The sequence below is a fragment of the Rubritalea squalenifaciens DSM 18772 genome (assembly GCF_900141815.1).
GTDB classification, from domain to species: domain Bacteria; phylum Verrucomicrobiota; class Verrucomicrobiia; order Verrucomicrobiales; family Akkermansiaceae; genus Rubritalea; species Rubritalea squalenifaciens.
Map to the genome: position 1 here is coordinate 403,701 of NZ_FQYR01000003.1, position 57,671 is coordinate 461,371.

The window sequence follows — 57,671 nt, forward strand, 5'->3', positions numbered from 1 at the left end:
GTATCCGTACTCGACATCAGTCACCGCCGCACCGCGATTAAACTTCTTGGCAGAGGTGACTTTCATGCCTGCTCCATCGGGCTCGATCGCAAAGCCGAGAATTTCGCTGTAGGCTGCCGAGCCGCGATAGTCACAAACGAGGAAATGGTTTTGAAAGTCTGGATGAGCCCCCGTGCCTGGATCGAAAGTCAGGCCTGAAGGGCCATTGGTTAGGTTGAGAATGGGAGGGAGGATTGATAACGGCTGCGAGTCATTTTCTGGCTGCCACATTTTCTCCTGCATCCAGCGGTTGATCGGTCTATTCTCAAGTCCTGCTGTGCGGTGAAAGGAGTGGAGAACCTGGTGGCCCATGCGCCAGCCTGAGTCGCCGCCATCCATCACGTAGACGATGCGGGCGAGGTCTCCCTGGTCGGAGTTGTTATCCACTGTGATGGCATTGCCATATTGATCAAAGGCGATCTCCTTGGGGTTTCTCAGGCCGGTGTGAACGACTTCCATATTGGAGCCATCCGGTTCGAAGCGGATCACTGCGCCTTGCCCCGGATACACGTAGTGTTTGCCTTCCTTGGTTTTGAGATTGAATCCCCGGTCACCGATCGTGCCATAGATACGACCGTCGGGGCCAAGGGCAAAGCCGTTCAAGTCGTGGCCAGAGAAGGACACGCGGACCCCGAAACCTTCTTGGAGAGATTCACGTTTCTCTGCGACCCCGTCTTTGTCTTCGTCTTTGAGTGCCCAGATGTGGGGAATGCAGGCAAAATAGGTGGTGTCTCTATACTGAAAGATGCCGGCAGCCGTACCGTCCAAGGGATGGTTGAATCCGTCTGCGTAGATGTTGTTGGAGTCGAGAGTGCCGTCGTTGTTAGAATCGAAGATGCGGCGTATTTTTTCCGCGTTCTTGGTGTAATGCTCTACTGGGTGCTTGTGGTACCAGCGCTTGTACATCGCCATGCGGTCTGCGGTGGTCTGGCTGGCAATGTCCTCGAGAATCCAGTAACGGCGGTGGCGGTTGTCATCAATGCCTTGCTCGTTCATGAAACGCCAGGTTTCAGTGACCAGCCAATCCCCGGATTCGGTTGGGCAGATGGCTGTAGGGGAGGTAAGACCGTGCGAATCATGGTCGGCAATCACCTCGAGTTTGCTGTTTGCTGGAATCTCCAGATTTGGGAAATCTGTTGAGGGTACCATTTCATTGGTCACCAGGATATCCGAGTGAGTTGCCGGAAAGGGGTAGGCTGGAGAGTCACTGAAGACGATGTGGTCCACCATGATATATCCATCCTTCTGCTCGGAGGAATCAATGATTTTGATTTGAGCTTTCTTGTCCTTTAGGTCCCTAACATCCCAGACTTGAGCGATGAATTTAGCCGAACCTTCTCCCGGAGTGGAACGGAGCACTTGTCCGTCGACTATCAATTGAATCGCGGCAGCTTTACCGTCTTTAGCTCCTGCTACGAGAAAGTGAATGTAGTTTTTGCTGAGCTTGAACTCAGGTGAGGTCAGGCTACCAGTGGAAGTGCCGTCGGGATGATAGGAGGATGCGAAGCCATTCTGAGAGAAGCCATCCACCAGACTTTTCAACTCTCCAATGCCACCAGCTGCTGGAGCCTTTCCAAAAGCAAGGCCCTGTGTTGACCAGGTGCCAAATCCATCGCCCTCAAATGTGGTAAAGATTTCATCAGCAGCCGGACAAGGCTGCGTAATGGAGAGGCTGAGAGTAAGGATGGAAAGGGTTTTTCGAGTGCTCATAATGCGTAGATAGGGAATGAGGGTGCCTCTAATTCGTAGCAAGTTCACGACCTTTTGAGGATCAATTTTACGAATGAATTTGTGAAATCTTACTGTTGAGAGCCAAAGGTGAATGTGCTGGATGATTTTAGCTGTATCATGATCACTTTGTGTTAGTCTAGTTTTCTACGAGCGTGTTGATCCATGAAGATTTATAGAGATTTGTTTAAAAAGCTGGCCCATCAGTACCGTGTTAGTGATCCTGATAGCTTTAATTTGAAGGATGTTGATCCCAAGGATACTGGAGGTCTGGAGGGGGGTGACAAGGATGAGGCTAAGAAGGTGCTGGAGGATGCGAAGCATGAGCTCCGGGATTTGCAAAACGTGCTCTATGCCGATGACAAGTGGTCCATCCTGTTGATTTTCCAGGCCATGGATGCTGCGGGCAAGGATAGCACGATCGAGCACGTGATGACCGGGATCAATCCCCAGGGATGCCAAGTTTCCTCCTTCGGGGTGCCCGGCCCGGAGGAAATGGAGCATGATTTCATGTGGCGCTGTATCAATAAGCTGCCTCAGCGGGGAAGAATCGGTATTTTCAACCGATCCTATTACGAGGAAACGCTCGTGGTGAGAGTGCATCCTCAGATCCTAGAGGGCCAGAAATTGCCTGATCAGTTCAAGCGTGAGGAGATCTGGCAGGAGAGGTTTGAGGATATCCGAAATTTTGAGAAGTATCTGGCGCGCAATGGCACTCTCATTCTCAAGTTCTTCCTTCATGTCTCCAAGGAGGAGCAGAAGAAGCGCTTGCTGAGACGCTTGGACCGCCCCGAAAAGAACTGGAAGTTTAATGTCAATGATGTCCATGAAAGGCAACTCTGGTACAACTATCAGATGTGCTACGAGGAGATGATTAAGGAGACTTCCACTGAATATGCCCCTTGGTTTGTGATTCCAGCAGATCACAAGTGGTTCACCAGGAGTGTGGTGGCGAGTGCTGTGGAGCAGGCTATCGAGTCCCTCAATCTACAGTATCCTAGGCTGGAGCACCACGATCACGAAAAGATCAAGCGTGGTCGTGATTTGCTCGAAAACGAAGACGATTGATTGTCCATCTCAGAATCTGGTTGTTTTAGGTGACTAAATTTTATTCAAAAAAGTTATTGTAATTGAGATTCAGTCTCGATAAGGAGGCGGCGCAGAAACGGTGAGACTGAAAAAGTCTCATGGGAAAACGCTAACTGATACGATTATTACAATGACTAAAAACTTTATCCGTGTTGGAACTGTCGGCCTAGGTCTCGCAGGAATGGTGCAGGCTCAGAACGAGGCTGACGCGCTTGATCAATCTTTCATGGCTTCCGATAAGCCTATGACCAGCATGAGCAGCTTGGCTGATCGCGTCAGCTTCGGATCATACGGTGAATTTCACGCACAGTTTGGTGATGGCGACGACAATGTTGATCTGCACCGCCTCGTCTTGCTGGCGAATCTTCAGATCACAGACAAGCTGAAGTTTGTTACTGAGACTGAGTTTGAGCATGCTCTCTATCACGCGATGCAGGGAGACAAGAGCACTGATTTGAAAATCGAAATCGAGCAGGCTTACTTCAATTATGCACTCAATGACAGCTTGGACATCAATGCAGGTATCCAGCTGATTCCTGCTGGCATCATCAATGATGTTCACGAGCCGACTACTTTCTACGGTGTAGAGCGTCCAAATGTAGAGAAGTACATCATTCCTACTACTTGGTGGGAAGCTGGTGTAGGTATCGTTAAAAAGTATGACAGTGGTCTTCAGATCGACGTGCTTGCCCACACAGGTCTTGATATGACAAGTGAGGGTTATGTTCGTTCAGGTCGTCCAAAACTAACGAAGTCTGACTATGAGCAAACGAATAGCTGGGCAGTAACAGCACGTGCTAAGTACACAGGTATCGCAGGTGTTGAGCTGGCAGGTACAGTTCAGTACCAATACGATGCTTCCAGTGAAGTTTCAGGCAACCAGTCTTCTATCCTTACCGAAGCTCACGCCATTTACCGTAAAGGTGGCTTCCAGTTCAGAGCTCTAGGTGCATACTGGGACCTCGACAACTTTGATGCTGGTGACTCTAATGATGCTCAGTGGGGTTACTACCTTGAGCCATCCTATGCAATCGACACTGACTATGGTCGTGTAGGTGCCTTCACTCGTTTCAGTCACTACGACTATGTCAATAGCAGCAGCGAGAGCACTCAGATTCGTGAGTACGCAATCGGTGTGAACTACTGGCCAACTGACGAACTCGTCTTCAAGGTTGACTATGTAAATGCAGACAAGCCTGGCAAGAATGATGAGAACATCAATCTTGGCTTCGGTTGGTATTTTTAATGGATGTTTGTTATGGTCTCTTCTGACTAGTTTCAGAAGAGACCATCTTCTCTATGAAGTACAGACTTCAACAATTATCAAAGCAGTCCATCCGTGAGAATCTCTTGCGGGTGGTATTGCTATTTGGGGTAGCACTGTTGTGCATGCCCGCCACTTTGTCGGCTGCGACCACCTACGAAAAGCCATCTGATTATCTCAAGAGGCATTTCGGTGCGATCCCGAAAACCAAGGCGGTGTCTCTCCAGAGTAAAGACCTCAAGCGGCTGAATGCCATCATGGGGCACAGCTTTGGCCAGAAGCAGGTACGTTACTGGGAGAGTGGTGGTAAGAGAGTTTGGATCCTCAATGAGATCGGGAAAACCGAGCCAATCACCACGGCCTATCTGGTAGAGTCAGGCAAGATCACCGAGGTCAAGGTCCTCGTCTACCGTGAGAGTCATGGTTGGGAAGTCAGTCGACCATTTTTCACCAAGCAGTTCAAGGGTGCGACTTTGAAAGGCAATGAACTGAGCACTGATATTGATGGGATTGTAGGGGCAACCTTATCTGTGCGAGCTCTCAAAAAAATGGGAGCGGCAGCTCTCTATTTAAATAGTCTGGTCAGCAAGTAATAGCTTGTTAGTCTGTGCCCGGCCAGCAACCGCGGATATCAGATGGGTCACTCAGCAAAACATAAGAAGAACAAGACCCGCCACAAAGGGGAGGCTCATTCGGGCAAGAAGCGTAAACAGCGCCTGTCCAGAAGAGGTCACCGATGGCTTGGATTGTTGCTGGCCTTGCCTCTGACTTGGGTACTTCTCACTGGTGTGGTATTGAATCATGCTGATGACTGGGGACTGGAGACTAGGAAAGTATCCTCTTCTTGGGTGCTGAATGCTTATGGTATGAGCCCTGAGGGGCAGCCAAAGGGGCTGGAAGTTGATGGAGTTTGGGTGGCAGAATGGGATGGTGTCTTTTTAGTCGATGGGACCAGTCATTCTTTGAATGGTGCTTTACGAGGTGCAGTTAGAGATGGAGATGGGCTGGCTGTGGTGACAGATCAAGCAGTGTTGCGAGTGGATGCCGATGGAGAAGTGATCGAGACACTTGGGGAGTTGAGTCTCCCGATGCCGCCTATTCTGGCTGTGACTCAGACAGCCGAGGGCGTTTATTTGAAGAATACCGAGGGCTGGCACCTCATGGATTCCGCATGGCTCAACTTCGGGCTGGTAGAAGGTAAGGAGCTTTCCCCGCAAGCAGTGGAGGTAGTGCAGGATGCCGCTACGCTAGATACTCTCAGAAGTTCTTGGGCTGGTGGCGGTGTGCCGGCTTCCAGACTGGTGCTGGATCTACATGCGGGACATTTTCTGGGTGCGTTTGGAGCTTATTTTTATGATTTTGTGGCTCTGTGTACCTTGGTTCTGATTGTGACCGGGGTGATTCTTTTCTACCGCAAGCCAAGACGGAACCGAGGGTGATGGATAAAGTCGACAGACGCCATTGGCTTAAGGGGCTAGGGGCATCATGGCTTCTGGCAAGCTGTTCGAGAAACTCCGAAACGAGAGAGTCGCAACAGTCACGAGCCAAGGAACCTGATTTGAGTCAGCACCATGTCTGGTCTGGGATCGGATTCGGTATAGAAATGTCCATGGAGCTGTACGGGGTCGATACCGAGGCCGGTGAAGCCTATGGACTGCTCCTGGAGGAGGTCATTGCTGGCTATGAGGCGGCCTTTTCTTTTTATTCAGAATATTCGGAAGTTAACCGTCTGAACCGTGAACGGAAGCTCGAGGAAAGTTCGGAGCTGTTTCGTTCCGTCGTCAAGAAGGCGCGCCTTCTTGAAGGGCGTACACTGGGCTATTTTGAGCCAGGAATCCAAGGCTGGCTCAAGTATATCTCTGATGGAGGCAGTGAGGGGGATGGTGAGTGGTTAGCATTCACCCATGGGGCCCGGATGGAGAATTTGAAGCTCATGCCCGGCGGAGCTTTTGAGATACTTGATGAGAACTTCGGGCTTAACCTGAATGCTATCGTTCAGGGGTGTCTCGCTGATTCAATGGCGGATATTTTGCGGAAGGATAAAGTGCCGTCTGGCATCCTTCATCTGGGCGAAACCTATGCTTTGGGTGGCCACCCAGAGGACAGACCTTGGAAGCTGGGAGTGATGGGGCGTGAGGATCTCGTGGGCTACGTAGAGCTTCAGGATGCGGGACTGGCCGTCTCTCGCACTGGAAAAGACAGAGATTTACTCGATCCGGTGCATGCCCGTCTTGTTCGAAATGACCGGGTTGTCGCGGTTATCTCTGGAGAGGGAGCCGCTACCGCAGATGCCTTTGCCACAGCCTATGCTGTGGCAGACAAGGAAGACTGGGAGAATCTTTATGAGAATCTTGCCAAGTCAGAAGCTGCAAGTGTGAAGCTCTGGGAGGATGGTGCGCTGGTATTTGAGCGGCAGGCTAAGCTGAAATCAGAACGTTGAAGGCCTCTTCAGAAAGCACGGTGACTCCAAGTGCTTCTGCCTTCTCTGCCTTGGATCCGGCTTTCTCACCAGCTAGCAGATAGTCGGTATTCTTCGAGACGGAGCCTGATACTTTACCCCCTAGAGATTCGATCTGCTTTTTGAAATCAGGTCGTGGTCTGGACAAGGTGCCTGTGATCACAAAGGTTTTCCCAACTAGCGGCATGTCAGAGGTGTCAGCTTCGGCTGGCTTAGGCATGTAGTTGTCCGATGCCGGGTTGATACCGAGTGAGTGGAGTTTTCCAATCACGTCTTGTCCCGCTTCAGACTTGAAGAAATCCCTCAGGCTGGCAGCGGCTACTGGGCCGAAACTGTCGTCGATCTTGAGTTCGGCAAGTAGTGGGTGATTCTCTTTCTTCCTCTTGGAGACGGAGAGTTCGGTGTAGTTAGGGAGTTCCGCTAAGGCTTCGATCAATTCACTGTTAGGGATGTCCGTAAGTTTCTCATGGAGGCGGGACACTTCCTGGGCAGCCGATTCGCCGATGTTGCGAATGCCCATGGCGTAAAGCCAGAGTGAGAGGGGTTTGCTCTTTGCTGCTTCCAGGGATTCGAGGACTTTGCTTGCTCGTTTCTCACCAAAGAGGCGTGGCTCAAACTTAGTTCCCAAATTGAGTTCAGTCAGGGTGAGGAGGTCGAGCTTGAACAAATCGAGTGGTGTTTTCACCAGTCCGTCTCTGACGACTGCTTCAGCGACCGAGGTGCCTACACCATCGATGTCCAGAGCCTTACGTGAGGCGAACTGCTTAATGCCAGTCACCGCTTGTGCGGGACAGGCGAAGTTCGTACAACGCCAGGCAACCATGCCTTCTTCCTGCGAAATAGGGCCGTGGCAAGACGGGCATTTGCCATCGACGGCATTGAACAGGGAATATGGTTGGGAGTCGCTTGACCGTTTTTCGGTGAGTACTTTGACGACGGCCGGGATGATTTCACCGGCTTTCTCGATAATCACATGATCACCAATGCGAACATCTTTACGGTCAATTTCGTCCTGATTATGAAGGGTAGCACGGGAGACAGTCGTGCCGGAGACGAGTACGGGTTCGAGTTCGGCGACGGGTGTGAGAACGCCAGTGCGGCCTACCTGAATGGTGATATCTTTGAGCAAAGTCTCAGCTTGTTCTGGCAGGAACTTGTAGGCTGCAGCCCAGCGCGGTGCACGTGAGGTGAAGCCTAGTTTTTCTCGGTCGGCACGAGACAGAACTTTGACGACGGCACCGTCAGTTGCATAGTCGTATCCATGACGTTCTTCATTGAGCTGGGAGACTGCTTTCAGAAGTGAGTCGAGGTTTTTAGCGTGCCACACCGGGTGGTTGCGAGAAATAGAAAGCTCATCAAGTAGCGAATGGAAGGCGTCTTCCGTGGCTAGTTCCGGTCCATCATAGGCTCCCAGACCATGAGCTAGGAAGGCTAACGGACGCTTGGCGACTTCGCGGGAATCCAATTGTTTGAGGGTGCCGGCAGTCGCGTTACGTGGATTGGCAAAGGTTTGCAGGCCGGCCTCGTCACGCTCTTCATTCATCTTGGCGAAGGCTGAATTCGGCATGAAAATTTCACCGCGTACTTCTAGGAGTTCAGGAGCGTCTCCTGTTAGGGTGAGTGGGATGGAACGAATGGTGCGGACGTTCTCGGTGATGAGGTCGCCGCGTTTGCCGTCGCCACGAGTGGCCGCGTAGTCAAGCTTGCCATTACGGTAAACGAGCGAGACCGCCACACCATCGAGTTTCGGCTCAACGGTGACCGGGATATGCTCTTGCCCCAGGTTTTTCTGTAGGCGTTTGTAGAAGGCGATGAGTTCCGTTTCTCGAGGTGTGCCTTCGGGCTCTTTCTCGAGTTGTTCGTCGGAAAGCTCGAAGACATCATCAATGGAGAGCATCGGGATCAGGTGTTCGACTGATTCAAAGGCATCAAGTGGTGCGCCACCGACGCGCTTGGTGGGAGAGTTCGGGTCTGCCAGCTCAGGATGAGCCTTTTCCAGGTCTTCCAGTTCCCGGTACAGCTTGTCGTACTCCGCATCAGAGATCTCAGGGGTCGCCTCTTGATAGTAGAGCTTATTGTGATGGTCGAGCTCCTTGGCCAGTTGAGCCATACGTGCTGCGGGGTCGTTCTCAGATTTGGTAGCTGCGTGCGTAAAAAGGTCGTCCATCGTGATCGTTAAAGTCTCGCGCGAGCATCGGTGCTGGGAGTCATTCTTTCAAGCGAAAGAGTCAGGATAAATATTTCTGGCCACATCATGCATCTGGGTTAGGCTTGTTAGGTATGAAGTTGAAATTTTGCGGAGCTGCAGGCACGACAACAGGTTCTCAACACCTGCTTGAGGTAAATGGTCAGAAGATTTTGCTGGATTGCGGATTGTACCAAGGGCGCAGGCATGATGCCTACGAGGTGAACTTGCATTTCCCGCATTTTAATCCAGAGGACTTGGACGTTGTGGTGCTCTCTCACGCACACATTGACCACAGTGGTAACTTGCCCAATCTCTGTAAGAAGGGCTTCTCCGGAAATATTTTCGCGACCTTCGCGACACGAGATCTCTGCCAGATCATGCTGGCGGACAGTGCACGCATTCAGATGAGCGATGTCGAATGGCTGAACAAGAAGCGGGTAAAGAGAGGTGAGGAACCCTTGGAGCCACTCTACAATGAGCAGGATGCCGAGATGTGCATGCGCCAGTTTGTGAACATTGGATATCACCGTCCCATCATGATTGCGAAAGGGGTTACAGCGACCTTTATCGATGCCGGGCACATCTTAGGTAGTGCTCAGGTGGTGCTGGATATCGAGGATGAGGATGATGGGAAGAAGAAGCGACTTCTGTTCTCTGGTGATGTGGGAAGAGGCAATAATGATATCTTGAGAGATCCCGAGACTTGCGAGGATGTGGACTATATCCTGATGGAGGGTACCTATGGCGGCAGGGAGCACGCTCTTGGTACTCAAGCGGATGACCGCATCGCAGATATTCTTAACAGGGCAATTGAGCGAGGCGGTAAAATTATCATCCCGGCTTTCGCAGTGGAGCGTACCCAGCAGTTGCTCTACGTGCTGCATCAGCTTTTCGTGGAGAAAAAGATCCCTGAGCTGCCTGTATTTGTGGATAGCCCATTAGCGGTGAATGCTACGGAAATTTTCCGCCTCCATCCTGAGTGCTTCAATCAAGAGATCTACGATTTCTTGTTTGAGAAGCGTGACCCTTTCGGGTTTGAGGGGCTGACTCTGGTGCGTTCCGTGACGAATTCTAAAGAGCTCAACCGACGCAAGGACCAGGTAATTATCATTTCAGCTTCCGGTATGTGTGAGGCTGGCAGGATCCTGCACCACCTCAAGAACGAGATTGAGAATCCGAAGAATACGGTTTTGTTTGTAGGCTACTGTGCGGAACAGACCTTGGGCTGGAAAATTCGTGAAGGCTGGAAAGAGGTGCCGATCTTTGGCCAGAACTACCGGGTGAATGCTACGGTTGAGATCATGGACTCCTTCTCAGGTCACGCGGATCATTCTGAATTGCTGGATTACTTCCACGGAATCAAAGGCTCAAAGCAGAAGGTGTTCTTGGTTCACGGGGAAGTAGATAGGCTGGAAGCATTCCGTGATGCTCTGACTGCGGAACATCAGGGACATGTAGAGATTGGTGTGTTGGGGAGTGAAGTCGATCTCTAAGGCATGGAAGAATGGGACGCTTAGGACTTGAAACGAGGCGTTGAGGCCTTATTTTTCCGCCGACTAAGCGTCACATTTTCATTATGTCTACAGCAGAAGTTCAACAACATGGGTTCCAGGCAGAGGTAAAACAGCTCCTGGATATCGTCATTCATTCACTTTATACTGACCGCGAAATCTTCATTCGTGAGTTGGTGTCAAATGCTTCGGATGCACTCGAAAAGTTGCGCTTGAAGCAGCTGACTGAGAAAGGGATCTACAAAGCGGATCTACCACTCGAAATCACCATCACTACTGATGAGGATGCGAAGACCTTGACTATTGCAGATCACGGTATCGGCATGACTCGCGAGGAACTCCAGCAGAACCTCGGAACCATTGCTCACTCTGGCACCAAGGCGTTCTTGGAGCAGCTCAAGGAGAAGGGGGAGAACAATGCGGATGTGATTGGTAAGTTTGGTGTTGGTTTTTACAGCGCCTTTATGGCTGCTGATGAGGTAGAGGTGTACACTCACTCCTGGCAGGAAGATGCTGAAAATCTCAAGTGGACCAGCGATGGTGCAAGTGGCTACAGCGTGGAGGCTGTCGACGAGCAAGCCCGCGGCTGCAAGATCGTCATCAAGCTCAAGGAAGGTCAGGAAGAATTTGCCAAGGCTGAGCGAGTAAAGGAGATCCTTGAGAAGTACTCTAACTTTGTCACCTTCCCAATCAATCTGAATGGTGAGCGCGTTAACAAGGTGGAAGCTCTCTGGATGAAGTCCAAAAGCGACGTCACCGAAGAGGAGTACAAAGAGTTCTACAAGTTTGTCTCCCACGCCTGGGACGAGCCAACCTACACCATGCACTTTAGTGCTGACGCTCCTCTGGCAATCAACTCTCTCCTGTTTGTTCCGGGTGAAAACCAGGAGCAGTTCGGCATGGGGCAAATGGAGCCAGGTGTGGCACTCTACTGCCGTAAGGTGTTGATCGACCCCAAGCCTAGCAAACTACTGCCTGAGTGGCTACGCTTCCTGCGCGGTGTGATCGATAGCGAGGACCTTCCGCTGAATATTTCCCGCGAGTCCATGCAGGATAGTGCGCTCATTCAGAAGTTGAACAAGCTGATCACCAAGCGCTTCCTCAAGTTCCTCGAGCGTCAGGCCAAGGATGATACGGAGAAGTACGAAGGCTTCTACAAGAAGTTCAGCCGCTTCCTGAAAGAGGGGATCGCGACCAGCTTCGAACATCAGGAGCAACTTGCTGGCTTGCTTCGCTTCGAGTCCACTATGACGGATGCAGGAAAGCTTACTTCCATGAGCGAGTATCTGGATCGTGCCAAGGACGGTCAGGAAGAGATTTACTACCTTGTAGGTAACTCACGTGAGCTACTTGAGAAGGGCCCCTATCTTGAGGCTTTCAAGGCTCGCGGTCTTGAAGTTATTCTCTTCACCGACGGAGTGGATCAGTACGTGATGGATGCTCTTCCTGAGTTCAAAGGGAAGAAATTCGTTGCAGCTGACCGGGCTGACATCGACCTCGAAGATATGGACGCAGAAGGAGAGGCTCTCGATGAGGCATCACTCAAAGGTCTCACTGACTGGCTTGGTGAAACCCTTGGCGAGCGTGTCGAAAAAGTCGAAGCAGGCAAGCGATTGGTGAATAGCCCGGTTGCAGCACTGGCTCCAAAGGAGGCACCCAACGCCCAGATGCGTGCTATGATGAAGGCGATGGGGCAGGAATTACCTGAGCCTAAAGTGACTCTCGAAGTGAACCCTCGTTCTGAAGTGATCAAGAATCTGGCTGGTCTCAAGGACCGTGATACTGAGTTGGCAGGCATCGTAGCTCAGCAGCTCACAGATAATGCCCTACTGGCCGCAGGCCTGCTGGAGAATCCTCAGGAAATGGTAGGTCGCCTCAACGATTTGCTTTCCAGAGTGTCATCTGAGAAGTAACTTTAAGCTTTCCTTTTACGAAGACAATTTCCAAGCGGTCACGAAGTGACCGCTTTTTTATTGGCCCGTAGTCAGCAGATAAGTGCTTGTATGCCCATAGAAATGCGGGATTTGCGGTGTAGATGTGCTAGATTAGGATTGCAAAAATGGGCTGGGAGTGTTTTTCAAAGCGGTGACATGGCAGATCAGAAAGAAAGAAAGTCGTTGGAAGAACGTCACCAGATGAGTGACTTGGAGCGTTTGCGCCACTCTTGTGCACACGTACTTGCCACGGCTATCACGCGTATCTGGCCAGATGCTCAGCTGGCAGGCGGCCCTCCTGTAGAGAATGGCTTTTACTATGACATTGCCTTGGATCATCGCATCACTCCGGACGACTTTGAGAAGATCGAAGCCGAGATGAAGAAGGTGATCAAAGAGAACGCGTCTTTTGAAAGGGAAGTAGTCAGCCGCAATGAAGCGCTGGAACTAGCCATGAGTGGACGTCTCGGCGCATGCAGCGAGCGTGACGTTGTCAGCAAATTTAAAGTAGACCTTCTCAACGATATTCCTGAAGACGAGGAGATTTCCATCTTTAAGAACAATGACTTCTGGGACCTGTGTGCAGGCCCTCACGTAGGTCGTACTGGAAACTGTAAGGCATTCAAGGTGATGAGTGTCGCTAGTGCCTTCTACAAAGGTAATAAAGACAACGAGTCTCTCCAGCGTGTCTACGGTACATGCTTCAAGAACAAGACTGATTTGATGGATCACCTGGAGCGCCTTGAAGAAGCCAAAAAGCGTGACCACCGTCGCCTTGGCCGTGAGCTGAACCTTTTCGCTATCGATGAGATGGTAGGGCAGGGCCTCATCCTATGGAAACCAAAGGGCGCGCTCGTACGCCGTCAGCTTCAGGATTTCATTACTGCTGAACTTGATAAACAAGGCTACAGCCAGGTTTACACACCACACATTGGTAAGCTGGACCTCTACCGTACTTCTGGTCACTTCCCATACTATCAGGAAAGCCAGTACGCAGCGATCCCAGACCGCGGTGCACTCGAGAAGATGCTTCAGGACGAGAAGTCCACTTGTGCTGACCTGTTCAGCGGCCTGGAGACAGGGGAGATCGAAGGCTACATGCTGAAGCCAATGAACTGCCCTCACCATATCAAGATTTATTCCAGTGAGCACCGTTCCTACCGCGACCTTCCGATCCGCTTGGCGGAGTTCGGTACAGTCTACCGGTGGGAGCAGTCTGGCGAGCTGGGAGGTATGACCCGTGTTCGTGGTTTCACTCAAGATGATGCCCACCTTTTCTGTACCCCTGAGCAGGTTGATGAAGAGATTCAGGGATGCCTTGGCTTGGTAGAAAAGGTATTGAACACACTGGGTATGGAAGATTACCGCGTCCGCCTTTCCTTCAGTGATCCGGATTCTGACAAGTACGTCGGTAGCCGTGAGGTCTGGGAAAAGGCTGAGAAGTCTCTTGAAGAGGCAGCCAAAAACCTCGGTGTTGATTACACGGTGGAATTGGGGGAAGCAGCTTTCTACGGTCCTAAGATCGACTTCGTCGTCAAGGATGTGATCGGCCGTGATTGGCAGCTCGGTACGGTACAGCTTGATTTCAATTTGCCTGAGCGTTTCGACCTCAGCTACATCGGTCAGGATAATGCACCTCACCGCCCGGTAATGATTCACCGCGCGCCATTTGGTTCTCTGGAGCGTTTTGTCGGCCTACTAATCGAGCACTTCGAAGGCAAGTTCCCGACATGGCTTGCACCAGAGCAGGTAAGGGTGCTACCTCTTTCAGACAAGTTCCTGGAGCACGGCGAGGCTGCAGCCAAGGTCTTGGCTGATGCTGGAGTTCGTGTGACCGTGGACAGAGCCGCCGAGAAATTAGGTGCTAAGATTCGTCTTGCAAGATTAGACAGAGTACCTTATATGCTGGTCATAGGTGGTCAGGAGGCTGAGACAAACAGCGTTTCCGTCCGCCACAGGGACCGGGAAAATCTCGGGACACAGACACTCGATGAATTTGTTCAAAACATACGTGAGGAAATCAACAACAGGTCACTTTGATCGACCTGCGGTTTCTTTTGATCCGCGCTAATGAAAGATCGTACTGTCTATTTTGAAAATTTTCTACTCATCTGCCGGAGCAGGTAGCCTGTGCAGTATGGGTAATGAAGTAACGAAGAATACCAATAGGAGGATAAAGCCATAGCAAAACCAAAGAACAAGCCGTATCGTGGCCGTCGCGACATGACTCGCGTCAACGAGTATATCCGTGCGCCAAAAGTACGTGTAGTCACACCGAATGGTGAGCAGCTGGGAGTCATGAGCTCTCGTGAAGCTGTCGCCAAGGCGAAAAGTATCGGACTCGATCTCGTAGAAATCACAGCCAATGCAGACCCACCAGTCTGTAAGATCTGTGACTACGGAAAGTACAAGTACGAGCAATCCAAGCTCAACAAGGGCAAATCCAAAGCCACTACGAAGCTCAAGGAAGTGAAATTCCGTGTACGTACTGAAGAGCACGATTACAACCTGAAGTGCTCTCGTATTGAGAAATTCTTGGACGGTGGAAACAAAGTTAAGGTCCAGCTCCAGTTCCGTGGACGTGAAAACGCTCACAAAGAACTTGGTTTCGAAGTGCTTCAGCGTGTGGCTGAAGACCTCAAGGGCATGGGGAATCTAGACCAGAAGCCTCGCTTGGCAGGTCGTGCTGTCAGCATGCTGCTTTCTCCTCTTCCTAAGGAACAGCGCAAGCGCAAGTTCTTGATGGATCACGGTGAACTCGTCGATGACGATGATGAGGATTTCGATGATGATGTCATCGAGGAATCCGAAGAAGACGAGAGCGAAGAGTAATTCGCCTAACTTCTGACCATTTTTAGAAAGCCACCGTCTGTGAAGAGGGTGGCTTTTTTGTTAGCTTGTACAGCTTTTCAGAAGCAGGATTAGGAGCACGGCAAAGACCAGGAACATGAAATAGGTCATGCGCTGGCACTTACGCCGAAGCTGTTCTGATAGTGTGCTGAGTTCGCTTACATCCTTGGCCATTTTGGCAATGAGGTCGGATTGCTCGGCGATCACTTCATCCCTCATAGCCAGTCCCTTTTTAAGCCTGTCGATCTCTTCCTCGACTGTGGCTGGTTCTGAGGAGATCTCTAAGGTTTTTCTTTCCTGCTCACCTTTGCGCCATGCTTTGATTTTCTTGAATAGGGCATAGGCTTTCTCCCGGTGTTCAAAGGCAAGTTGTGCTGCCGGGAGTAGCTTCAGAATAAATGGAAATGACATGGTGTGAGAAATGGATGTTTCTCTAACTATGGCGCAAGTCGGGAAATTTGCCAATCATTGCGGTGCTCCCGGGTGTAGACGATGCGGTCGTGCAGTCGGGAAGGGCGTCCCTGCCAGAACTCAATATAGTGAGGGTCCAAGCGGTAACCTCCCCAGAACTCGGGGAGCGGCACTGTGGTGCCTTCAGGATAATCTTTCAGTAGTTCTACTTCACGGTTCTCAATGACGGATCTGTCTGCAATCTGATGGCTTTGTGGAGAGGCTGTGGCTCCAATCTGTGATCCATGAGGGCGCATGTGGAAGTAGCTTTCCGATTCCTGGTGGCTGGTTTTATGGACAGTGCCACGAATGCAAATCTGGCGCTCTAGCTCTTTCCAGTGCAGGACGAGAGCTGCATGTGGGTTGTTGGCTAGGTCTTTGCCTTTCTGTGAGGTGTAATTGGTGAAGAAGCAGAAACCATCACGGTCATAGTGTTTCAGTAGCACGATACGTGCGGAAGGCATGCCGTCCTTGTCGGCTGTCGCGAGGGTCATCGCATTGGCATCGACAATGTGGTTGGCAATCGCTTCATCCATCCAGTTTTTGAATTGGAGGAATGGATCAGGCTCGACGTCTTCGACGCTGAGTCCAGCCTTGGTATAGTTTTCCCTGAGATCCGCGAGTGATGGTTTGGTAAAGCTCATGTAAGATTTATATAGCATAGAAATGCCTGAGATCACATCGCATTTTGTTCTAATTCGTGCAGGATTTCATGGGGCTTGCCGAGTAGGGGGCAATGGGGTAGAGCATAGACATGCGTAAGAGAGGTAACGAGCATCAAGCCAGAGATAACAAGCACGTGAGAGGCAAGGGGGGCGGTGGCCTTGTGAAGGGCGAAGATGCGATCCCATCCATTCTTGGGAAGCATGAAAACCCACTGGTGCTCGTACTGGATTGTGTGCAGGATCCACATAATCTTGGGGCGATACTACGTACAGCGGATGGCGCTGGTGTCGCCTTGGTGATTGCTCCCAAGGACAAGTCCGTGGGACTCACTGAGACAGCGCAGCGCGTGGCAGTTGGTGCAGCCGAGTCGATTCCTTTTGTTAGGGTGACCAATCTTTCCAGAACCATGAAGAATCTCCAGCAGGAGCATGGTGTCTGGTTTATTGGTACCAGTGACAAAGCGACCCAATCTCTCTACGAAACAGATCTTAAAGGTCCTATCGGTATCGTGATGGGAGCCGAGGGGGCTGGGCTCAGGAGATTGACCGAAGAAAACTGTGATATTCTCATCAATATCCCTATGGCGGGACGTGTGGATTGTCTGAATGTGAGTGTGGCCACCGGAGTATGCCTCTATGAGGCTGTGCGCCAGAGAGCTTTGTAGATGGAGGGGTAGAGAGTTTTTTGTCAGAGAATGTTGACCTGTCGTTATGGGTTGGTATTTGTTAGCTGATGAAAGACCCTATTACTGTCTCTGTGACTGGTGCCGCCGGTCAGATTGGATATTCCTTGCTGTTTAGAATTGCCTCCGGGGCGATGTTTGGCCCCGATCAGCCAGTGAATCTGCGCCTGATTGAAATTGAACCAGGCATGAAAGCTCTGGAAGGTGTGGTGATGGAGCTGGATGATTGCGCATTTCCAACTCTGAACGAGGTGGTGCCCACTTGCGACCTGAATGAGGGTTTCCGCGGTACCAACTGGGCGCTTTTAGTGGGCTCTGTGCCACGCAAGGCGGGGATGGAACGAAAAGACCTGCTCGGGATTAACGGGAAGATTTTTGTGGGACAGGGCAAGGCGATTGCTGGAAATGCTGCTAGTGATGTGCGCACCTTGGTCGTAGGTAACCCATGTAATACCAACTGTTTGATTGCGATGAATGCGGCAGATGGCGTACCTAATGACCGCTTTTTTGCCATGACGCGTCTGGATGAGAATCGTGCCAAAAGCCAGCTGGCAAAGAAAGCGGGTGTGCACCAGAATGCGGTATCGAATCTATGTATTTGGGGGAATCACTCAGCTACCCAGTATCCAGATTTTACCAACGCCAAGATCGACGGCAAGGCTGTGACTGATGTCATTTCCGACCGTGCTTGGCTGGAAGGGGAATTCATCTCTACTGTCCAGCAGCGAGGGGCGGCGATCATTCAGGCACGGGGAGCAAGTTCAGCTGCCTCTGCCGCCAATGGGGTTGTGGATACTGTCAAGAGCCTGACGAATCCTACACCAGCCGGTGACTGGACAAGCGTGGCTGTGTGTTCCAATGGCGAGTTTGGGATTGATACTGGCTTGATCGCCTCCATGCCGATCAGAACCAGTGATGGCAAATCCTGGGAAGTCGTCGAGGGAGTCGAGATTGATGCATTCTCACGTGATCGGATCGATGCTTCTGTTCAGGAACTAAAAGAAGAGCGCGAGGCTGTTCAAGATTTGATGAGCTGAATGGCTGTACGATAACGAGGCAAAGATTAATTTATCAGCACGGGGAAAGGTCTGAGGACTTTTCCCCGTTTCTTGTGTCTCGAAACCGTAGCTAAGCTTCGCAAAACGATCTTTGTAGTGCGCATTGTGGTGTTCGCGATGGATAGAGATTCCCGTACTATTGATCAGTTCCTCCGGTGGAGGTTTCCGAGTTTACTTATCTTTAAACACACAACCACGATGCTCTCAATAGATCATAAGCGCCTAATAAGCCTGAGCGCTTGTACCACTCTTTTTGCCCCGGCGTTATATGCTAAAGTGGATGGCGACACCCTCAAGCGAGGCAAGGAGTCATACGCCATGTACTGTGCAGCCTGTCATGGTGAGAATGGCAAGGGGGCTGGTGAGGGAAATTTTCCACCTCTAGCTGGAAGTAATTGGTTAAAAGGTAAGCCGGATCGGGCCATTCAGGTGGTGCTTCACGGATTGGATGGAGAAGTAACGGTCAATCGCAAACGGTATAATCTGGCAATGCCTCCACAGGGGCAAACGCTCAACGACCAGCAGATCGCCGACGTTCTGAGTTTTGTACGGTCAAGCTGGGGGAATAAGGAAGCGGCAGTTACCAGTGAGCAGGTGGAGATCGCTCGCAAAAGCACCGAGTCTCGAAAGACCCCTTGGACACAAGCCGAGATTGAGAAGCGTTATGGCCTGCCCATCAACAAGAGCAAGGTAGTCAAAGACAACCTCATCATGCACACTTATGAGGGAAAGTGGAATAAACTTCCTGATTTCACTGAGTTGGAAGTGGCTGCCACAGAGGAAGAGCACAGCGGCTACATCAGCTTACAAAACATCTATGAGGAGAAGAATTTTGGAGTCGTCTGGGAAGGTGAGATTTTGATTCGAAGCGACCATACCTATAAATTTGCCTTGGAGTGCACAGACGGGGCGAGATTTGTTCTCGATGGCCATGAAGTGATCAAACTAGACGGATTGTCTGCAAAAGCTAGGCAGAAGCAAGGCGGCGTGACTTTGAAAAAAGGGTGGCACAAATTTCGTTTGGAATACTTCAATGTCTCGGGAGATCCTCAGATTAGATTGTCCATGGGAATCGGTGGATTGAGCTTGATCTCGGATCCACTTGAAAGGGTGGCTCCTCAGAAAATCATACTCAGCGCCGAAGAACAGAAAGCGAGGCTCTACAGGCATTTCGTGGCAGGTGGAACTCCGTACACCTTATCGATAGCTTATCCGGGAAAGATAAATCTGGCATACGACACTCAGAGTTGCAGTCCGGTCATCATGTGGAAGGGGGATTTCATTGATGCCTCCAGACATTGGAATGGTCGCGGTAAAGGTTGGCAAAATGTAGCTTCAAGTTCCAGTACTCGCTTAGAATCTAAGAATTTATTCGGCCAGTCAGCCCAATTTAAATCCTACAAATTGGATGAGAACCGTTTTCCAATCTTCGTCTACACTTTAGGGGAGGAAATCACGGTGAGTGACCAGTTCACCCCAAGTTCCAAGGGCTTCGAGCGAAGCCTCACGATAAAGAATACCGGAGCCCTCCGAACCTTGCCCATACACCTTCAGTCTATGAAGGGGGCAGGTATGGACGTTCACTGCAATGAGGATACTCAAACGCCAGATGAGATACGAGTCGAACCTGGAGTGACATCACTGAAGGTTAATTACATTTGGAAATAAGATCATGAGGAGAAATTTTTTAACTTCATTTTTGGGAGGAATTCTCCTGAGTCTATCCACTATCAGTTTCGCTGCAGATAAGCTGGTTGAGTCTGATTACTACACCAGAGAAACCATTCCTATGCCAGATGGGGAGGTGCTCGAGGTTGGCTCTATCGCATTGCTGCCCGATAAGAAGGTGGCCGTGGCGACGCGCCATGGTGAGATTTGGGTCTGTGAGGGAGCCTATGGGGATGACCTGTCCAAAGTCTCATGGAAGTTGTTTTTTCAAGGTGTACACGAGCCTTTCGGGATGTACTGGAAAGACGGTTGGCTCTATGTTGCAGACCGTGGTGAATTCGCCAGAATCAAGGATTCTGATGGTGACGGAGAGGGAGATACTTATGAATTGATCAGTAGATTGTGGGGGATCAATGGTGATTATCATGAGTACACCTTTGGATCGACACCTGACAAAGACGGTAATACCTGGCTAGTTCTTTGTCTAACAGGTTCTGTTAATGCCAAATCTCCATGGCGAGGCTGGGCAATACGCGTATCGCCAGACGGGAAGGCTTTGCCAGTCTGCTCGGGCATTCGTTCACCTGGTGGAATTGGGGTGGATGTTAATGGGCAGGCTTTTTACTCCGATAACCAGGGCTTTTGGAATGGAACCTCATGCATCAAGCCTCTCATAGAAGGTAAGTTTACCGGCAATCCGGCTGGCAATGTTTTCTACAAGGATGCACCACACATGGGTAAAAGGCCACTAGACCCGCGGTCAGGTTCCAGAATCATGGTAGAGCGTGAGCGGATTCCTGAATATGTGCCCCCAGCGGTGCAGATACCTCACGGTAAAATGGGGCAGTCTACCTCAGGGATCATTTATGACCGAAGTAAGGGCAAGTTCGGTCCCTTTGCTGGTCAGATGCTTGTCGGTGATCAAACTCACTCGCAGGTCCAACGGGTGTATTTGGAGAAAGTGAATGGAGTCTATCAAGGAGCGGTTTGGAAACTTGTTGGTGGATTTGATTGCGGGATCGTGCCGATGAGAATGTCTGACGAAGGAGTTCTGTTCACAGGTGGGACGAACCGAGGTTGGGCTTCACGCGGAGGAAAGAGCTATTCATTTGAGAGGGTGAAGTGGAGCGGCAAAACACCCTTTGAAATGAAGACAATGGAAGTGAGCGAAAAGGGCTTCAAACTTAGTTTCACCAAACCCTTGGATCCCAAGCTTGCAGCAGACGTTAAGAACTACCCGATCAAAGCCTGGACCTATATCTATCAACATAGCTATGGTAGCCCTGAAGTGGATCAGTTTCAGCCTAGTGTTATCAAAGCAACCGTTTCAGCCGATGGCCTTAGCGTGGATCTAGAAGTCAATGGCCGTGTGCAGGGCCATGTTCACCACCTGGATGCTTCAGCCTTGCGCTCGGAAGATGGACTGCCGCTCCTGCACGCAGATGTCTACTACACTCTCAATGAGGTGCCAGGTAATCCTGAAAAGCAGCAGCTGAAAGATTACAAAGAGCTTCTTCCTCAGCCCTTGAGAGACAAGCTTTATCCATGAGGATTAAACTTTGTATTGTCGTGCATACTCGCTAGGGCTGCAGAGATAGTGTTTTTTGAAATTCTGAGCGAGTCTGGCACTGGAAGAATATCCGCACAATTCGGCTATTGAGGACAAATCCTCTTGGCTATTGATCAGTAGTTTTTTGGCGTTAGCGAGGCGTTGATTATGGAGTACTTCCAGCATGCTTTTGTTGAGAAGTGTTCTAAAGCGTTTCTCCAATGATCTTCGTCCCAGAGAGGTTTGCTCTACGACTTGGTCAATAGATTGGATCTCGGCAAAATGCTCTTTGATGTAGTTTAGAGCATTCTTTACCTCTTGGTCATCGACAGCACTGATGTTCGTGGACTCTCTCTCTATGACTCGAATAGGAGGAGGGGTGAATGTGGTGCTTTGCAGCGGGATACCTGTCATCAAGTCTTCTAACATAGATGCTGCCTCGTATCCGATTTTGGCAGCAGGAATCTCGATGCTAGATAGTGGTGGGCGTGAGAGTCTGCACTCTACAAGATCATTGTCGACTCCTAGAATGACTACTTCATCGGGAACTTTGATGTTCAGCTCCAGACAGACATCTGCCAGGTCTCTTGCGGGCACATCATTGGAGCAAAATATGCCTATCGGCTTGGGGAGCTTTTTCAGCCACTTCCTCATCTTGTTTGTAGCTGAATAGAGGATACGTGAATCCTGAATCCTTGGAAGATAAGGTACATCGCAGAGTTCGACTTCTCTGCCCAAAGTTCTTTTGAAACTACTGAAGCGTTGTCTGGAATACTGGATTTGAGCATCACCGACATAGGCGAAATGTTCCAAGCCTAGGTCTTTTAGGTATTTAGCTGCCATTTCACCTACCTTTTCGTGATGAACATCGGCTAATGGATAGTTGAGGTGAACTAGGGAGTCCGTGGTACTGACGATGGGGATGTTAAGATTAGCAAGTGTTTGGGCGAATTCATCGTTGTAAAGATGTCCGATGATCCCGTCTGGTCTCCAGCGTTGTAGCCACTCGATGGAATCTGGTCTGGGAGCTGAATCTCTAAAGATCCAGTTCTTGCGCTTCTGGCTAAAGGCGTAGATGCCCTGAATGACATCACGGTTGTAGCCAATATTTTTCCCCATCAATAGGGCAATTCTTCTGAGCTTTTCCACTAAAGTTAAATATGGAGTGAGTTCGTAAAATGTTCAAATCGATTACGCAAATGCGTGTTTAGTTTTCGTTTTTATCAGCTATGATGAGAACATGACAACCTACTTTGAAGGGATTCCAAAAATTCAGTACGAGGGAACTCAAACGATCAATCCTCTAGCATTCCGCCATTACAATCCTGACGAAGAGGTGATGGGCAAAACGATGCGGGAGCACTTGAAATTTGCCGCGCCTTACTGGCATGTCATGCGCAACGAGTTGTCGGATCCGTTCGGGGTCGGTACAGCTCTGATGCCATGGGATGATCAATCGAATAGTCTTCAGAATGCCCTGAATCGTGTGGAGGTATTCTTTGAATTTCTAGATAAGATTGGTATCGATTACTATTGTTGGCATGATCGTGATATCTCTCCTGAAGGTAAGACTCTTGACGAAACGCATCAGAATTTACTCAAGGTCTGTGACCTTTTAGAGGCTAAACAAAAGGAGACTGGCAAGAAGCTTCTCTGGGGCACAGCCTGTCTCTTCAGTCATCCTCGTTATGCTCAGGGGGCAGCAACGAGCCCGAATGCTGACGTGTTTGCCTATGCTGCTTCTCAGGTGAAATATGCGTTGGAACAAACACACCGTCTTGGCGGTGAGGGCTATACCTTCTGGGGGGGCCGTGAGGGCTATGCGACTTTGCTCAATACAGACATGAAACGTGAGTTGGATCACATGGCTGCACTGCTTCAGATGGCAGTTGATCACGCTAAGAAAATTGGATTCAAGGGGCAGTTCTACATCGAGCCAAAGCCGAAAGAGCCATCGACTCATCAATATGATACAGATTCAGCAACCTGCCTAAATTTCCTCAGGGAGTATGGTCTGCTAGATCATTTCAAACTCAATATCGAAACAAACCATGCAACGCTTGCTGGCCATACCATGCAGCATGAGCTTGACGTGGCACTGGGGGCCAATGCCCTCGGGTCCATTGATGCGAACCAAGGAGATGAATTACTTGGTTGGGATACAGACCAATTCCCGACCGATGTCTACATGACGACCCAGGTGATGCTACGTGTACTCAAAATGGGAGGCTTCACCACGGGAGGGCTCAATTTTGATGCGAAGCGTCGCAGGGAATCGCATTGTCTGGAGGATCTCTTCCATGCGCACATCAGCGGTATGGATGCATTTGCTCTTGGCTTGAAGGTGGCAGCAAAAATCCATCAAGAGGGGAGGTTTGAGGAATTCGTGCACCAGCGCTACGAGAGCTATTCGAGTGGCATAGGGGCTCAGATTGAAGCGGGAACAGCCACACTGGATTCACTGGACGACTACGCGAAAAGTATTGAAGCCCCTGTGCTTCAGAGCGGTAGACAGGAGATGCTGGAAAACTTGCTGAATACTTATCTCTTCGGTAAGTAGAGGTAAGGTGACGCGCTAGCGGGGACGCATGACGGGGATCAAAAATGATAGCCTTGTGGTGTGCGTTCCCCATTTTAAGGAGTTGGTGTAATAAGTTTACTTCGGAGGCTTGACTCAGGTCACGAAGAGAGGATGAATAGTCTCAGCTTATGAAGAAGAGACTTATACTGTGGCTCTGTTCTCTGGGAGCAGCGACTGGAATGGTAAATGCGCAAGCAAGACCAGGCGAAGGTGCTGCTGTAGAGGTGGCTCCGGGAATTGCGGTGGCTGAGGAAGTCAGAGTGTCTGCGCAGAAAAGCGTCCAGACTCTAGGGCGTGAGGTTTTGAATGGCAATTTTAGTTACGCGGTCGAGAAGATGTACCCGCGTTGGAAGGCGAGACAAGCGGCGCGCCTGGGCAGTGAGCAAAAGTTGCTTGAGCAGTTTAATCGTGCGGCAGTGCAAATGCAGGAGGCAGGTATTGATATCACTCATTTTAAAGCTCAAGCTCCTGTTGCCTTTTACAGAGTCTGGCCAGAGGTCAAGGAAGGCGTGACGAATGTTCGCGGTGAACAAGACATGGTTTATCATGTCGTAGCGATAGTGCCGACAAAGATGACCTTGCGCTTCTTGTTTGAAGGCAAGCCTCCCAGAACCTTCGAACGTAGCAGTTTTCAGGTGGCTGTCGCCAAGGAGGGGACTAATGACTGGACCTTCATAGATGGAGCGACTCTTAAGGTGACTGACCTGCGTAGTATTTTTCCTCTTCTGCCGAGGAACATGATCATTCCTGTCAAAGAGGACAAAGAAATCAAATAATCCCCGGAGCATCCCAAGTGATGAGCAAGAAGAGCAAAAAGAAGGAGAAGCGCTACAATCATCTCAAGGAGATGGCGAAACTGACTCGTCTCATGAAAGAGATGTATGAACGAGGTCAGAGTGAGCTATGTGAGGTGAGAAACTCCGAAATTCATGGCAGAGGTGTCTATGCTGCTGCCGATATTCCGAAAGAGACCAAGGTCATCGAGTATTTGGGGGAGTATATCGATAAAGACGAAAGTGAGGAGAGAGCCTGGGCTCAAGCAGCCAAAGCCGAAGAGTCCGGCGATGCCGCGGTTTATATTTTTACCCTAGACGACAAGTGGGACATTGATGGCAATGTGCCGTGGAATGATGCACGACTGATCAATCATTCCTGTGACCCGAATTGTGAAGCCTGGATTGAGGAAGATGAAATCTTCATCTATTCCCTTAGAGAAATCAAGAAAGGGGAAGAGCTGACATTTGACTATGGTTTTGATGTCGACTGCTATGAGGACCACCCATGTCGCTGCGGTAGTGACAAATGCATTGGCTACATAGTCAGTCAGGAGCAATGGAGTGAGCTCAAGGAGCGCATCTCAAAGCTAGAGGAAAAAGTGGAGAATTAGGCTACTATTTTTTAAGCCACGCGAGTGCATCATCCACATTCTCGAAGAACTTCACTTCTCCACTGATAAACCAGGCGGCGATCTTGGCGGTGTGCTCTTGCCACTTCTTGTTTCCGTAGATGGCGATCTTATCAAACTTGTTGCCGTGTTTGAGGCCTAATTTAAAGTCATCCCAAGCAGCTCGAGGTTCCCAGCCTTGGAGTTCCGTTCCGTCGATGAGGACTTTGACGTGAGGGTCTTTGACCGCCTCAAGCGCCGAGTCGATCATTGGCGTAATAGTCTCATAGTCGTGGTGCGTGAGCTTGCCAATGGCCTTCAGGCTGAGAAAGAAGTCTTCTCCTGAGCGCTCGATTCCTATCGATAATCCGTGGGTAGTATTCATGGTTTTGCAAAACGATTCATGCCTAGAATACACCGAATCTAGCGAAAGCCATAGAGGAAATCTTTGCTCCAAAATTGAGAGCTTAGATAAACGAAAGCAACTTGGCTACTTTTTGAAGGGCTAGGAGTGAGGCGTCCATTCTTTCGCTGGAACGCCCAATCTGAGCCAGCATCTCAGTTCTCTCTTTTTTATTCATTTCCTTGAACCATTTTTTATAGAGCCTGTCCATACGTCCCATATGATCAGTGGATTCAATGTATTTATCGATAAAGTTGTTAATGAGTCCTCCTTGATCCATGGCTGGATTTTCACCTGAGAGGGCTCTTGTCCATCTGGGAGTTGCCAGAGAGAGATAACCCATGAAGAGAAGGAAAAAAATACATTCAGCAGGGCCCAAGCGTTTCTTTGCTTTGAAGTTATTTCCTGCACAGAAGCTCAGTAACATGGGCCATAGATTGATAAACGGTACGAAGATCGCCAGTGACCACCACCTTGAATAGCCGGTATTGCGAATACGAGCACTAAACATCCATAGCAGGGCAACAACCATGCATACTAGAGGAAGAAATATCGAATAGACTCTGATACTTGAATCCAGAGGAATCACGAATGGATGGGTGTAAAGTGTGCATTCGAAGACAAGTATGAAGGATAAAGTGAAAATGAGCGGGATTCCTAAAAAGAACATCAGGAGAAAAGTAATGCGCGAAATCCCATCAAACTCAGGAGTGTCACTTTCTTTTTTGGATTGAGTCCCGATTGTTTGATGTGATGGAAAACTAGGCTTAACTGAGACTGTCTTCGTCTTGTTGCACAGGGAATATAGCTCGGGTATTTCAGTCAGCTTGTTCCATTGCTTCATGCCATCTTTCCAGATTAACGCACCTGATTGAGCCGATGCGTTAGCGGCGAGTTGCGCCAGAAGATCTGTGGCCGTCATCGGGCCATGCTGCATACCTTGATAATTGTAAAACCACACTTTGTCACACATTCAAAGACCTTTATAGGGCCTACAAGCTGATTGCAAGGCCGGAGAAAGCGGGGGATTACTTCACTTTCTTAAGAATGAGGGCAGTTCGATTAGGTAGATACAGGGATAAGGCTGGGCCGTGCTCAGTTTCTTTGGTTTGATAGTCTACGGAGGCATCGATCCGGTTGTGTCCACCAGTTTCGGGGGCGTCTGAGTCTAGGATGATTTTGTAGCTCCCAGCCTCTTTGACGGGGATATGATAATCCGTGAAAGACTGAGTGGGGTGGATGTTGACTACCGTGATTAAGTGGCGTCGCTCGAAGGCGATGATTTTATCTCCGTTATGTGACCAGAGCTGGTGAGCTTGTGGGGAGTTCAAGAGGTCGGATCTTTTACCCAGAGTAATCATCTGCCGGTCAAACTCAGCCAAATACTCATACTTGAGCTCCTTGTTCTCGATGAGTGACCACTGGCGGCGGCAGTAGTGATAGGACCAGCCGTTACCTTCACGCGGGAAATCTAACCATTCAGGATGGCCAAACTCATTTCCCATGAATGTGAGGTAAGCTTCTCCTCCGAGGGCAAATGTCAGTAGGCGTATGATTTTGTGAAGTGCGATACCTCGGTCTATTACCAAGCTTTCGTCATTCTTGGCCATGTGCCAGTACATGTCCTGGTCCATTAGCCAGAAGGCCAAAGTCTTGTCACCCACCAGGGCTTGGTCGTGTGACTCAGTATAGGAAATATTGGGTTCACCGTGGCGTCTGTTAGTAAGAGTGCCCCAGATTTCATCCGTATTCCAGTCTTCGTCCTGTTTGTGTTTGAGTAGCTTGATCCAGTAATCAGGCAGCCCCATCGCAAGACGGTGAGTGAAGCCTATGCCTCCTTCTTCTATTGGGCGGCACAAGCCTGGCATGCCAGACATATCCTCGGCTACGATAATAGCACCTGGACGGATCTGTTTGGCCAAGGTGGTGGCGAGTTGAAGATAGAGAATGGCATCATTGTCGACTCCGTCTTTGAAGTATTTGTCATAGTGGTCGAAGGCAATGTTTCCATGGTGGTCGTAAAGCATGGAGGTGATGCCGTCGAAGCGGAAGCCATCGAAGCGGAATTCCTCAAGCCAGTAGCGGACATTTGATAGGAGAAACTTTCGGACCTCGGGTTTGCCGTAATCAAAGCATTTAGAATCCCACTGAGGGTGATCGCCTTTACCTCCGCCGTGGAAGTATTGGTGGTCTGTACCGTCAAATTCATTCAGTCCTTCAGCTAAGTTTTTAACAGCGTGAGAGTGGACGATATCCATGATCACAGCTATCCCGTAGCTATGAGCTGTGTCGACCAGATGCTTGAGGTCTTCTGGTGTTCCAAAACGTGAACTGGGTGCGAAGAAATTGGAGACATGGTATCCAAAGGAGCCGTAATAGGGGTGCTCCTGAACAGCCATGAGCTGAATGGTGTTGTAGCCTAGGGAGGCAATATAGGGGATGATGTTTTCTGCGAACTCCAGATAAGTGTGTAGTCTGGGGTCCTCACCAGCAATTCCAGTGTGCGCCTCATAGATCAGAGGGGTGGTGATACTGCTCGGATCGAAATCGTGCTGCCATGGGTAGGTTTCAGAATGGCTCCAGACCTGACCGGCATAATCGTGGGTGTGTGGGTCCTGCACGGCGCGCCTGATGACCGAGGGGATACGGTCACGGACAGAGTTGTCTGCGCCGTGGATGCGTAACTTGACTTTGTCTTCATGCTTGAGGCAATCGGCTTCTAGTCTGGCTTCCCAGATGCCGTGCTCACCTTTTTCCAAGGGGGAGTCTTCACCATCCCACTCATTGAAGTCACCGACTAAAGAGATAGATTTTGCCTCAGGAGCCCATTCTCTCACTATCCAGGTTTCCTGATCTGGAAGATAATGAATCCCCAAATTCAGATGGGAATCTGCATAATCGTAAAGATTCGAATATTGGGATTTCAAATCTTCGAGATGCGTCTCGTAGTTGTCTATACGAAATCTAACGGCATCAGTTTGGTCAACTAGCCAAGGATCATTCTTGATGAGAACAGGAACGGGGTTTTCACTCACGCTATGACACTAGCCAAAACCATGCCAAGGGCGATGGAAAAATCGTAACATTTATGACTGCATGGATTCATCAGCTCACGATCATTGTTTTGATTAATGTTAAATGCTGGTTTTATCGATTTCCTGCGAGAGCATTTTATGTCTAGTGTTCGGGCGTGAATTCCAATCAACCCGCAGATCGAGATGAAAAACTGGCCAGTAAGAGGGATGTTCGCTCATTCTGGACGATGGTGCTCTTGGCTGCTCAGAATGCTTACAATGATAAAGCGGCCCAGTTTTTTCTGATTCCTCTGGCTGGCTGGTTGGCGGTCTTGGCGGGTACGAGTGGAGAGAGTACGATGGAGTATAAGCTAGGTCTCTTGATTGTGCTTCCCTTTATCCTGTTCTCACCTCTGGCTGGATGGCTATCAGATCGCTTCAGTAAGACTTGGGTGCTACGCGGGGGGGCAATCCTTCAGTTGTTAGTGTTAGCCTTGATTGTTGTCGCGGTTCATTTTCGGTGGATCAACCTGGCTGTCTTTGGATTCTTTTTGTTGGCATTGCAGTCTACTTTATTGAGTCCAGCCAAGAAGGGGATCGTCAAGGAAATGCTTGGCAGTGAGCGACTTGGTTTTGCCAGTGGGGTGCTTGAGATGGCGAGTGTTTTGGCAATCTGTGCGGGCCAGATAGCCAGTGGGTTTTGGTTTGATTCTAGACTTAGAGCTTCAGGAGATGGCTGGCAGGCTGCAGGGTGGCCTTTGGTGCTGATCCTCATACTCGCAATCCCGGCAGTGCTCTTGTCCTTCAGTATCAAGGTTTATCCATCGCCATCAAAGCGGCCGTTCAAGGCTTCAATTCTCTGGGAGCATTTTAAGCAAGTTGGGCAGCTATTTGAGAATAGAAGGCTTAAGTGGAGCGGGCTTGGAGTGGCATTTTTCTGGTTCTTTGGCGGCTTTATCAATCTTGTGGCAATCCAGTTAGGCAAGGAGCTTTCAGGTGGAGGAGTGGGATTTGGCTCTGAGCTGGCTTGGTTTATTGCTGCTGCCAGCGGTGGTATCATTCTGGGGGGATTCTTGGGCGCTATAGGGTGTAAGCGTTATATCGAGCTAGGTTTGGTGCCAATAGGGGGAGTGATCATGGTATTGGGCTGTGCTCTGCTCGCGATGACCGATATCCATTCTGTGTGGATGAAAGTGTGGATGGTATTTGCAGGTGTGGGTGGAGCTATCTTCTTGGTTCCTTTGAATGCGTATTTGCAGGATATCGTGGATCCAGCGAAGCGAGGCAGTGTTCTAGCAGGCCTCAACTTGTTGGACTGTATGGCTGGAGTAGTTGCGGTGATCGTGCAGCTGGCGATGTTTAAACTGCACATGCCTTTGTGGGTGCAATTTACGGTAATGGCCATGCTCTGTGCTGTGGCTACAGGCTTCTCATCCAAGCTCTTGCCCAAGCATTTCCTGAGATTTACTCTGCTCAGTATTTTCCGAATCTTTTACAGGCAGAAAATCCTCAATGCCGAGCGCATGCCGGAGACGGGTGGTGTCTTGATTCTGCCCAACCATGTTACTTACCTTGATGCTTTTGTGCTCACTGCAGCCAGCCCTAGGCCGATTCGCTTTCTCATGTTTGAGGGCTACTTCAAGAAAGGGGGGCTGATAAGGTGGTTTGTAAAAATGTTTGATACGGTGCCGATTTCCAAAACCAAAGCGAAAGAGGCATTGCAAGTCGCTGCCGAGGCGGTCAAGCAAGGAGGGGTGGTTTGCATTTTTCCCGAGGGACAACTTACCCGTAGTGGCAGTATGAACGAGATGAAGCGCGGCTTTGAAATGATCGCACGTAAGGCTGATTGTCCAGTGATGCCAGTATACATGGACGGGCTATGGGGATCTATTTTTTCCTTTGAGCGCGGAAAGTTCATCAAGAAAGTGCCCTACAAAATGCCTTATGGAGTGACAGTGGCGTGGGGTGAACCTGTTTCAAGTAGGGAAATGAATTCTACTCGTTTGAGGAAAGAACTTTATGAGCTATCAGCGGAGGCTTTCGGTTTGAGAGAACTTCTCAGGCATCCCGGGCGAACTCTTGACCGGAGTGTGACCCTCTTGTCTGAGAATGAGGATAGGTTCCAGCGCCTTCTGAACGAGGTGGAGCAGAGGGGCGAGCGCGGGCAGAGGGCTCTTCTGGCGAATGCTTTGCAGTTGGCTGAATGTCCTGTGGTTCGTGTCAAATCGACTATCCTTGTCGACGCTGAAAGTGCTCTAGCACCACTCTATGCGATAGCCTTGCCTGCCATCAGAAAGCTTAAGGTGATCTTGGTAGGCAACGATATGAGTAATGAGGAACTTCAGAAGCTTATGTCAGGAGCTGATATTTCTGCAGCTTTTGGTGCCGAAACTCTTTATCAGAGACTCAATGATATGGGGGTGACTGGATTTGCCTACTATCATGAGGGAGGGGAGCTCTATCCCGAGAATGCTTTGCCATGCTTTGCGATGGGGGTGGTTGACGACGAGGTCATCAGTATTTCCATCGCGCATCCTAATGCGGTAACGGCAACCAATCAATTCCAGGCGGGCTGGAAGGAAGGAAGTATCGGGCGATTACTGCCTGGCTATGCCTATGAGCAGGAAGACGAGGAAGTTAGTTTACGGGGCGTAGTGACCAAGGATAAGGTGATACGTATTCTGGCGAAATTAGATTCAGAAGGATTTTTGTTTCCTGAGTGTTAGTGTGTTCTTTTTGTAAGGTGCTGGTGTCGAAAAAGTAACATGCGGAATCTTTCTGGATGAGGTGATCAGTGTATGACGAGGGTAGCAGCTCTAAATCGAGCGCAAATTACCCACGATCATGCGTATAGAATTCGTCACAGATACATTTCCTCCTGATGTTAATGGTGTTGCGATGACTTTGGGAAGGCTCACGTCTTGTCTGAAGAGTCGCGGTCACTACATTCACGTGATTCATACTGGTGAGTCTGCAGCGTGTGGTGAGACCAAGAAATATTCAGTGTCTTTGCCTGGATACCAAGAGGTGAGGGTAGGTCTTCCCAGTCCGTTAAAATTACGCAAACGCTGGAAGAAAAAAAGACCTGATGCGATTTATGTCGCCACGGAAAGCCCCTTGGGGGTTTCGGCCATCAAGGCCGCCCGCGAAATGGGAATCCCTGTGGTAAGTGGGTTCCATACGAACTTCCACCAGTATCTTCAGAAATACAGTCTGGGCAAGATGCAGAAGCCTGCCATGGGCTATTTGAGGCGTGTTCACTCTAAAGCAGATTGTACATTTGCCCCATCACAGAATGTGGTGGATATGCTCAAGGAAGAAGGTTTCGAGAAGGTGAAACTCTTAGGTAGAGGGGTGGATACAAATCTCTTTAATCCCAGTAAACGCTGCGCTGTTCTCCGCTCGGAATGGGGGGCGCGTGCTGAGACCCCGGTGGTGGTGATTGTAGGCAGGGTGGCTCCAGAGAAGAATCTCGATTTTGCCATGGATATTGTTCGGGAGATGCGTGCCCGAATCCCTGATACAAAAGCTGTTGTAGTTGGGGATGGGCCTAGTCGTGAAAAGCTTGCTCAGGATAATGGTGATGTGCAGTTTGTGGGCGTAAAGACCAATGAGGAGTTGGCCAAGCACTATGCCTCAGCTGATATCCTTTTATTTCCGAGCGAAACGGAAACCTTTGGGAATGTTCTCTTGGAGGGCATGGCCAGTGGCTTGATTACCGTAAGCTATGAGTATGCGGCATCTGCTTTACACGTAAAGCATGGGGAGAATGGACTTCAGGCAAGGTTTGGTGATGAGGATTCCTATCTGGAGCAGTCTATCCGCGCTTTAGGGCAGCTCCGTAATGACCAGATGAAGGATCTGGCTCGGCGGGCTGTGTTAGAGATGAGCTGGGACAAGATTGCCCAGAATTTCGAAGACCACATTCAAGAGGTGATCCAGGAAAAGCCAGTGACTCAGAGAAGGGTGAAGAATAAGCGTACGCTGAAATTAAGAAGTCTGTTTCTCTCTGACATTCACCTCGGAACTGCGGACAGTAAAACACGCGAGGTTGTACAAGTTCTCAAGAGCGTGCGCTGTGAACGTATCTATCTGAATGGTGATATTATCGACGGATGGGCCCTGAAGCGCGGTGCCAAGTGGAGAAAATCCCACACCAAAGTCATTCGTTTGTTGCTGAAAAAAATGGAAAAAGAAGGCTGTGAGCTTATCTATCTACGCGGCAACCATGATGACTTTTTGGAGCGGATTCTGCCGGTGGATATCGGTGGTATGAAAGTCGTCAAAGAATGCTACCACGAGGCGGTGAATGGTGACCGGTACTTGGTGATTCACGGAGATGGCTTTGATAGTGTCTCCACCAATCACAAGTGGCTGGCGAATCTGGGTGCTGTAGGCTATGACTTCCTGCTGGGTGTGAACCGTTTCTATAACAAGTACCGCGCATGGCGAGGCAAGGAGTACTTCTCACTGAGTAAGGTGGTAAAAGCCAAGGTAAAGTCTGCAGTGAGTTTTGTAGACAGTTATGAGGAGAAGCTACAGGGACTGGCCAAGGCGAAGAATTGCCAGGGAATTATCTGCGGCCATATTCATACTCCGGCAGACAAGCAGGTGGGTGATATCCACTACCTTAATAGTGGAGATTGGGTCGAGACGATGAGTTGTATTCTCGAGCACGAGGACGGAAAGCTGGAGGTTGTTACTTATGAAGACCTGATGAAAGAGCTGGAAATCAGACCCAGTGAGCCAATCGAAGACGAAGATCTAGAGGAGAGCCCTATGGAAGCCATCCGGGGAACAGCTGTCGCCAGAGATTTGGTGGCGCGAGTTTAGTGGGTTTCGGCTTGGCAGGGACTCAGATCCATGGGAAAGAAAGTCATGTCACGCTTTCAAGACAAAGTAGTAGTGGTCACTGGTGCAGGACGCGGCATCGGTAAAGCGATTGCACGTGCTTTCGCGGCAGAAGGAGCCAAGGTCGCAGTCATCAGCCGCAGCGAAGGTAGCTGTCAGGGGGCTGCTGACGAAATCAATGCAGAATTCGCTGATTCCGCGAAGGCTTATGCAGTGGATGTTGCTGATTTTGATGCCGTTCAGGAACTCGGTAAGAAAATCTCTGAGGATCTCGGTGCCATTAACGTGTTGGTCAATAATGCTGGTGTTACCAGAGACGGTCTGCTCATGCGCATGAAAGAAGATGATTGGGATACAGTTCTCGATACTAACCTTAAGGGAGCATTCAATACTGTGAAGGTATTCCAGCGTCCGCTCATGAAGGCCGAAGATCCTCGTATCATCAACATCGCTTCAGTGATTGGTCTCATTGGTAATGCTGGTCAGGCAAATTACTCTGCTTCCAAGGCTGGCTTGATTGGTTTCACCAAAGCTATCGCCAAGGAACTCTCCGGACGTAAGGTCTGCTGTAATGCAGTTGCTCCGGGCTTTATCACCACCGATATGACTGACGAACTCGATGAAAAGCTGCGCGACGGTATTCTCGCAAACATCCCGCTCAAGCAGTTCGGTGAGACCGATGATATTGCTAACTTGGTGCTCTTCCTGGCTAGCAAGGAAGCCCGCTATATCACTGGTCAAGTAGTTGCCTGTGATGGTGGTATGACCATGTAAGTGACCCCGTAAAAATCATTTTTGTAAGCGCGTCTCTTGATACCAAGAGGCGCGTTTTTGGTTCCTAGAATGGTCAATTAGTCCACAGGTAGCGAGCTAACTAGGAATTTTTGAGTTTGGCTCTGAGGATTACTGAGATGATGTCGCTGATGAATATGACGGCGGTACCTAGCAGAATGTAGAAGAGCATGGAGTCATAGCGGAGGAATGAAGACTCCAAGGAAATGTAATATCCCAGAGAGGTAATGGATAAGAGGCCCAGAATGGTGGATTCACGTACACAGGTTTCCCAGCGGTAGAAAATAAATAGGATCTGCCGGTTGAATGATGCTGGTAGAAGGGCGCACAGGTAGGACTGGTTACGACTGCCGCCAGAGAGAATTTGTTGTTTCGCAACCAGGTCATCCTGGTTTTCGTGTGTCTCTGACCATAGCCGGCCTAAAATGCCGAAGTTATGGATCGCCAGTGCTATCACCAAGGGCCAGGCGTGAGGCCCTATAATGCCGATTAGCAGGAAGGCCAGGATAAACTCAGGAATGGAGCGAGCGATGAGGAATAAAGTGCGTACGACCCATCCTAGGAAGCTCCAGAGGCGTGTCAGAACTTTGCTGGTATGACCTGAGGGCAAACCAAATGGCTTCGCGCTGGCAATATTACGGCTGGCCCATGGGACGAAGGCATAGCCAAAGATAGCAGCAAGTAAGAGGGCTGCTGATGCCATGATGACGGTCGAGAGGAGTGCCTCCGCACCGTTGGTGGTCCAAAGGTTTTCAGCCCAAGGAATGGCATCAGACCATGCATGAGATTCTCTGACGGGCTTTGGAAGTAAGCCTTCGGCGAATGTTTTGGTCCGCTCCCAACGGCTGAGATGGGAGTGATACTGATTCAGTGGCTCGCCGATGAACCAGGCAGCTACTGAAGTGAAAAGAAGGGCTGTCCATGTCAGACGCATGAAGGGCCAGCGTGGAGTGTGCCGCTTGAGTGCTCTGATGTTATTTGGATCCGGATTTAGCAGCGCATGAGGAGCTGTGTGCAGACGTTTTCTGATGTGTGCGCCCAATATATCGAAGGCCATTACAACCAGGATGAGTGAATACAGTCCGGTCCATACTTCGTTGTAGTAGTTGTTCTCGTAGGACTGTTTAATGGTTAGACCGATGGTCTCGATACCGATAAAACCAAGGACTGCTGATGAGCGAATAGCGCATTCCAGCCTGTACATCGTGTAAGTGAGAAGATCCGGTAAGGATTGAGGGAGTCTGGCTGCAAAGAATGCCTGAAGACTTCCTGCCCCGGAGTATACAAGGTGGTCTGAGGACCGTGCGTCTTGCTCATCGATGATTTCGGAGAAGACCTTGGCCAAAGTCCCTGCATAGGGCAGTGCTATAGCGATACAGGCTGTTAGTGGTGAATCGCCTAGGAAGGCTAGGAAAAGCATCACCCAGATCAATTCATGCACAGAACGAATCAAGGTCGTAAAAAAGCGGCTTACAAGGTAGACGAGGACAATAGGGAGGCGCAGAAGGTAATGCTTAAAAGACGAACTTGTGGAGTCTTGAAGCTTTTTAGGCCACCATGAGCGTGAGCATAAGATGCCTAGAATGAGGCCTGCTGGCAGGGCCATGGACATGGCCACAAAAGCATAGCGTAATGTGGCCAGCATGTTCTCACCAATTCGTTCCAAGAAGGGTTTGGCATCTGCCGGAAGTGATGGGTTCTGATCAGTAAATGCTGGGTTTAGAGCGGCTGAAAAGAAGTCTTTGGCTGCTTGCCAAGGATCTGCCCCGTCAGGGAGGTGATTGAATTTTAACCCCAGATCTTTCAGGCAAAAGATGAAGACAATGAAAAAGAAGGTGATCGTGGTGCGTCTCCAGCTCCACAATGGCGGTTTCAATTCTGGTGTAGAATCATTCACTCTATGGTATCACTAGTGTGACTGGAACTGAGCTTGTATAGTTTTCGGAACTCATCATCAGAGAAATCATCAGGTGAGCCGTCGAATACGATTCGGCCCGCGCGCATGCCAATGAGGCGTGGAAAGAACTCCCTAGCGTAATCGAGGTTATGCAAAGAGCTGATAAGGGTGAGCTTGTGCTTCTTCGACAGGGTGGTCAGGCAACTTAAGAGAGAGTGTGCGCGTGAGGGGTCTACTGCTGACACCGGCTCATCGGCAAGGATGCTAGAGGCCTGTTGGTAGAGAGCGCGAGCGATAGCTACGCGTTGTTGCTGTCCACCAGAGAGAGAGTCAGTCCGATGGAATATTTTCTCTTTGATGCCCACCTCATCGAGTATTGAGTGAACGCTTTTGATTTTGTGAGCAGCAGGGAAAATGAGGTCTTTGAGGGTAGCTGGAAGATGGCTTTTACCGATTTTTCCCAGGAGAACATTCTGGCTCACCTTAAGGTTTGGGATAAGAGCAAGATCTTGAGGGATGTATGCGATATTACTTCGGAATTGCTGAAGCTTACGTGCCGGAAGATTGGCGGGTGTAGTATCGTCGTATACGTATTCACCTTGGTTCAGTGAATGCTCAGTGGCCAGTACTTTTAAGAGAGAGCTTTTGCCTGAACCTGAGGGCCCAATGAGTGCTATTTGTTCACCTGCATCAATGGTGAGATTGACATTCGCCAATGCATGCGTCGACCCAAAGTTCAAGTAAGCATCGACGATCTTGATCATGGTGATATTGGAAAAATGAGTACGGGAGCAACAAGCTCCCGCACTATCTAAATACTACCGGAAGTTACTTATCGAAAGTCACTTTCTTCATGACTTCGGCAATGCCTTCAAAAGTGCTGTTATCTACTTTGACCAGCTTGCTGCGGCTGAGGGCTTTGAGTACAGCCTCGTCTTCACAGTTTGCAAGGGCGTCCTGGAGCTTGGTAATAAAATCTTCACCAAATTGTTCGTTGAGAACAGGGTGTGCGGTGAAGTTATAATCTGCATACTCTGGAGTTTCCCAAATCACGGTAGATTTGGTTGGATCAATGGTGCCATTTTTGACGCCTTTCTCATAAACGGTGTAGCTCAGTACGCCAGCTTGATAGGTGCCGTTTTGAACGAGTTCAGCTGTCTTGTCATGAGCCCCAGAGAAGCCGAAATCTTGTGAGAAAAATTCCTGAGGAGTTTTGCCGGAGTTTTCCATGATGTAGAAGGATGGCATGATGCAGCCTGAAGTGGACCCGGAGCTTCCGTATGTGAATTTAAGATCTTTAATCGCTTCAGGAAAGGACTCAGATTTAGTTAAGCTAGTAGAGGTGTTAGCGATAAAGTAGCTCTTGAATTTCAAGTCCTCAGCACCGGCAATGATAGCTTCAGCACCCTTAACCGCATCACGAGCTTGGACGCCCGTTACACCACCGAACCATGCAAGCTGGACGTCTCCACCTTTAAATTTCTCCACTGATGCAGGATAGTTAGGAGAGGCGACGAATTCGACTTTGATATTCAGAGTTTTGGAGAGGTAGTCAGCAACTGGTTTATAGAGCTCTGCTTGCGCAGAGGTGTCCTGGTCAGGAATTGCTGAGAAGCGGAGTACGGCGTTAGAGGAATCTGTGGTCGTGGATTCTTCGGCTTTTTTACCGCAGGAGGTGAGACCTGAGAGGGCCATGCCACCGAGTGCGGCGGACATTAGGATTTGCTTAGCTTTCATGGTTAGCTTGGTGATGTCGTTTCTTATTCTTTGGATCATGCCGTATTCAACACGGCCTAACACAGTGTAGTGTGTACCCATACTCCAAGCTGTCTAGATAAATTATCAGGTGAGTATAGACACAAAAAAACGCTTGGTGAATTCACCAAGCGTTTAAGATAAAACTTTAATCTTAAAATAGCCGATTAGTACTTCTGGCTGCGAACATGTCCAGTGTAGTAAGTCTCAAAGCCGAGTTCTGGTGGGAACTCTGAAAGGCCGTCATGCACATTCATTTCAATGCGATTGTCCTGACCGCACTTCATGTAAGGCTGCTTGAAGGTGCCGTGGAAAGTAGGGCAGCGGAAGGTAACGAGTTCATAGAAACCGTAACCAACACGTGAGAATGCACGCTGAGTACCGTCTACCAAACCGTATGACCAGCCAGCTTTTCTGCCGTATTGCTCATTCTTACGTACGATTTGCTCTGGAATCTCTACAATACCGTAAAGGATGTTGGAGATAGCGCGACCAAGCTTACGTGTAGATGTGTAAGCTGCTCCAGGAGGTGCCTGGATGTCAGCGAATGAAGTCGTCGCTGTCAGGATAAGGGCTGCTGAAGAAATTAGGATTTTTCTCATGTTATGTTTATACTGGGCTTGTTTGTTGGGCTTTGACAATCGCAAAAATTAGTATTTTTGGAATAAATTGCGGAAGCAGTCTGACTGGCTTTCTGCGTCTTATCGATTTTTGAGTTTATCGAGTGCTCTCAGCGCGCGGTCTTTCACTGTTTCGTTGTGACGGTCATTAGTGAAAGCCTCAAGGGTCTTGGTTGAGTATGGCGCATTTGCATTCACTAGATGAGAGATGATGCGGAGCTTGTCACTATCAGTCTGAGCGATGCTGGAAATGGTCATCCACTTGAGTTCTGCTTCACTGGGGCTGCCGTGGCTGTGATCTGCAGTCAAAAGCTCGAAAGCACTGTTGAACATTGAGCGGCGAACCTGTGGGACCTGCTCGGATTCAATGGCTGTAATGAGTGCGTCAAATGGTTGATCGTTAGGCCAGTCAGCGTATCCAGCAGCAGCTGCGATCCTGAGACCGTCTTCATCACTCTTAAGTGAAGTTTCGATCTTTCTTCTGGCTCTTTCTGTGCCTGTAGCACCAAGGAGGCGGATGACGCTGAGTCGCTTGGATTCATCGAGAATCTGGTCAACGGTGCTCAGTAGTTGGTCGGTCAGTGTTGTTTTGTTGTAGGAATTGCTGATGACTGACTGAAGTGCTTTCTCGGCAGTCTTGGTAACCTGTGAATTCTCAGAAATACGCAGGATATTCAGGTAGCTTCTGAAATCATCGTCTTTCGGATTCTTCGCTGCCGCTTCGATGGCGACTCGGGAGCTACCCTGATCTACATGGTCAGCCGCATAAGCAAGGAGGTCTGAGATGACATCCGTGTTCTGGCGTCTGGATAGAATTTGGAATAGATTTTCACGAGTCGTGTCACTGATGGCGTCAGTCGTGGCGTAGGAGAGGATCTTCCTGTCTGGGTTGAATGAGTTGTCTACGGCCTTTGCTACTTGCAATCTGAGCAAGACTGCGTGGCGATCTTTGTTTTTAAGATCTGCAAGTGACTTCAGTAGGATATCCAGTTCTTCCTCACTTGTAGGGATGTCCTTAGCGGTTGGATCTTCAATTTGCTTCACCAGCTTGTTGAACACCTCAGTCTCATTATTGGCTGAGAGGCGAGAGATGATCAGGATACCGAAGATGATGATTGCCGCGCCAATGACTGAGGCGAGAACAATCTTCGTGGTGTTGCTCATCTTGGAGAAGAATGAGCCCTTGGCTGCTTGTGGTGCAGCGGCAGGAGTTGTATGGCTGGCAGCTGTCGCGGTGGAAGTCACCGGGTGGCTGTGAGTCGTCGGCTTTGCTGCTGATGCAGGCTGAATAGCTGTGGCGCCAGTAAGAGGATTTCCTCCAGCAGCAGCTGGTCTCACGCTCTGGGAAGCTGTAATGCTTCTTCCTCCAGCTGGAGGAGTGATTGGCTGAGGTGCTGTGCCTGTCTCCAGACGAGTGCCTGCTGCTACGGTAGCGGCTTGCGTAGAGGTCTGTGGGATGACGAGTTGTGGGCCAGATGATGGTGCAGGGGAGGCAGCTCCTTCGTTCTTGGCAGAAGCTTCATCGGAAATGAACTTTTCAAGGGCTACTCGGGCAGATTCTGGACGGTCATCCATATTTCTGCTGATGTGCCACATGACCCAATCACAGAGCCACTTGGGCAGGTCTGGGCGTACTTCATGTAGTGGCTGCACCGTATTCTGAAGGTGGCTAGCCATCACCTGCGGCGCAGTATCACCATTAAACGGATAAGTGCCGGCCAGTGCAAAGTAATACATGGCGCCGAGTGAGTACATGTCAGTTCGGCGGTCGAGAGGCGTTCTTTCGAACTGCTCTGGAGCCATGAAGAAAATGGATCCAAATACAGCATCACCGTGATCAATCGTCTGAAGTGACGGCTGTGCGGAGAATTTGGCGAGACCGAAGTCAACCAGTTTCACCTGGAAGCGTCCTGAAGGAAGCCAGCAGACCATTACGTTGGATGGTTTAAGGTCACGGTGAACCAAGTCCAAGTCTTGTGCGGCAATCATAGCCTCTTGAGACTGGATGGCGACTTCTCGGAAGTCTTCATAGGTCAGGGTGCCTCGCTCGACCATTTCATCAAGCGTCTTGCCGTTGATCAATTCCATGACAACGTAAGGCCCTTCCTTATCCATACCCGCGTCATAGACGGTACAGATGTGAGGGTGTTGTACTGAGGATAGGGCAGTGGCTTCCTTTAATAGATTCTTGGTGGCGGTTTCAGCATCTTCATAGCCGCCCTCTGTGAGGACTCGCTTGATGGCGACTTCTCGTCTAAGCTGGGTGTCGTAGGCCCTGTAAACAGCGCCAACACCGCCTTGACCAATTTTTCCTCTTATTTCGTAGCGTTCGTCGGTCATGGATTTTTTGTGGAGTGGCGACAGTCTTGAGGAAGATCCACATAGACGCAATGCAAAATTCCAACTATTTAATAATCTTAATTAAAGTAGGATTCATGGTTACTGCTCACTAGATTTCATAAGCATTCTAGGGATATGGACATCTGAAGGTTTTCTTGAAGCTTTGGATGTCTTGTCTGAATCAGTGTGACAAAAATGCCGATATGATTTGTGTGGTACTCCAAGAAGAAGGAGATTAATCGTGAAACGGATTAAAGAGATGGATATTTGTGAAGTTCAGTGCCCGAGTTGTTTTGAGTGGTTTTCCTTCATTATGCCACCTGAAGGGGAGAGTGAGGGGCAAAATTTAGACTATGATTGCGAGGTTTGTTGCCGCCCGATGCTGATCAGTATTGAAAATGGCACGGCACACGCGATTTCTTTAGATGAGTGCTGATTGGTGGATGTGATCCTTAATTCCCTGAGTGCCAAAGGTCCTTGTTTTTCTTATGAAAGATCATCTCTGGGAGGCAGGAAAAAAATGCATTTTTTTGCAAAAGAGTACTTGATTTATTCCTGTATTTCGTGGAGTCTCCGCCCGCCCCGCGAGAGCGGGCCAAGCAAACACTCCGTCGGGGAGTAGCTCAGCTTGGTAGAGCGCCGGCTTTGGGAGCCGGATGTCGCAGGTTCGAATCCTGTCTCCCCGACCATTTTAACCGCTGTTTCGACAGCGGTTTTTTTGTGTCTATATCTCAGCTAAGGTGGTGAGTATGTGATCTACACCTCAGGCGCTTAGGCGATAAGCACTTGGTCTACCAATAGGTCATGACATTCCGTGGGGATGTGATCTACCATTTGGCATGGGAGTGCTATTCCCAGTATGTGGCAACTGTCTTTGAGTTGGGATAGGAAGCGGTCGTAGTATCCTCCACCTTTGCCGAGCCTTTCTCCATTGGAAGTGAAGGCAAATGCTGGGCAGAGGACGAGATCGATAGTGTTGTTGGGCACCAGTGTTTCACCACTGGGGATTGGCTGCCTCAGGCCGTAGTACCCTGCTTGCATCTGAGTGGGGCAGGTAACTTGGTAAAACTCCATGGAGCCTCCTTTGGTGGCGTGAGGATAGGCTATCCGGTGTTGGGGCAGAAGTTGATGCAGCGAGGAGAGATCTGGCTCAAATGGAAGATGGGCGAAACTGGTGATCGTGTGTACTTCAGGGTGGGACTCAAGCCATTGGGCGATCTGTTTGCAGAGGGAGGTACTGCTCACTTGTAGTTGTTCTTTGCTGAGCGACTTTAACTTCAGGCGGATATCATCACGCAGTGCGTTTTTTTGTTCAGCTATGGATAATTGAGTCACGTGCTTCTGGTGGTTTGGATTGAGATGTTTAACGTGGACAATGCCAGCAAACAAGTTTGTAAACAGGTAGCGCGATAAACTTCACCATAGTGGTGAACGGTGGCAGGTGCAGGACCATTATGGATTTTACAGAGATAGATAGGGATGACTTCCGCAGGTTGCTTAATGATATAGGGAACACGCACATGCCATTTGGGAAATTTGGTCCAGGTAACTATCCTCCCTCTGGGGTGCCTATTATGGATCTGCCGCCTGAGTACCTGATGTGGTTCAAAGAGCGTGGTTTTCCAAAGGGGCGCCTGGGGGAATTGATGGAGATGGTCTACGAAATTAAAGGTGTGGGTATGGACTCCCTCTTTGATCCGCTGAGGCAGGCGAAGGGGGGGAGGGTCAGTATTCGTAAGGCTCGGAAGAAGAGTTTCGACTTTGATGAGTAGGTGTGAGTGCTTTTCGCGTGTATCTTTGATACGCGAGTGCTTGACCATAGCTCTCAGGCTGCATAACTAGAGGGCATGGAACCACTTTATGAAGGTAAGGCTAAGCGCCTCTACGCCACTGACGATCCGAATGTGCTTAGAATGGAGTACAAGGATGAGGCTACTGCATTCAATGCTCTCAAAAAAGCAGAGTTTGCGAACAAAGGTAGGCTGAATACTGCGATCACGCTCGCAATATACCGTATGCTTGAAGCTCGTGGAGTGGAGACTCATTTGGTGGATAAAGTAGATGATATTAATCTCTTGGTGAAGAAGGTGGATATCCTGCTTGTTGAAGTGATTGTCCGCAATTTTGCGGCAGGTTCTTTCTGCAAGCGCGTGGGGGTTGAAGAGGGGACGCAATTCAAGCAGCCGATCGTGGAGTTTTCATACAAGAGCGATGAGTACGGTGATCCGCTGATCAATGAGGACTATGCGCGTGAGATGGGGCTTGCGACACCTGAGGAGTGTGCAGAGCTCAAGCGTAAAGCTCTTGTGGTAAATGAGGTGATGGTGGATTTCTTCCAGCGTTGTGGTCTCAAGCTCGTTGATTTCAAAATTGAATTTGGTCGAACCAAGGATGATGAGGCCAAGATTGTGCTGGCTGACGAAATTAGCCCGGATACCTGCCGACTCTGGGATCTGGAGACGGGTAAGAAGCTTGATAAAGACCGTTTCCGTCAGGATCTTGGTGATGTCATGGAGGCCTATGAAGAGGTTCTCAAGCGCGTTGAAAAAGAACTCAGCTAAGAACCGCTCCAGGTAATATTCTCATTCAATAAAAAGGCCCACTTCTCAAAGAGTGGGCCTTTTTATTTAGGGTGTAATATGAAAGTGTTCAGTATGCTCTACTTTGGATTGCGGAGCGGTATCTGATGATACCTTCAGCGATGGAATAGGCGATCGTCTTTTGATAATTTTTGGTGTGGATGATTCTGGCCTCTGTTGGGTGGCTCATGAAGCCGCCCTCGACGAGAATGGCAGGATGCTTGATGCTAGTGAGAACGCTGTAGCGTGCTCGCTTTATACCGCGGTCAGGGATATTGTTAGTCTTGGTACGCTGCAGAGCCACGCCGTGTACTGCGGTTGCGAGAGCGATGTTGGCCGAATCCTGATGGTTGCCTTCGCGAACTCGGTAGTCTGAGCTTTTGACGCTACGGCCATAGTGGGCAACTCCCACGGGGGAGAGAGTGAAGGTCTCAATCCCACGGGCCCTGGAGCCTCCGCCGGCGTTGAAGTGGATGGAGATGAAGATGGCGTTGTCGTAGCGGTTGGCTAATTCCACGCGTTGACCCAATGTAAGATAGGTGTCTGAGTCGCGCGTCATGATGACATTGTAGCCTTGTTGTTTCAGAAGGTCGCGAACCATGCGGGCGACGCTGAGATTGTAGCCAGCTTCAGTGCCGTACTGATTAACAGCTCCAGCGTCTTTGCCTCCATGACCTGGGTCAATGATGACGGTGCGGAAGTTGCCGGCGCTACGGATATAGCTGGGGCGAAGAACGGGGTCGATCAGTTTGGAGAGGTCAGTTCGGGAAACGAGGTATTTGCCTGAAATCTCAAGGACTGGGTAGCTAAGGACGAACTTCACACTATTCATGAAGCATTCCTGGCTGCCAGCGGTCATCTTTACTTCGATTCCTTGATTCGATAGCGAGATGGTTTTTCCTGAACGTTGAAATTTAGTAAATCGGTAGAACTCCTTGATGCTCTTTGCTGTGACATACTGCTGTCCTCCATGTTGCACTGTTTCCCAGCCGTATAAGGCGTTCAGGGTCAATAGTTGCAATATGATTAATATGCGAACGGAAGATAGTCGTGGTATACTAAGCATAAATGGATTATCCGTACGAGTTAAGTATCCTAGGTGTAATGGGACGCTATCGATTATCGTCTCTTATGGCAAACTTTAATTCCTCCAGATGTGTGAAACTTTTGCAGTTCTAAGATGCAAACGTTAAATGAGTTGCTGTTTTTTTAACAGTTCGCAGACAGGCTTTATCATTAAGTGGACTAGACGCATGGGTAGGAAGGCTTTATGGATCTCACTATGATTCAAGTTGAACCAATCGGAGATTATCGTGCGCAGTGGGGAGAAGGAGCAATCTGGTGGAAGAATGCTTTGTTGTACGTAGATATTGAAAAGCACAAGGTCATCAAATTTGATCCAGTAAGTGGTGAGGAAAAATTTTGGGATGTAGGTGAGCGTGTAGGGACTGTAGTTCCGCGCGAGTCTGGTGGAATGGTGATCGCAGGTGATAACGGCTTCTATTTTCTCTCCGAAGATGGGGAGTTGACTTCAATCAGCGACCCAGAGCCTGACAAGGCTGATAACCGTTTCAATGATGGTAAGTGCTCACCAGATGGTCATTTCTTTGCTGGTACCATCAGTCTGGTGAAGAAGACTGGGGATGCGAAACTCTACCGTCTAAGTAAGAATGGGGAAGTGACTGAGGCTTTTGGTCCAGTGACGAACTCAAATGGTCTAGCATGGTCTAAAGATGGCAAGACGATGTTTTATATAGATACGCCCCGCCGCGAAATTTTTGGTTTTGACTATGCTGAAGGTTCTCTCAGCAACATGGTTAAAGTGGCTGACACAGGCCACATCGATGCTTCTCCTGATGGGATGGCCATAGATGAGAATGATAATTTATGGGTTGCCTTCTGCCATGGTGCCTGTGTGGTCTGCTTTGATAGCAAAACTGGTGAGGAGATTCAGCGAGTAGAGGTTCCGTGCCTTGAAACGACTTCCTGTGCTTTTGGGGGGGGGAATTTAGACGAGCTTTATGTGACTACCGGAATCCACAAAAGCGAAGTAGAGGAGCATGCTGGGCGCTTGTTTAAAGTAACTGGTCTTGGCGTCAAAGGCGCAAACTCCTTTGCCTTTGGAGGCTAGGCATTTTCAGCGATGGCGAGGCCGGCATGCCGGCCCGTCGTCCAGGCATTCTGGAAATTGAAGCCTCCTGTGATGCCATCTACATCCATGACTTCGCCGGCAAAGTAGAGGCCTGGGCAGAGTTTGCTCTCCATGGTCTTGAGCTTGATGTCTTTGAGCAAAACACCACCAGCGGTCACAAACTCGTCTTTGTTGAGGGATTTGCCATCCACGTTAAATCTGCTCTCAGTGAGTAGAGTCAGCAGGTTGCGGGCATGTTGTTTAGAGAGTTGAGACCAGGTTTGGGTTTCAGGGATTTCAGCCACTTCTAAAAAGCGGTTCCACAGGCGTTTGGACAGTGCTTCGAAAGGGCTTCGCGTGGTCAGTTGGCGTTTACCCCATGTAGTTCTGAGCTGTTGGATTTCCGAGTTTACATCCACGTCAGGCAGCCAGTTGACTCTCAGGGTGAATTGGTAATTCATATCGGCTAGAGTTCTAGCACCCCATGCGGAAAGCCTCAGAATGCCCGGGCCACTGACTCCCCAGTGGGTGATCAGTAGAGGGCCGCTGGATGTGAGCTTGGTTGTCTCGATCTGTACCTTTGTTTGGCTGACCGAGATGCCTTGCAAATCACGAAGTAAGGGGTGGGTGATTTTAAAGGTAAATAGTGAGGGGACCGGTGGGGCTAGTGTATGCCCCAGTGACTCGGCTAGCTTGGCGCCTGCTGCCAGACGTGTGCCTCCAGTAGCGAGTAGAATGCTGCGGCTCATTAGAGTTTCACCTTTGTCCGTGAGCAGGGTAAAGTGTGAGCTCCCAAGATGATCTTCTATGCGTTCGATGGAGTTTACGCCGTGGGATGTCTGAATTTGGACTCCGGCTTTTTTGGCTGACGATATCAGGCAGTCGATGACGGTTTGCGAATTATCGGTGATAGGAAACATCCGGCCATCAGCTTCGGTCTTGAGTTCGACGCCTCTGGATTGGAACCAGTTCACTGTGTCCTGTGCCCCCCATCGGCTGAGTGGTCCAATGAGGGATTTTTCACCCCGAGGGTAGTACTTGGCGAGTTCTCGCGCTTCGAAGCAATGGTGGGTGACATTGCAGCGTCCGCCACCAGATATTTTGACTTTGCCTAACAGGTTTGCTGTTTTTTCCAGAATGAGAACCTTGTTAGCACCGTGTTCTGCGGCTGTAATAGCTCCGAAAAAGCCGGCGGCACCTCCGCCTATGACGATGAGATCGTACATGTAATCTTATAGTGGGTAGGGGCCGTCTTCATCTTCTCCATACCATCCGAGTGCTCGGAAAGCGTTGATGCATTTGATAAGAACCTCGTCTTCTCCTGAGGCTTCCTCGATGGTGGCTCTGGTTGTGAGGCCGTTCATAGACTCGATGGAAATGACGGTATCTTTGCCTTCTAGGTTGATCCAGTCGCCCCATGATTGTTTGTCGTGCTTGGCTGGAAGCTTCTGTTTTTTGAGAGCGGCGACCACCTCGCGAATCGTCGCAGGTGGCTCGGAGTCTGGCAAATGTACGTGTGTTTCCATGATGAGGCTGTAGGTGAAGGGTTTTCTCTCCCTTAATTAGTGGCTTTGAAATTTTCGTAGGCAGCGCGAACGGCTTCCAGCTCTTCCCATCGTGAGTAGAGGTGAGAGACTTTATCCTGAGCTTCTTTCAGCTTGGTTTCGTAGTCTTGGTAGTCGTGGGTGTGTTCGGCGTAGAAGTTGGGTTCATTGATGACCGCTTCTTGGGTGGCTACCTCCTCCTCAGCAGCAAGAATATCCTCTTCAATTGTCTCAAGCTCTCGCTCTTCTTTCCACTTTAATTTCCTTGGTTCGTCACCTTTGTTTTTAGTGGGCTTGGCTTTTTCTTTGCTGGTTGTCAGCTTTTCATAGGCAGCAGCTTGGGCATCTCGTTCCGCTTTCTTTTCCAGATAATAATCATAGGAGCCTGGGCTGAAGTGGATCGAGCCGTTATCCTCAAAGGCCAAGATGCCTGTGCATACTCGATTCAGGAAAAATCGGTCGTGCGATACCACGAGAACGCTGCCCTCGAAGTGTGCCAAAGCTTCCTCCAGCAGGCGGAGGGTATTCAGGTCTAAGTCGTTTGTAGGTTCGTCAAGTACCAGTACATTACCGCCTTTCTTAAGAATTTTCGCGAGAAGGACTCGGGATCGTTCACCACCTGAGAGGAGTTCAATCTTAGTGTTGATTCGTTCGTCACTGAAAAGGAATCGTTTGAGGTAAGCTCGAAGACCCAGGGTTTCATCGCCGAGTTTTACGTACTCCTGACCCTCTCCAACTTCGTCGAAAATCGATTTCTGGTCATCGAGTAGCAGGCGGTTTTGATCCACGTAATTGATCTCGGTACGAGCTCCGATGTGGACGCTCCCGGTATCAGGCTCCGTGAATCCTAAAAGTGTTTTGATGAGGGTAGATTTTCCCATGCCATTGCGGCCCACAATGCCGATTCGCTCGCCAGGCTCTAGTTTGAAATCCAGATTACGGAATAGGACTCGATCGCCAATGGATTTGCTCAGCCCTTCAGCTTCGATGACTCGATTGGGGAGTTTGAGGGCGGGGGGGATGATGAGGTCTACATCAATTTCTTTTTCTGGAGGAGCTTGGTCGGCAATCTCGAAATACTTGTCGAGTCTGTCTCGAGATTTGGTGCGGCGTGCAGATGGCCGGCGGCGCACCCATTCGAGTTCTTTCTTAAGGAAGCGTTGGCGTTTATGCTCGTTGGTGGCTTCGATGGCCATGCGCTCAGCACGGGAAACCAAGTAGTCGGTATAGTTGCCGTCGTAGGCGATGCATTTGCCGCGAGCGATTTCGACAATTTTTGTCGCGATGCGGTCCAAGAAATAGCGATCGTGTGTCACAAAGAGGCAAGTTCCGGTATATCTCGACAGGTAGATTTCCAGCCATTCAATCGAGCCAGTATCTAGGTGGTTTGTAGGTTCGTCTAGGATGAGGAAGTCAGGCTGTGCCAGAAGAGCTCTTGCTAGGGCTACACGTCTTTTTTCGCCTCCAGAAAGGGTGGAGATGATGCGTTCAGGGTCTGGAGCATGCAGGTTGCTCAGCAGGGAAGTGGCTCGTGAATCGATAGTCCAGCCATCAAAGTGATTGATCTTCTCCATGAGGTCGGCGCCTCTTTTGGTGGTGGGGTCGCAGCTCTCGTACTCAGCAATGAGGTCCTGTACATACTGGGCACCAGATAAGGTGGCTTCTAATACCGTGGCGTCTTCAGGGAGTTCAAAGTTCTGAGGCAGGTAGCCGATCACCAAATCGTTACGCGTGGTGTACTCTCCGCTGTCTGGATCATCTGCGCGTGCGCAGATTTTCATGAAGGTGGATTTGCCCGAGCCATTGCGCCCGACCAGACCAATGCGTTCACCTGCATGAATGGCGAGGGTAGCCCCGTCTAGCACGGTGTGATGCGAGTAGCGGACGGTGAGTTCAGATGCGCTGGCGATTGCTGGTTCGGACATATGTCCGCGCAAACTAATCATGATTCTCTACTCAGGAAACCCTAAATCGAGTGGATTTCGTTTTTATCTAAAACTGAGATTAGCGTTAACATATTGCATTGATTTATGACGCAAATAATTAACGATTTGAGGTCGATAGGTGAGATTTCACTGTTCGGTAGGCAATTTTTACGTACTGTGACAAACTATGCAAGGTAAGCGAGTAATCGGAGTCCTGATGGATTGGTACAGACCTGATGTGATTTCAGGTGCTCTGGCATTCTGTTCTGGTCGTGATGATCTGGCATTGGATGTGCGCTGGGCAATGCGTGCAGACTGGGTAAACAGAGAGGTTCTCGAAAATTGGCATGGAGTGATCAGTCATATTTATGATGCCAAAGCGGTAAAAGAGATCCTGGAAGAAATAGATCTGCCCAGAGTGGAGCTGAATGTGGCTACCGAGCACAAACACAGAATTCTCACTGATTATGCTGCTTGTGCAGAGATGATGGTAGAAGAGTTGGCTGAGGCGGGGTGCAATGTCGTCTTCATGGGAAAGGTGAATCCAGCTAACATAATGCATCACCAGCTCTTTGAAGGCGCAATGAAGGCTGTGGAAAAGTATCCGGATATGAGATTCGAGTACTTTTCCAAGGAAGAGAGCTCGTCAATGGGGCAGCATTTCTTGGATCTGGCCTGCAGAATTAAAGAATTGTGTGATGATGGAAAGGTAGGATTTATCTCGCCGCATACTGGTGTGGTGCACACGGTTGAGGAGTATTTGCTTGGTTTTGGGATTCGAATTCCTGAGCAGGTGGCACTGATCTCTTTAGCAAAAGATGCGCAAAAGCCTGAAGAGCTGGCTCCGGTGCCAGTCTCGACGATCGAGCTGGATCACTGGACCAAGGGCTATCAGGGGGCGAAGTTGATCAATCATATCCTGCGTGGCAGGGTCAATGGGAACAGTGAAGAATCAATTCCTCCTATTGGAGTGCAGCGCAGAGCCAGTACTGGTGCGACAGCAGAGAAAGATCCCTATGTTGATCGCCTGTTAGAATTGATTCAGCAATCTGCCCATACTCCGGTAAGTGTTGGTGATTTGGTGAAACGATGCGGTCTTAGCCGTCGACCACTTGAGCAGAGGTTCATGAAGGAGACAGGGATGTCTATTTTGGAAGTGCTCAACGATACACGAATCAAAATTGCGCAGAAGATGCTGCGTGAGACAGGTTCTACATTGGAGGAAGTTGCAGAAGCTTCAGGGTTTACTTCTGCACCTTATTTCTCAAGAGCATTCAAGCGTGAGACGGGGATGACTCCGGGAAGCTACCGCTCGAAACACAAAGTCAGATAAGTTTAAAGCTATACTAATTATGATGATCGCCGGATGGGAGTGCCATCTGGCGATTTTTTTGTCTCAGCGGGTTAAGTGATGATTACAGAATCTTTTGCTTTTGGGGATTGATTGTTGGCAATCGGGAAGTAGGGTTCGCGCTCTTCTATGGATAGAGCAGCGATTATTCCAGGTCAGCGGTGGGTGAGTGATTCGGAACCTGAAATGGGTTTGGGAATGATTCTCAGGGTAGAGCATGCGACGCTTGAGGTGTTATTCCCGGCTGCCGAGGAAACACGTTGTTATGCACTGGAGTCAGCTCCTCTCCGCCGAGTGATTTATAAGGTGGGTGAAGTCATTGTCACACACGATGGGAAGGAATTAGAAGTGTCTTCTCTATCAGAAGCTGATGGAATTGTTACTTATCAAACTGAGGAGGGAGATATCCCAGAGGCTCAGTTGTCAGATACCATGGGCTTCAATATGCCTCATGATCGTCTCTATGGAGGCCAAGTGGATGAAGACCATGTCTATAGGCTCAGAGCTGAGGCCCTCTATAGACAAAACGATATTCGTAAATCGCCTCTAAGGGGGTATTTGGGAGGTAGGACCGATCTCTTGCCTCACCAGCTCTCGATCGTTAGTGAAGTGGCAAAGCGCTTGAGTCCTAGAGTTCTACTGGCTGATGAAGTGGGGCTTGGGAAGACCATTGAGGCTTGTATGATCATGCACAGGCTTCACCTCACTGGGCGTGCCAACCGAGTCTTGATTTTGCTGCCAGAGCCATTGATTAACCAGTGGTTCGTAGAGTTACTTCGCCGCTTCAATATGCTTTTCAGCATCTTTTATGAAGGCCGCTGTGCTTCCATAGAAGAGAATGACCCTGAAGCTAATCCGTTTCTGGATAGTCAGCTCGTCATAGCGAGTGTGGATTTCTTGGCATCCAATGAGCGACGTGCGGAGCAGGCCAAAGAAGCAGGCTGGGATCTGTTGATTGTCGATGAAGCTCATCACTTGAGCTGGTCACAGGACGAAGTGAGTGCTGAGTATGAGATGGTCGAAGGCTTGGCCTCTACGGTCGAGAGTGTTTTGCTGCTGACAGCAACTCCTCAGCAGCTGGGCCAAGAAGGTCATTTTGCGCGACTACGTTTGCTCGATCCAGAGAGGTTTAATGACTTAGATAGTTTCATTGCTGAGTCCGAGAAGTATGAGGAAGTAGCCACGGTGGTGGAACAAATCGAGAATGGAGACTCAGTCGACCTGTCTCAGTTCTCGGATCATTCCTCACAAGTCAAGGAATTGGCTGAGAAACTGGATTCTGGCGATGAAAGTGCACGTGCCTCTCTTGTGGAAAGTTTACTTGATGGTTTTGGTACGGGCCGTGTGATGTTTAGAAATACACGCTCTAGTCTAACAGGGTTTCCTGAGAGGCAGGCTCATCTGGTGGAGTTGGATGGGGACGAGTTTGAGGAGAAGATTTCATGGCTGGTAGGTTTATTGAATGAGCTGGGCGACGAGAAGGTGCTGCTGATCTGTGAAACTAAAGAGATGGTCGAGGAGATCTCCGAGGCGCTTCTTACGGAGGTTCAGGTGAATGTTGCTCATTTCCATGAGGAGTTGAGTCTTTTGCAGCGTGATCGTAATGCCGCTTACTTTGCTGAGGAGGAGGGGGCGCGAGTTCTGCTCTGTTCAGAGATTGGTAGTGAGGGCCGAAACTTCCAGTTTGCTCATCACTTGGTTCTCTTTGATCTGCCGAAAGATCCTGAGCTTCTGGAGCAGCGAATCGGGCGACTCGACCGGATTGGGCAAACCAGCACCATTCATATTCATGTGCCTTATGCCCTTGAAAGCTCAGGAGAGTTATGGGCGCGATGGTATCATGAAGGTCTGGGTGCTCTGGAACAAAACGTGCATGGAGCTACAGAAATCTTTCAGGTTTTTGAGGACGAGTTGCTCGATCTCGAGGAATCATTTGATGAAGACGATGTCGAGCGTTTGATTGAAGCTACAGTAGAGCAAAGGGAGACAGTTGGCCAGAGGTTGGCTGGTGGTTATGATCGTCTGCTGGAGCTTAACTCTTATCACCCGGCTGAGGCAAAGGCGGTCATTAAGAAACTACAGGCGGCAGATGCAGATCCTCATTTTGAGGAGTTTCTAGTACGCATGTTAGATTACTTTGGTCTCGATGTAGAGGACCTGAGTGATCGTACCTACTTCATCAAGCCCGGGAACCTCATTACCGATGCCTTTCCTAACATTCCTGATGAAGGGGTGAGCGTTACCTTTGATCGTGCCAAGGCGCTTGCTCGTGAAGAGATGACTTTCATGACTTGGGATCACCCAATTGCAAGGGCTTGCTTCGATCTCTTCCTGGGATCCGAATCAGGTAATGCCACCTTTGGTGTTTGGGAGAAGAATGGAGAGAAGGGGATCCTTATGGAGGAGTACTTTGTGATCGAAGTGATTGCGCCGAGCGACTTGCATATCGATCGTTTCCTGCCGGCCACTCCAATACGAGTGGTGGTAGATCACAACGGTGCGGACCTCTCCAATGAGAAGGCCCTACTCAATGCCAAACTCAGAAAAGGAGGGTTGCGCAAACTACTCGCAAAACCAGTGGTGAAACAGCATTTGGTGCCAAAGATGCTAGATCAGCTAGAATCGCTTGCTAAGGCTCAAATGCCTGCAGTCATTGATGGTGCCAGGAAAGAGATGAAGAAACAGCTCAGGGCTGAGATTAGACGCATCAAAGCCTTGGCTGCAGTTAATCCAATGATTGGAGAAGAAGAGATAGAGGCACTTGAGAATCATATGAAGGTGCTGGATGAAGCGATTCAGTCAGCACGCCTGAGACCTGATGCACTGCGTATGGTTTGGATTGAGCCCACACGCTGATCTGATTGACTTTGGGGCAAGGTCTGTGGAATGGATCTCTCTGCAGTGATTTCAGAATGGATGGCTTTTGCAGGTGTGATGGCTTTGGGTCAATTTTCCCCAGGGCCAGATATGCTGCTTCTCACACGTACGGCATTGGCCAAAGGCTGGAAAGCTGGCTGCGCGACTGCTCTGGGAATTGCCTTGGGGCTTGGCATTCATTCGGCGATAGCTCTTTTCGGGCTTGCTGCTCTTCTCATGCAGGGGGGTATCGTGTCGATAGGCCTGACTTCTGCGGCCGTATTGTATTTGCTTTGGCTCGGATGGCAGCTTTTCCGGGAAGCCTGGTCGAACCCAGATTTGCGTATGGGGAATCCAGAGTACAGGTCTGAAGAGTCTTTCTGGAAGTCTTGGCGGCGTGGATTTCTCTGTAACCTGCTGAACCCTAAAGTTGCTGTGTTTTTGGCTGGGGTGGTAATGCCATTTTTAGGAACTGCTTCAGGGAGCAGCTGGGCATTGGTGCTCTGGCTTACGATTGTTTTTGAGGGAATGATACTATGGTGTCTGTGGGCTTGTTTGCTGCAAATGAAAGGCGTGAAAGCTGCCTATAAGAGGTTGAGCCGATGGGTGGACGCTCTGTTTGGGGCGATTTTGTGGATATTAGCCGCATTCTTGATTTCCTCGCTTATCTAGGGGCGTCGAGGAATATCGGTTGCGTTCCTGGGGCGGATCGTCCAGATTGGTCGCGTTTAGTGAGAGGAAAATCAAAAAAGCAGGAACTGTTTTGGAAGTGCTGGGGGATATCTGCAGCTCTTCACATGGTTATTTTCTATTTTTTGTTCCTTGGAATTTCTTCTCGTCATTCGGAATCCAAGCCTGTCGAGGAGATGAAGCCTGCTGAGCCTGATGTGGTCATGAGAATGACTGTACAGCCCATGCCGAAGCCCAAAGCGGTGGCTGTTCCCAAGCCTCCCAAGGTGGAGCCTCAGGCCAAGCCCATACCCAAGCCGAGCCGGAAGTATGTTCGCACCGATAGCAGTCAGGCGAAAGGAAAGGTTGATCATGCCGAATTGATTGGTGAGCATGATACGGTGGCGCGTAGCACGGCAGAGGCTGATGCCAACGCCCCGGATAGAGCTTCGGTAGCTGGCGAGAAGAAAGACTTTAATCAGCAAGTGGCCAGCAGCTATCAGGACGGCAAGTTGGAGCGTGATTCCATTGCTCAAAAGAAAGTGGAGGAGGTCAACCAGCCACAGCCGGTGCCATCCAGGCCACCAGAGAAGAGTCAGCCTGATATCATGAAGGAGCGCGTCTCTGAGAAGGTGGCCAAGTCACCAGAAAAGAAAGAGCTGAGGGATTCACCCAATAAGGTTGAGGTGACCGAATCTGCCGAGGAAATCGCCCGTCTTGCTGAACTCGCTAAAAAGAAGGCTGAAGAGGAAGAGCAGGAGGAAAAACGACGTCAGCTAGCCAAGCAAATGGAGGAGGCCCGTAAGGAGAAAGAGAGGCTGGAGCGTGAGCGGGCTGAAATGGAGGCCGCAAAACGCAAAGCTGAGGAGGAGAGGAAGAAGCAGCTGGCGAAACGTGAGTCAGAAGCTGGCTTCAGGGCGAATACGACAGCAACTCAGAGTCTGGGCTCGATTCGTCGAAAAGGCAGTCAAGCCTCACTCAATGTAAAATCGACACCCACAGGGCGCTACATGAAAAAAGTCAGTGATAGTGTAGCCAAGGAGTGGTATCGCAGATGTGGAGAGAGAGCGGATCTTCTACTTCCTGGATCACTCACCATGTACTGGTTTGTGAAGGAAGATGGTACCATTACGCCGCCACAGATCAAAAACCAGGTAGCAGGTGGTGAGATCCAGAAAGGGATCACCATCCAGTCAATCAATGCGGCTAAAATTCCTCCTATGCCCCAAGCGGTCAAAGATGAGCTCAACGGAGACCCATTGTATTTCCAGATTAACTTCGAATTCTAAACTATTATGGACACATTATTTACGATTCTAGCTCAGGATGATGCATCATTGTTCGAGAGCATTACCGGTTTCTTCCAGAAGGGGGGAGTCTTCATGTACATCCTGCTGATTTGTTCTGTAGCATCGATTGCGGTCATTATCTTCAAAGCCATTTTGCTGAGTCAGAATGCAATTCTTCCCAAGTCGCTCGTAGATAAGTTGAATGCCTACAGTGATCGTGGTGATGAAGCTTCAGCAAATCAGATCAGTAGTGAACTGCAATCAGGAGACAGTGTTCTTCATCGGCTTTGTAAAGTCGTGGTGGATCGTGCGGAGCACGGCGGAGACGAGGTGCAAGATGCGGTCCAGGCGAATGCCCGTGAGGAGCTGGTAGGTATGCAGAATGGAGTACAGATTCTTGAAGTGGTCATCGTGATCGCGCCTCTACTGGGCCTCTTGGGAACCGTGAGTGGTATCACGACTGTATTCGACGGATTCGGTAACGTAGATGAGTCCAAGATGACTCTGATGGCCCGAGGGGTTTCTGAGGCGCTTACGACTACGATTGCAGGTCTGGCTGTAGCGGTTCCCTCAGTGATTGCCCACAGTGTCTTCAACCGCAAGATCGAGGCATACTCAGCACGCATGGAAGTGCTGCTGGAGAGATTTACCGGGGCGATGCGTAACCATGGCAAAGGGCAGGATAGAGCTGCCTAAAGCAGGATAATCCTTTGATAAGATGAAATTTGATTATCCAAAAAGGCAGATTCCAGCGATTCCGATCGTTGCCTTGATCGATATTTTGGTGATTCTGCTGATCTTCTTCATCGTCACGATGCAACCGAAGAAGAAACGTCCGATTCTGGATGTCTCGATGCCTACGGTAACTGAAGTTGAGGTGAAGCAGATCGTGGAGCCCAGAACGGTCTTGGCGATGTCCCAGAATGGTGAAATCACCTTGGGGCCAGTCAAGATATCCGATGAGAGGCAGTTGGTAAATTACCTGACGCTTCTCAAAGAGAATAACCCATACACCAAGCTTGAGCTTGAGCTGGATAAACGAGTCAGGCTTGAGCAGATGATCATGATCTATGAGGCTCTGACCAAGGCGGGATTCGAAGCGAATCTCCCCACACGTGTGCGTGAAGCTAAGAGCTAGCTTGAGTAAGATTGACGAAATAGGGTAGCCAAGCGAAGTGTTTAGGTGTAGGGCATTGCCATACCGCCTGACGGGGCATGGTTTCCTGCGGGCACTACCGAAGTACGAAATATGGTTTTAAATATTGTTCAATACGGTGATCCGGTCCTGCGCAAGAAGTGCAGAGAGGTGGAGCAAGTGGATAAAGAAATCGAGCAATTTGTCGATGATATGCTCGAGACCATGCGTGATGCCCAAGGTGTTGGCCTTGCTGCTCCACAAGTGGGTGTTGACCTGCGTCTTGCCGTAGTGGATGTAGCCCATGATCCGGAATGCATCAGCTTCCTCAAGGTCAATGGCGAGGATGCTAAGCTGGAAGACATCATGCCTTTGGTGTTTATTAACCCAGAGTTGAAGTTTGGTAAGGACAAAGATTTGGATACCGAAGGCTGCTTGAGCATCCAGGAAATACGTGCCAAAGTTCGTCGTCCAGTCGTAGTCAAAGCGACTTTGCCGCAGCTTGACGGCAGTGTGCTGCACATTGAGACTGATGGTCTTCTCTCCAGAGCGATCCAGCATGAAGTGGATCATCTCAATGGGATTTTATTCACTGACCGTGTGAGCTCCGTAGCGAAAACACGCTTGAAGCGTAAGCTCCAGAATCTGGCTGATACAGATTGGGAGCCCCATGGTGAGACTCCCAATCTTGCCAAATAAGCTGGTTTAAAGCTCAAATTTTAGAATGACGGGATAGGCCTGAGTTGGGTCGCCCGTCATTTTTATTGTCTCAGAGAGGTGTTTGTCCAGGCGAGGCGCTTTGCCTTCGTGGACTTTGGTGCCGTTGATGTTCACGGTGAACGCTTGATCCAGGTTGATCAGCTTGTCGTTGAGAAAGACATTCAGTGTGACTCCTGTCAGGGGGGTGAGCTTGTCATTCTCCTTGTCGATCACATCGGCTTTGATGTTGATGATATTCTTTGCTTTGTCAGCGTGTGCTTCAATGCGACAGACTTTCGGGATGTTGTCACCTGATAGACCGAGCCAGTAGAACATTGGGCGGGTGAGTTTCTGGGCTGGGGAGGTTACCCAGACGAGTTTGGAAGGTTGAGGGTCGCGGGAGTGCTGGGCTAGCCAGACTGGACCCAAGCCGTAATCCCATCCACCATGTCCTTTGCCTTCGTGGATATTGATCTTGTGAACATAGTGACCAGGGTTCGCTTGCTCAAATTTGTCCAGAACCTGATGTAGTTCCTTGGCCAAACCGACACGGTTAAACATGGTGTCGTTTCCACCGATGTCTGTCCGCATCGGGGTGTCTCTGAGATTTTCAGCGGTTGTGTGGGAGCCGATCTTTACCAAAGAGCCTGCTGCCATCGAATTGCCAGCGGCGAAACGGTCAGCCATATAGGGGAGTAGTTTATCGGTTCCGTATCCGCCCT

At 49.7% G+C, this 57,671-nt stretch carries 49 protein-coding genes and 1 tRNA gene (2 of these 50 cut by a window edge); 31 read left to right on the forward strand and 19 right to left on the reverse strand.

What is annotated here, in order from left to right; genetic code table 11:
• Positions 1-1,749, reverse strand: partial view of a DUF7133 domain-containing protein gene (locus BUB27_RS07110; RefSeq protein ID WP_143158873.1) — the start only. Its footprint begins 2,541 nt before the window's first position; only the first 1,749 of its 4,290 coding nucleotides appear in the window; the start codon lies at positions 1,747-1,749; the stop codon falls past the left edge of the window.
• Positions 1,750-1,932: 183 nt separating this feature from the next.
• Between BUB27_RS07110 and BUB27_RS07115 the strand changes: the two genes are divergently transcribed.
• The 5 genes from BUB27_RS07115 (at position 1,933) to BUB27_RS07135 (ending at position 6,560) form a co-directional block, all read left to right on the forward strand.
• Positions 1,933-2,835, forward strand: a complete 903-nt coding sequence (locus tag BUB27_RS07115) for a polyphosphate kinase 2 family protein (protein ID WP_143158874.1) — start codon at positions 1,933-1,935, stop codon at positions 2,833-2,835.
• Positions 2,836-2,986: 151 nt separating this feature from the next.
• Positions 2,987-4,102: a porin gene (locus tag BUB27_RS07120; RefSeq protein ID WP_143158875.1), complete on the forward strand. Its 1,116-nt coding sequence runs from the start codon at positions 2,987-2,989 to the stop codon at positions 4,100-4,102.
• A gap of 53 nt (positions 4,103-4,155) precedes the next feature.
• On the forward strand, positions 4,156-4,713 hold the full coding sequence (locus BUB27_RS07125; protein WP_143158876.1) for an FMN-binding protein: 558 nt from the start codon (positions 4,156-4,158) through the stop codon (positions 4,711-4,713).
• A 42-nt stretch (positions 4,714-4,755) separates the two neighbouring features.
• On the forward strand, positions 4,756-5,559 hold the full coding sequence (locus BUB27_RS07130) for a PepSY domain-containing protein (RefSeq protein WP_143158877.1): 804 nt from the start codon (positions 4,756-4,758) through the stop codon (positions 5,557-5,559).
• Positions 5,559-6,560, forward strand: coding sequence for an FAD:protein FMN transferase (locus tag BUB27_RS07135; RefSeq protein WP_143158878.1), 1,002 nt, complete (start codon positions 5,559-5,561; stop codon positions 6,558-6,560). Before BUB27_RS07130 ends, BUB27_RS07135 begins: the two co-directional genes overlap by 1 nt.
• Here BUB27_RS07135 and ligA read toward each other — a convergent pair.
• Positions 6,538-8,745, reverse strand: a complete 2,208-nt coding sequence (gene ligA / locus BUB27_RS07140; RefSeq protein ID WP_143158879.1) for an NAD-dependent DNA ligase LigA — start codon at positions 8,743-8,745, stop codon at positions 6,538-6,540. The two genes, BUB27_RS07135 and ligA, sit on opposite strands and share 23 nt — an antisense overlap.
• Before the next feature lie 113 nt (positions 8,746-8,858).
• On the opposite strand from ligA, the gene BUB27_RS07145 reads away from it, so the two are divergent.
• From BUB27_RS07145 to infC, 4 genes are all read left to right on the forward strand, one after another.
• A complete protein-coding gene (locus tag BUB27_RS07145; protein WP_143158880.1) occupies positions 8,859-10,259 on the forward strand; it encodes an MBL fold metallo-hydrolase RNA specificity domain-containing protein in 1,401 nt (466 codons plus the stop codon).
• Positions 10,260-10,342: 83 nt separating this feature from the next.
• Complete coding sequence (htpG, locus tag BUB27_RS07150) at positions 10,343-12,190, forward strand: molecular chaperone HtpG (protein WP_143158881.1); 1,848 nt, start codon at positions 10,343-10,345, stop codon at positions 12,188-12,190.
• A gap of 177 nt (positions 12,191-12,367) precedes the next feature.
• Entirely contained in the window at positions 12,368-14,251 is a 1,884-nt protein-coding gene (gene thrS / locus BUB27_RS07155; protein ID WP_143158882.1) for a threonine--tRNA ligase, read from the forward strand.
• A gap of 183 nt (positions 14,252-14,434) precedes the next feature.
• Positions 14,435-15,043 carry a translation initiation factor IF-3 gene (gene infC, locus BUB27_RS07160; protein WP_143158883.1) on the forward strand — a complete coding sequence of 203 codons (609 nt, stop codon included), beginning with the start codon at positions 14,435-14,437 and terminating at the stop codon, positions 15,041-15,043.
• A gap of 60 nt (positions 15,044-15,103) precedes the next feature.
• Here the strand turns inward: infC and BUB27_RS07165 are convergent, their stop codons facing one another.
• Positions 15,104-15,472: a hypothetical protein gene (locus BUB27_RS07165; RefSeq protein ID WP_143158884.1), complete on the reverse strand. Its 369-nt coding sequence runs from the start codon at positions 15,470-15,472 to the stop codon at positions 15,104-15,106.
• A 26-nt stretch (positions 15,473-15,498) separates the two neighbouring features.
• Complete coding sequence (pdxH, locus tag BUB27_RS07170) at positions 15,499-16,155, reverse strand: pyridoxamine 5'-phosphate oxidase (RefSeq protein ID WP_143158885.1); 657 nt, start codon at positions 16,153-16,155, stop codon at positions 15,499-15,501.
• A gap of 110 nt (positions 16,156-16,265) precedes the next feature.
• On the opposite strand from pdxH, the gene rlmB reads away from it, so the two are divergent.
• The 4 genes from rlmB to BUB27_RS07190 all read left to right on the forward strand — a co-directional run bounded on the left by rlmB (position 16,266) and on the right by BUB27_RS07190 (position 21,134).
• Positions 16,266-16,841, forward strand: a complete 576-nt coding sequence (rlmB, locus tag BUB27_RS07175) for a 23S rRNA (guanosine(2251)-2'-O)-methyltransferase RlmB (RefSeq protein WP_143158886.1) — start codon at positions 16,266-16,268, stop codon at positions 16,839-16,841.
• A 68-nt stretch (positions 16,842-16,909) separates the two neighbouring features.
• Complete coding sequence (locus BUB27_RS07180; protein WP_143158887.1) at positions 16,910-17,896, forward strand: malate dehydrogenase; 987 nt, start codon at positions 16,910-16,912, stop codon at positions 17,894-17,896.
• A gap of 297 nt (positions 17,897-18,193) precedes the next feature.
• Entirely contained in the window at positions 18,194-19,585 is a 1,392-nt protein-coding gene (locus tag BUB27_RS07185; RefSeq protein ID WP_159434852.1) for a c-type cytochrome, read from the forward strand.
• Between the two features lie 4 nt (positions 19,586-19,589).
• Positions 19,590-21,134 (forward strand): hypothetical protein, encoded by a 1,545-nt coding sequence (locus BUB27_RS07190; RefSeq protein ID WP_200797083.1) that lies wholly within the window; start codon positions 19,590-19,592, stop codon positions 21,132-21,134.
• 3 nt (positions 21,135-21,137) lie between these two features.
• Here BUB27_RS07190 and BUB27_RS07195 read toward each other — a convergent pair whose 3' ends face one another.
• Positions 21,138-22,283, reverse strand: coding sequence for a XylR family transcriptional regulator (locus tag BUB27_RS07195; RefSeq protein ID WP_425500465.1), 1,146 nt, complete (start codon positions 22,281-22,283; stop codon positions 21,138-21,140).
• A 91-nt stretch (positions 22,284-22,374) separates the two neighbouring features.
• On the opposite strand from BUB27_RS07195, the gene xylA reads away from it, so the two are divergent.
• From xylA to BUB27_RS07210, 3 genes are all read left to right on the forward strand, one after another.
• Positions 22,375-23,694, forward strand: a complete 1,320-nt coding sequence (gene xylA, locus BUB27_RS07200; RefSeq protein WP_143158890.1) for a xylose isomerase — start codon at positions 22,375-22,377, stop codon at positions 23,692-23,694.
• Positions 23,695-23,843: 149 nt separating this feature from the next.
• Positions 23,844-24,491 carry a hypothetical protein gene (locus tag BUB27_RS07205; RefSeq protein ID WP_143158891.1) on the forward strand — a complete coding sequence of 216 codons (648 nt, stop codon included), beginning with the start codon at positions 23,844-23,846 and terminating at the stop codon, positions 24,489-24,491.
• Between the two features lie 20 nt (positions 24,492-24,511).
• Complete coding sequence (locus tag BUB27_RS07210; RefSeq protein ID WP_143158892.1) at positions 24,512-25,102, forward strand: SET domain-containing protein; 591 nt, start codon at positions 24,512-24,514, stop codon at positions 25,100-25,102.
• A 4-nt stretch (positions 25,103-25,106) separates the two neighbouring features.
• Here the strand turns inward: BUB27_RS07210 and BUB27_RS07215 are convergent, their stop codons facing one another.
• The 3 genes from BUB27_RS07215 to BUB27_RS07225 all read right to left on the reverse strand — a co-directional run bounded on the left by BUB27_RS07215 (position 25,107) and on the right by BUB27_RS07225 (position 28,537).
• Positions 25,107-25,484 (reverse strand): SpoIIAA family protein, encoded by a 378-nt coding sequence (locus tag BUB27_RS07215; protein WP_143158893.1) that lies wholly within the window; start codon positions 25,482-25,484, stop codon positions 25,107-25,109.
• 82 nt (positions 25,485-25,566) lie between these two features.
• Positions 25,567-26,475, reverse strand: coding sequence for a GYF domain-containing protein (locus tag BUB27_RS07220; RefSeq protein WP_143158894.1), 909 nt, complete (start codon positions 26,473-26,475; stop codon positions 25,567-25,569).
• 55 nt (positions 26,476-26,530) lie between these two features.
• Positions 26,531-28,537, reverse strand: a complete 2,007-nt coding sequence (locus BUB27_RS07225) for an alpha amylase C-terminal domain-containing protein (RefSeq protein WP_143158895.1) — start codon at positions 28,535-28,537, stop codon at positions 26,531-26,533.
• Between the two features lie 155 nt (positions 28,538-28,692).
• Here BUB27_RS07225 and BUB27_RS07230 point away from each other — a divergent pair, with 155 nt between their 5' ends.
• From BUB27_RS07230 to fabG, 3 genes are all read left to right on the forward strand, one after another.
• The gene (locus BUB27_RS07230; RefSeq protein ID WP_143158896.1) at positions 28,693-31,242 is read left to right on the forward strand and encodes an MFS transporter; all 2,550 of its coding nucleotides are present in this window, start codon (positions 28,693-28,695) and stop codon (positions 31,240-31,242) included.
• Positions 31,243-31,360: 118 nt separating this feature from the next.
• Positions 31,361-33,349 carry a glycosyltransferase gene (locus tag BUB27_RS07235; protein ID WP_143158897.1) on the forward strand — a complete coding sequence of 663 codons (1,989 nt, stop codon included), beginning with the start codon at positions 31,361-31,363 and terminating at the stop codon, positions 33,347-33,349.
• A gap of 45 nt (positions 33,350-33,394) precedes the next feature.
• On the forward strand, positions 33,395-34,141 hold the full coding sequence (fabG, locus tag BUB27_RS07240) for a 3-oxoacyl-[acyl-carrier-protein] reductase (RefSeq protein ID WP_143158898.1): 747 nt from the start codon (positions 33,395-33,397) through the stop codon (positions 34,139-34,141).
• 100 nt (positions 34,142-34,241) lie between these two features.
• On the opposite strand, the gene BUB27_RS07245 is transcribed toward fabG, so the two are convergent.
• The 5 genes from BUB27_RS07245 to BUB27_RS07265 form a co-directional block, all read right to left on the reverse strand.
• The gene (locus tag BUB27_RS07245) at positions 34,242-36,035 is read right to left on the reverse strand and encodes a PhnE/PtxC family ABC transporter permease (protein ID WP_143158899.1); all 1,794 of its coding nucleotides are present in this window, start codon (positions 36,033-36,035) and stop codon (positions 34,242-34,244) included.
• A 17-nt stretch (positions 36,036-36,052) separates the two neighbouring features.
• On the reverse strand, positions 36,053-36,820 hold the full coding sequence (locus tag BUB27_RS07250) for a phosphonate ABC transporter ATP-binding protein (RefSeq protein WP_143158900.1): 768 nt from the start codon (positions 36,818-36,820) through the stop codon (positions 36,053-36,055).
• Positions 36,821-36,884: 64 nt separating this feature from the next.
• On the reverse strand, positions 36,885-37,793 hold the full coding sequence (locus BUB27_RS07255; RefSeq protein ID WP_159434853.1) for a putative selenate ABC transporter substrate-binding protein: 909 nt from the start codon (positions 37,791-37,793) through the stop codon (positions 36,885-36,887).
• A gap of 185 nt (positions 37,794-37,978) precedes the next feature.
• The gene (locus BUB27_RS07260) at positions 37,979-38,413 is read right to left on the reverse strand and encodes an exosortase system-associated protein, TIGR04073 family (protein WP_143158902.1); all 435 of its coding nucleotides are present in this window, start codon (positions 38,411-38,413) and stop codon (positions 37,979-37,981) included.
• Positions 38,414-38,512: 99 nt separating this feature from the next.
• Positions 38,513-40,771, reverse strand: a complete 2,259-nt coding sequence (locus BUB27_RS07265) for a serine/threonine-protein kinase (protein ID WP_143158903.1) — start codon at positions 40,769-40,771, stop codon at positions 38,513-38,515.
• Positions 40,772-41,030: 259 nt separating this feature from the next.
• Between BUB27_RS07265 and BUB27_RS19230 the strand changes: the two genes are divergently transcribed.
• Positions 41,031-41,207: a zinc ribbon domain-containing protein gene (locus tag BUB27_RS19230; RefSeq protein WP_143183714.1), complete on the forward strand. Its 177-nt coding sequence runs from the start codon at positions 41,031-41,033 to the stop codon at positions 41,205-41,207.
• A 176-nt stretch (positions 41,208-41,383) separates the two neighbouring features.
• A tRNA-Pro gene (locus tag BUB27_RS07275) sits at positions 41,384-41,460 on the forward strand.
• A gap of 82 nt (positions 41,461-41,542) precedes the next feature.
• Here the strand turns inward: BUB27_RS07275 and BUB27_RS07280 are convergent.
• Positions 41,543-42,106 carry a 5-formyltetrahydrofolate cyclo-ligase gene (locus BUB27_RS07280; RefSeq protein WP_159434854.1) on the reverse strand — a complete coding sequence of 188 codons (564 nt, stop codon included), beginning with the start codon at positions 42,104-42,106 and terminating at the stop codon, positions 41,543-41,545.
• A 119-nt stretch (positions 42,107-42,225) separates the two neighbouring features.
• Here BUB27_RS07280 and BUB27_RS07285 point away from each other — a divergent pair, with 119 nt between their 5' ends.
• Together BUB27_RS07285 and purC are read left to right on the forward strand one after the other, a co-directional pair.
• Positions 42,226-42,543 carry a DUF3820 family protein gene (locus BUB27_RS07285; RefSeq protein WP_143158905.1) on the forward strand — a complete coding sequence of 106 codons (318 nt, stop codon included), beginning with the start codon at positions 42,226-42,228 and terminating at the stop codon, positions 42,541-42,543.
• 75 nt (positions 42,544-42,618) lie between these two features.
• Positions 42,619-43,332 (forward strand): phosphoribosylaminoimidazolesuccinocarboxamide synthase, encoded by a 714-nt coding sequence (purC, locus tag BUB27_RS07290; RefSeq protein ID WP_143158906.1) that lies wholly within the window; start codon positions 42,619-42,621, stop codon positions 43,330-43,332.
• Between the two features lie 88 nt (positions 43,333-43,420).
• Here purC and BUB27_RS07295 read toward each other — a convergent pair whose 3' ends face one another.
• Complete coding sequence (locus BUB27_RS07295; RefSeq protein WP_159434855.1) at positions 43,421-44,371, reverse strand: N-acetylmuramoyl-L-alanine amidase family protein; 951 nt, start codon at positions 44,369-44,371, stop codon at positions 43,421-43,423.
• A 261-nt stretch (positions 44,372-44,632) separates the two neighbouring features.
• Here BUB27_RS07295 and BUB27_RS07300 point away from each other — a divergent pair, with 261 nt between their 5' ends.
• Positions 44,633-45,481: an SMP-30/gluconolactonase/LRE family protein gene (locus BUB27_RS07300; RefSeq protein ID WP_234991700.1), complete on the forward strand. Its 849-nt coding sequence runs from the start codon at positions 44,633-44,635 to the stop codon at positions 45,479-45,481.
• Here BUB27_RS07300 and BUB27_RS07305 read toward each other — a convergent pair.
• From BUB27_RS07305 to BUB27_RS07315, 3 genes are read right to left on the reverse strand one after another with little or no spacing between them, the layout of a single operon-like run.
• Positions 45,478-46,707 carry a BaiN/RdsA family NAD(P)/FAD-dependent oxidoreductase gene (locus BUB27_RS07305; protein ID WP_143158908.1) on the reverse strand — a complete coding sequence of 410 codons (1,230 nt, stop codon included), beginning with the start codon at positions 46,705-46,707 and terminating at the stop codon, positions 45,478-45,480. The genes BUB27_RS07300 and BUB27_RS07305 overlap by 4 nt on opposite strands.
• Positions 46,708-46,713: 6 nt before the next feature.
• Positions 46,714-47,007: a hypothetical protein gene (locus BUB27_RS07310; protein WP_143158909.1), complete on the reverse strand. Its 294-nt coding sequence runs from the start codon at positions 47,005-47,007 to the stop codon at positions 46,714-46,716.
• 32 nt (positions 47,008-47,039) lie between these two features.
• A complete protein-coding gene (locus BUB27_RS07315; protein ID WP_143158910.1) occupies positions 47,040-48,950 on the reverse strand; it encodes an ABC-F family ATP-binding cassette domain-containing protein in 1,911 nt (636 codons plus the stop codon).
• A gap of 187 nt (positions 48,951-49,137) precedes the next feature.
• Here BUB27_RS07315 and BUB27_RS07320 point away from each other — a divergent pair, with 187 nt between their 5' ends.
• The 7 genes from BUB27_RS07320 to def all read left to right on the forward strand — a co-directional run bounded on the left by BUB27_RS07320 (position 49,138) and on the right by def (position 56,949).
• Positions 49,138-50,283 carry a helix-turn-helix domain-containing protein gene (locus BUB27_RS07320; RefSeq protein WP_143183166.1) on the forward strand — a complete coding sequence of 382 codons (1,146 nt, stop codon included), beginning with the start codon at positions 49,138-49,140 and terminating at the stop codon, positions 50,281-50,283.
• A gap of 147 nt (positions 50,284-50,430) precedes the next feature.
• Positions 50,431-53,157 carry a helicase-related protein gene (locus BUB27_RS07325; RefSeq protein WP_143183167.1) on the forward strand — a complete coding sequence of 909 codons (2,727 nt, stop codon included), beginning with the start codon at positions 50,431-50,433 and terminating at the stop codon, positions 53,155-53,157.
• A gap of 30 nt (positions 53,158-53,187) precedes the next feature.
• Positions 53,188-53,829 carry a LysE family translocator gene (locus BUB27_RS07330; RefSeq protein ID WP_143183168.1) on the forward strand — a complete coding sequence of 214 codons (642 nt, stop codon included), beginning with the start codon at positions 53,188-53,190 and terminating at the stop codon, positions 53,827-53,829.
• 125 nt (positions 53,830-53,954) lie between these two features.
• Positions 53,955-55,115, forward strand: coding sequence for a hypothetical protein (locus BUB27_RS07335; protein WP_143183169.1), 1,161 nt, complete (start codon positions 53,955-53,957; stop codon positions 55,113-55,115).
• Positions 55,116-55,121: 6 nt separating this feature from the next.
• A complete protein-coding gene (locus tag BUB27_RS07340; protein WP_143183170.1) occupies positions 55,122-55,811 on the forward strand; it encodes a MotA/TolQ/ExbB proton channel family protein in 690 nt (229 codons plus the stop codon).
• A gap of 22 nt (positions 55,812-55,833) precedes the next feature.
• A complete protein-coding gene (locus tag BUB27_RS07345; RefSeq protein ID WP_143183171.1) occupies positions 55,834-56,253 on the forward strand; it encodes an ExbD/TolR family protein in 420 nt (139 codons plus the stop codon).
• Between the two features lie 111 nt (positions 56,254-56,364).
• On the forward strand, positions 56,365-56,949 hold the full coding sequence (gene def, locus BUB27_RS07350; RefSeq protein WP_143183172.1) for a peptide deformylase: 585 nt from the start codon (positions 56,365-56,367) through the stop codon (positions 56,947-56,949).
• 6 nt (positions 56,950-56,955) lie between these two features.
• On the opposite strand, the gene BUB27_RS07355 is transcribed toward def, so the two are convergent.
• Positions 56,956-57,671: the 3' portion of a hypothetical protein gene (locus BUB27_RS07355; protein WP_143183173.1), read on the reverse strand. It continues 580 nt past the right edge of the window; 716 of the gene's 1,296 nt are visible here — the last part of the coding sequence; the start codon falls outside the window, past its right edge — the gene reads right to left on this strand; the stop codon is at positions 56,956-56,958.

What these genes read in the sequence shown, in the direction of transcription:
- BUB27_RS07115 (WP_143158874.1), top strand. Translation starts at nt 1,933, where the DNA reads ATGAAGATTTATAGAGATTTGTTTAAAAAGCTGGCCCATCAGTACCGT.
- BUB27_RS07120 (WP_143158875.1), top strand. Translation starts at nt 2,987, where the DNA reads ATGACTAAAAACTTTATCCGTGTTGGAACTGTCGGCCTAGGTCTCGCA.
- BUB27_RS07125 (WP_143158876.1), top strand. Translation starts at nt 4,156, where the DNA reads ATGAAGTACAGACTTCAACAATTATCAAAGCAGTCCATCCGTGAGAAT.
- BUB27_RS07130 (WP_143158877.1), top strand. Translation starts at nt 4,756, where the DNA reads ATGGGTCACTCAGCAAAACATAAGAAGAACAAGACCCGCCACAAAGGG.
- BUB27_RS07135 (WP_143158878.1), top strand. Translation starts at nt 5,559, where the DNA reads ATGGATAAAGTCGACAGACGCCATTGGCTTAAGGGGCTAGGGGCATCA.
- ligA (WP_143158879.1), bottom strand. Translation starts at nt 8,745, where the DNA reads ATGGACGACCTTTTTACGCACGCAGCTACCAAATCTGAGAACGACCCC.
- BUB27_RS07145 (WP_143158880.1), top strand. Translation starts at nt 8,859, where the DNA reads ATGAAGTTGAAATTTTGCGGAGCTGCAGGCACGACAACAGGTTCTCAA.
- htpG (WP_143158881.1), top strand. Translation starts at nt 10,343, where the DNA reads ATGTCTACAGCAGAAGTTCAACAACATGGGTTCCAGGCAGAGGTAAAA.
- thrS (WP_143158882.1), top strand. Translation starts at nt 12,368, where the DNA reads ATGGCAGATCAGAAAGAAAGAAAGTCGTTGGAAGAACGTCACCAGATG.
- infC (WP_143158883.1), top strand. Translation starts at nt 14,435, where the DNA reads ATGACTCGCGTCAACGAGTATATCCGTGCGCCAAAAGTACGTGTAGTC.
- BUB27_RS07165 (WP_143158884.1), bottom strand. Translation starts at nt 15,472, where the DNA reads ATGTCATTTCCATTTATTCTGAAGCTACTCCCGGCAGCACAACTTGCC.
- pdxH (WP_143158885.1), bottom strand. Translation starts at nt 16,155, where the DNA reads ATGAGCTTTACCAAACCATCACTCGCGGATCTCAGGGAAAACTATACC.
- rlmB (WP_143158886.1), top strand. Translation starts at nt 16,266, where the DNA reads ATGCGTAAGAGAGGTAACGAGCATCAAGCCAGAGATAACAAGCACGTG.
- BUB27_RS07180 (WP_143158887.1), top strand. Translation starts at nt 16,910, where the DNA reads ATGAAAGACCCTATTACTGTCTCTGTGACTGGTGCCGCCGGTCAGATT.
- BUB27_RS07190 (WP_200797083.1), top strand. Translation starts at nt 19,590, where the DNA reads ATGAGGAGAAATTTTTTAACTTCATTTTTGGGAGGAATTCTCCTGAGT.
- xylA (WP_143158890.1), top strand. Translation starts at nt 22,375, where the DNA reads ATGACAACCTACTTTGAAGGGATTCCAAAAATTCAGTACGAGGGAACT.
- BUB27_RS07205 (WP_143158891.1), top strand. Translation starts at nt 23,844, where the DNA reads ATGAAGAAGAGACTTATACTGTGGCTCTGTTCTCTGGGAGCAGCGACT.
- BUB27_RS07210 (WP_143158892.1), top strand. Translation starts at nt 24,512, where the DNA reads ATGAGCAAGAAGAGCAAAAAGAAGGAGAAGCGCTACAATCATCTCAAG.
- BUB27_RS07215 (WP_143158893.1), bottom strand. Translation starts at nt 25,484, where the DNA reads ATGAATACTACCCACGGATTATCGATAGGAATCGAGCGCTCAGGAGAA.
- BUB27_RS07220 (WP_143158894.1), bottom strand. Translation starts at nt 26,475, where the DNA reads ATGTGTGACAAAGTGTGGTTTTACAATTATCAAGGTATGCAGCATGGC.
- BUB27_RS07235 (WP_143158897.1), top strand. Translation starts at nt 31,361, where the DNA reads ATGCGTATAGAATTCGTCACAGATACATTTCCTCCTGATGTTAATGGT.
- fabG (WP_143158898.1), top strand. Translation starts at nt 33,395, where the DNA reads ATGTCACGCTTTCAAGACAAAGTAGTAGTGGTCACTGGTGCAGGACGC.
- BUB27_RS07250 (WP_143158900.1), bottom strand. Translation starts at nt 36,820, where the DNA reads ATGATCAAGATCGTCGATGCTTACTTGAACTTTGGGTCGACGCATGCA.
- BUB27_RS07255 (WP_159434853.1), bottom strand. Translation starts at nt 37,793, where the DNA reads ATGAAAGCTAAGCAAATCCTAATGTCCGCCGCACTCGGTGGCATGGCC.
- BUB27_RS07260 (WP_143158902.1), bottom strand. Translation starts at nt 38,413, where the DNA reads ATGAGAAAAATCCTAATTTCTTCAGCAGCCCTTATCCTGACAGCGACG.
- BUB27_RS07265 (WP_143158903.1), bottom strand. Translation starts at nt 40,771, where the DNA reads ATGACCGACGAACGCTACGAAATAAGAGGAAAAATTGGTCAAGGCGGT.
- BUB27_RS19230 (WP_143183714.1), top strand. Translation starts at nt 41,031, where the DNA reads ATGGATATTTGTGAAGTTCAGTGCCCGAGTTGTTTTGAGTGGTTTTCC.
- BUB27_RS07285 (WP_143158905.1), top strand. Translation starts at nt 42,226, where the DNA reads ATGGATTTTACAGAGATAGATAGGGATGACTTCCGCAGGTTGCTTAAT.
- purC (WP_143158906.1), top strand. Translation starts at nt 42,619, where the DNA reads ATGGAACCACTTTATGAAGGTAAGGCTAAGCGCCTCTACGCCACTGAC.
- BUB27_RS07300 (WP_234991700.1), top strand. Translation starts at nt 44,633, where the DNA reads ATGATTCAAGTTGAACCAATCGGAGATTATCGTGCGCAGTGGGGAGAA.
- BUB27_RS07305 (WP_143158908.1), bottom strand. Translation starts at nt 46,707, where the DNA reads ATGTACGATCTCATCGTCATAGGCGGAGGTGCCGCCGGCTTTTTCGGA.
- BUB27_RS07310 (WP_143158909.1), bottom strand. Translation starts at nt 47,007, where the DNA reads ATGGAAACACACGTACATTTGCCAGACTCCGAGCCACCTGCGACGATT.
- BUB27_RS07315 (WP_143158910.1), bottom strand. Translation starts at nt 48,950, where the DNA reads ATGTCCGAACCAGCAATCGCCAGCGCATCTGAACTCACCGTCCGCTAC.
- BUB27_RS07320 (WP_143183166.1), top strand. Translation starts at nt 49,138, where the DNA reads ATGCAAGGTAAGCGAGTAATCGGAGTCCTGATGGATTGGTACAGACCT.
- BUB27_RS07325 (WP_143183167.1), top strand. Translation starts at nt 50,431, where the DNA reads ATGGATAGAGCAGCGATTATTCCAGGTCAGCGGTGGGTGAGTGATTCG.
- BUB27_RS07330 (WP_143183168.1), top strand. Translation starts at nt 53,188, where the DNA reads ATGGATCTCTCTGCAGTGATTTCAGAATGGATGGCTTTTGCAGGTGTG.
- BUB27_RS07335 (WP_143183169.1), top strand. Translation starts at nt 53,955, where the DNA reads ATGGTTATTTTCTATTTTTTGTTCCTTGGAATTTCTTCTCGTCATTCG.
- BUB27_RS07340 (WP_143183170.1), top strand. Translation starts at nt 55,122, where the DNA reads ATGGACACATTATTTACGATTCTAGCTCAGGATGATGCATCATTGTTC.
- BUB27_RS07345 (WP_143183171.1), top strand. Translation starts at nt 55,834, where the DNA reads ATGAAATTTGATTATCCAAAAAGGCAGATTCCAGCGATTCCGATCGTT.
- def (WP_143183172.1), top strand. Translation starts at nt 56,365, where the DNA reads ATGGTTTTAAATATTGTTCAATACGGTGATCCGGTCCTGCGCAAGAAG.